This window comes from Quadrisphaera granulorum (genome assembly GCF_003149145.1).
GTDB lineage: Bacteria > Actinomycetota > Actinomycetes > Actinomycetales > Quadrisphaeraceae > Quadrisphaera > Quadrisphaera granulorum.
On record NZ_QGDQ01000029.1, the window covers coordinates 1 to 57671 of the forward strand.

The following is a 57671-nucleotide window of genomic DNA, read 5'->3' on the forward strand; positions in this document are numbered from 1 at the left end:
CAGCTGCTTGGACGTACCCAGAGTCAGCGGGTGCAGACGCGTCCCCGAGCCCCCCGCCAGGATGATCCCCTTCACGAGGATCGACCGTAGCGGCCCGCGCGGCTCCAGGTGCGGCCTCGGGAGCATCGGCAGCCTCAGCCATCACGCACCCCCAGGTATCACGCAGCGCGGCGTCACGGGTCGGTGCCTGCGGCCAGCACCGTCCACAATGGACAGGGATAGCGCCGTCGCACACCGCCGCACACCACCGCAGAGGAGTCGCTCCCGATGCCCGACCCGTCGGACAGCTCGCTGGACCTGGGCTCGACCCGAGACGCGCCCTCGGCCGCGACTGCTCCGCGCCCGGCTCCGCTCGACCTCACGCCCGCCGCGCCCGTGCCGCCCGTCCCCGAGGACGAGGCGGAGGGAATGGTCCCGCTCGACCCGGCCACGCGCTCCGCGCTGGCCGAACGGGCCAGGGCCTTCGTGGCGGACCTGGCCGGCCGCGACCCGCGCAGCCCGGAGTTCCAGCGCAAGATCGACGACGTCGTCCGCATGGGCGAGCGCGAGGTGCGTGCCTCCTCGCAGGTCTCCAACCGGATGCTGCAGCGCCCCTCCACCAGCTCCGCGGGGGCCGCCCGCAGCGGCACCGGACCGGCCGCCGACGCGCAGGCGCAGGTGGCCGACACCCTCGCCGACCTACGCCGCACCGTCACCGAGCTCGACCCGGGCCGGGCAGACCTCAAGGGCCCGCGCCGCCTCTTCGGCCTGCTGCCCGGCGGACAGAAGGTGCAGCGGTACTTCGACCGCTACCAGGACGCCCAGAGCCAGCTTGACGCGATCATCCGCGCGCTCGCCTCCGGCCAGGACGCGCTGCGCCGCGACAACGCCGCCATCGAGCAGGAGAAGGCGGAGCTGTGGGCCACCATGGGCAAGCTCACCGAGTACGTGGTGCTGGCCCGCGCTCTCGACACCGCCACGCAGGAGAAGGTCACCGAGCTGTCGCTCACCGACCCCAAGGCTGCCGAGGCACTCACCGCCGACGCCCTGTTCCCCATCCGGCAGCGCCACCAGGACCTGCTGACCCAGCTGACCGTCAGCGCGCAGGGCTACCTCGCGCTCGACCTGGTGCGCCGTAACAACCTCGAGCTCGTCAAGGGCGTCGACAGGGCCCAGACGACGACGGTCTCCGCGCTGCGCACCGCCGTCGTCGTCGCCCAGGCCCTCTCCCAGCAGCAGCTCGTGCTCGACCAGGTGAGCGCCCTCAACACCACCACCAGCTCCATGATCGACTCCACGTCGCGGCTGCTGCGGCAGCAGACCGCGCAGGTGCACGAACAGGCGGCGAGCTCCACCGTCGACGTCGAGGTGCTCCAGCGGGCCTTCGACGAGGTCTTCGCGACGATGGACGCGATCGACACCTTCAAGCTCCGGGCGGTCGAGAACCTCGCCACCACCGTCGACGCACTGGAAGGCCAGATGAAGCGCTCCCGCTCGTACATGGCCCGCGTCCGCGAAGCGGAGCAGCGTGAGGTCGAGCAGCGCGGGCACGCGACGCCACAGATCGACGACGGCCGATGAGCAGCTCCGAGGACGTGGCACGCAGGGTCTGGCAGGAAGGGAAGGCACAGGTCACGCGGCAGGTGGGCACAGCCGCGCGGCGGCAGGGCTGGAAGGCGCGGAAGTCGGCGTGGCTGCTGCTGCCCGTCGCCGGGCTGCCGTGGGTCGGGTTCGGGTACCTGGCCGCCAAGGCCCGCCGCCCGCAGTGGGCCGGGGCGGCGGCCCTGCACCTGGGGGTCTCCGCGGGTGCGGTCTCGGCGCTGGTGGCCGGTGACTGGTGGACCGTGCTCGGCGTCCTGCTCGCCGGGGGTGGCTGGGGCGCCGGCGTGGTGCACGGCCTGGCTGCCAACCCGCGATGGTTGCGGACGGCCGCCGCGCTCTCGCCGTCGCCGTCGGCGCCCTGGCTGCCTCCGCTGTCCGGATCGTCGTCGCCGTCGTCGTCCTCAGACCTCCTCGGCCCGTCGGGCGTCTCCGGCGCCGAGCTGCCCGGTGACCCGGCCGCGCGGGCCGCGCTGCACCAGATGCACCTGGAGCAGCTGGTCGACGTCGCCGCGCGCGCCGGCACCGCGCTACCGGCTGGGGTCCTCCCGCTGGCACGCGAGATCCACGACGCCGCGCTCCCCATGCTCGCCCGCGCCGCCGGCCGCGGGCGTCCGATGGGCGCGCTCGACCTGTACGAGGTGGAGGCCGTCGTCGGAGAGCACCTGCCAGCCGCGCTCGGCCGCTACCTGGCGCTCCCGCCCGGGTACGTGCCCGACACCGTCGCCGACGGACCCACCCCCGAGCAGGCGCTGCTGGCGCAGCTGCGGTCCATGGTCGAGCTGCTGGCGGAGGTCACCGAGAGGGTGCACGAGCACGACGCCCGCGAGTTGCGCGTCCAGGCGGCGTTCCTCGGTGAGAAGGTTCGCCGCTCGGACCTGGACCTGTGAGCGAGGTGGCGCGGTGAGCAAGGACAAGAAGAAGAACAAGGACGACGACGAGCGCGCCGCCCGGGACGAAGAGCGCGCCATCGAGCGCTACGGCATCGACGAGCGGACGCTCACGCCGATCGGGCTCACCACGCCGGGCGGGAGGTTCGTGCCCGAAGCGGTGGTCAACGTGGTGCGCTTCGTGTGGCTCGGCACGTGGATCGCACTGTTTGCGGGAACCCAGACGACGGCAGCGCTCATCGTGATGTTCGCGTGGATCGCTGCCAACGGCGCCTACGAGAACCACCGCAAGAAGCTGCGGCGCGAGCGCAAGCGGCAGATCCAGCGGCACATCGCCGCTCGCGGTGGTGATCCGACGGCGCTCGATGCGACCGCCGACGTCCCCGCGGCCCTCGCGGGCGCGCCGGCAGTGCCGGCAGCGCCGATCGGTGTGGAGCCGTCGTCGTCCTCAGCACCGGCAGCCCAGCCTGCTCAGGCCGGTCTCTCGGCAAGCCCCGCCGAGCGCGCGCTCGCGCGGACGCTGCGGCGCGTGGAGTCTTCGGATCGCTTCGAGCGGCGCGACGCGGTGCTCGTCGGTGAACTGGCCGACGTCCTCTTTCCGCTGCTCGCCAAGGTCGCCGAGCCGGGCGCCGACCCGCTGGTGCGCCGCGACGTCGAGACGATCGCCACCGAGCACCTGCCTGACAGCATCGACGCGTTCCTCGCGCTGCCGGCCGAGCACGTGCGGACCAGCCGCAACACCGCCGGCCGCACGCCCCTGGAGGAGCTGCGCCGCCAGCTCGATCTGCTGCTCACCGGGTGCGAGCAGCTGCAGGAGGCGGTGCTGCGCTCCGACGTCGCCCGTCAGCAGGCGCAGTCGCGCTTCCTCGAGGAGAAGTTCCGCCCCAGCGGCCTGGACCTCTGAGCGGGTTCCGCAGCGGTGCGCCTCAACTGGCGCGGATCCGCATGATCGTCGAGAGCAGCCCCCCTCTGCCACGATCATGCGGCTGAGCGCCACATCGGCGGGTCAGCCGGCGGCCTCGGCGGCCTCTAGCCACTCCTCCTCGAGCGCCTCCTTCTCGGACAGCAGCTCGCGAAGCTCCGCATCGAGCTTGGCCGCCGCGGCGTAGTCGGCGGCGGACGCGGCGAGCGCGTCATGGAGCTTCGCTTCTCGCTCGGTGAGCTTGGCCAGCTGCCGCTCCAGGCGCGCCACCTCCTTGCGCGCGGCGCGCGCCTCGGCCGCTGACGCTGCGGCGCCGTCCTGGCGCGGACCCGCTTGATCGTCGCGAGAAGAGGGGGACGACGACGAGCCGGAGGCCACCGAGGAGGTGGCCGCGCCCGCGGCCCCCGCGCCGGCGTGGCGCAGCGCCAGGTACTCCTCCACCCCGCCGGGCAGGTCACGGATGGCGCCGTCGCCGAGGAGCGCCACCTGACGGTCGGTGGTCCGCTCCAGCAGGTACCTGTCGTGGCTGACCACCACGAGCGTCCCCGCGAAGCCGTCGAGCACGTCCTCGACGGCGGCGAGGGTGTCGGTGTCGAGGTCGTTGGTGGGCTCGTCGAGCAGCAGCAGGTTCGGCCCACGCACGAGCAACCGCGCCAGCTGCAGGCGGCGCCGCTCACCACCGGAGAGGTCGCGCACGTGCGTCCACGCCCGTGCCGCCGGGAACCCGAGCCGCTCCACCACGGAGGAGGCGGTGAGCTCCTTGCCGGTGGCGACGTCGAGCACGCTGGTCGCCTCGCGCTCCACCGTCTCCAGCACGCGCTGGTCGGCGACGGCGTCGAGCTCGCGTAGATCCTGGCTGAGCACGCCCGTCACCACGGTCTTGCCGAGCTTCACGCGGCCCGCGTCGGGCTGCACCTGCCCGAGCAGCAACCTGAGCAGGGTGGTCTTGCCCGAGCCGTTGACGCCGACGATGCCGATCCGGTCACCCGGTCCGAGACGCCACGTGACGTCGTCGAGAAGTACCCGCCGCTCCGCGCCCTCCCCCACGGCCAGCGACACCCCCTCGACGTCGACGACGTCCTTGCCCAGCCGGGCCGTAGCCGTGCGCGACAGCGCGAACGCGTCGCGCGGCGGCGGCTCGGCCGCGATGAGCGCGTTGGCCGCCTCGATGCGGAACCGAGGCTTGCTCGTGCGCGCCGGTGCACCGCGGCGCAGCCACGCGAGCTCCTTGCGGAGCAGGTTGTCGCGCCGCTCCGCGGTCACCGACGCGATGCGGGCGCGCTCGGCACGGGCGAGCACGTACGCCGCGTAGCCGCCGTCGTAGGAGTCGACGACGCCGTCGTGCACCTCCCACGTCTTCTCGACGACGGCATCGAGGAACCAGCGATCGTGCGTGACCACCACCAGCGCGCCCTGACTGGGCTGCCAGCGCGTGCGGAGGTGCTCGGCCAGCCATGCGACACCCTCGACGTCGAGGTGGTTGGTGGGCTCGTCGAGGAGCAGGACGTCGTCGTCGCCGGCCATGAGCCGCGCCAGCGCGACGCGGCGCCGCTGCCCGCCCGACAGCTGCCCCACCAGCGCCTCCGCGCCGCCGGGCGCGGCGGCGGGTCCTTCGAGCATGTCGCCGAGCAGCCCGTCGAGCACCGACCGGATCCGCGCGTCGGAGGCCCAGACATGGTCGGGGACATCCCCCACCACGGCGCGCCTCACGGTGTGCGACGGGTCGAGGTCGTCCGTCTGCGACAGCACCCCGAGCGTGGTGCCACGGCTGCGCGTCGCGCGGCCCCCGTCGAGGGTCTGGGTGCCGGCCAGCACCCGCAGCAGCGTCGACTTGCCGTCGCCGTTGCGCCCGACCACACCCACGCGGGCGCCGTCGTCGAGGCCCAGGGAGACGCCGTCCAGCACGGTGCGGGCGCCGTGGATGACGGTCGCACCCTCGAGGTTCAGGAGGTGGGCCACGCCCCCATCCTCCCCGAAGGGGCGGAGGTCACCTGACGGTCGGGTGCGAGCCCGTCGACGGGTGGAACGGGGACGGCGCCACCGGGTCGACCTGGCGCGCGCCGTGCACGGGCCCGGTCACCCGGCGCACGTCGGAGGCGAGCCCCGACGCCGTCAGCGCCACCGCCAGCTCCAGCGCGGCCGACCTGTCGGGCACCAGCAGCGCCACGGTGGGCCCCGACCCGGAGACGAGGGCTCCCAGCACGCCGTGGTCGTGGCCGAGGTCGAGGATGCGGCGCAGCGGCGGACGCAGCGAGCAGGCGGCGTCCTGAAGGTCGTTGACGAGGGCCGCGCCGAGCGCCGCGGGGTCGCCGCTGCGCAGCGCCTGTGCGAGCCCCGCCGGCACCTCGGGCTCGAGGTCCGGTGGGCGGAGCCCTGACGCGGCGACCAGCCTGTCGTGCTCGCGGTACACGCCCGGGGTCGACAGGCCCTCGTCGGCCAGCGCCAGCACCCAGTGGAACTCCCCGCGGGCGAGCACGGGGGTGAGCTGGTCACCACGGCCCACCCCGAGCGCGGTGCCCCCCATGAGTGCGAACGGCACGTCGGCGCCGAGCTCAGCGGCCATGGCGTGCAGCTCGTCGCGGCCGGCTCCGGTGCCCCACAGGAGGTCGCACGCGAGGAGGGCGGCAGCGGCGTCGGCCGATCCGCCCGCCATGCCCCCGGCCACCGGCGCGCTCTTGCGGATGGACAGGGCGACGTCGGCGGGAACGCCCGCGCGCTCGGCGAGCAGGTGCGCGGCGCGCACCGCGAGGTTGGACGCGTCGAGCGGGGTGGACACCGCGCCCGTGCCCCGCACCGACACCGTCACACCGGTCACGCCGTCGCGCGGCAGGGAGGCGCTGACCTCTTCGAAGACCGACACGGCCTGGTAGACGCTGACCACGTCGTGGTAGCCCTCGTCGTCGAGGGCACCGACGCGCAGCGCCAGATTGATCTTGGCGGGCGCTCGGACCACCACACGCCCCCCGGGTGCTGTCACCCGGCGCACCCTACGGGACGGCGGATGGGGGGCAACCGCTCAGTACGCGCCGCGACTCCGCACGACGGCTCCGAACGTCTTCCACAGGATCATGAAGTCGAACATGAACGACCAGTTCTCGACGTAGCGCAGATCGAGCCTGACCGACTCGTCCCAGTCGAGGTCCGAGCGTCCGTTGATCTGCCACAGACCTGTGAGGCCGGGCTTGACCATGAGCCGACGGCGGGCGTCGTCACCGTAGACGGCGACCTCGCGAGCCAGCGGCGGTCGCGGGCCCACGAGCGACATCTGACCGACGAGCACGTTGAACAGCTGCGGCAGCTCGTCGAGCGAGAGGCGGCGCAGCACACGACCGACGCGGGTGACGCGGGGGTCGTGCTTCATCTTGAACAGCACCGCGTTGCCCTCGCTGGCGGTCGCCAGCTCCCGCAGGCGCGCTTCGGCGTCGACCACCATGCTGCGGAACTTCAGCATCGAGAAGGTGCGGCCCTCCAGGCCGACCCGCTCCTGGCGGAAGAACACGGGCCCGCGGCTGTCGAGCTTGACCGCCACGGCGATCCCGATGAGCACCGGCGCCAGCACGAGGATGCCGGCGGCCGCGGCCGTCCTGTCGACGGTGCCCTTGAGCAGGCGGCGGAAGCCCGTGAGCTCGGGGCGCTCCAGGTGCAGCAGCGGGAGTCCGCAGACCGGGCGGATCGCCACACGAGGTCCCACCACCTCGGTGACCGCGGGGGCCACGTACAGCTGCGTGTGCGACTCCTCCAGCGCCCAGCCGAGGCGACGCAGGAAAGCACCATCGACGTCGGCGGTGGGCAGGATGGCGACGGCGTCGACGCCGTGCTCCAGGCTGATGCGGGCGACGTCGTCCAGGTCACCGAGAACAGGGACGCCGAGCGCGGCGAGCGCCCGCTCCTCCATGGCTTCACGGGCACCGCGCAGAGGCGGCAGGCAGACGCCGGCGACCTCCATGCCGTGGTACTTCGCACGGCTGATCTGGCGGACCATCGCGAGCACGCCCTCGCGGTGCCCGGCCACGATCACCGACTGCATGTGCAGGCCCTGCTCGCGCTGGGCGTGCAGGCGACGGCGGAGCACGTAGCGCAGGACGATGACGAGGACCGTCCCCAGCGGGATGGCGAAGAGCACGTAGCCGCGCGCGATGTCGAGCTGGAAGGCCCACGAGGTGGCGCCGACGAGGGCGAGCGTGAAGATGCTCGCCCGGAGCACCCTGTCGAACTCCTCGCTGCCGAGCGCCATGAAGCGCGCCTCGTAGGCGCGGTGGACGAACAGCGCGGCGAACCAGGCCACGGGGACGATCGCCAGCATGACGAAGCTCTCGAAGGCGTGCGCCTCCTCCGAGGCGAACCGCAGCGCGAAGGCGAAGATCGTGGACGCGAGGATCGCCACCAGGTCGGCAAGGACCACGCGGCGCTGATAGGCCGGGGCCCAGTGCGTCTCGGGATGCGCGACGCGAGTGATCCGCCCTGGAAGATCAAGAGGATCTGCCACCAAGCGCGCTTGGACCGTCATGCACGTTCTCCCGTGTTCATGAGACACCCAGCGACGTCGACCCGACACCGGGTGCGCCGCCGCTGGAGCCCCAGGCCCCTATTCATACCCCTCGCAGAGGGGACCCGGGTGGACAATTCGCGAATCTTCATGGGCCCGCCGGCCCATCTGCGGCGACACGCCGCGCCTCGGCGAGACGGGCGAAGGCGCTCACGTCGAGGCGCTCCCCGCGCAGGGTCGGGTCGATCCCGGCCACCCGGCACAGCTCCTCCGCGGTGGCGGGCGAGCCGGCCCAGCCGGCCAGCGCCGCGCGCAACGTCTTGCGGCGCTGCCCGAAGGCGGCGTCGACAACGGCGAAGACCTCCTCGCGGGAGGCGCTGGTGCTGGGCGGGTCACGGCGCACGAGGCGAACGAGGGCGCTGTCGACGTTCGGCACCGGCCAGAACACCTGCCGCCCGACGCCGCCGGCCATCGTCGCCTCGGCATACCAGGCGGCCTTGACGCTGGGCACCCCGTAGGCCTTGGACCCGGGCGCCGCGGCCAGCCGTTCGGCCACCTCGGTCTGCACCATCACCAGCACCTGCTGCAGCTGCGGGAAGCGCGCGAGCAGCGTGAGGATCACGGGCACGGCCACGTTGTACGGCAGGTTCGCCACGAGCTTGGTGGGAGCGCCGGCCGGTCCCACCGCCTCGCCCGCGAGCGCCGGCAGCTCAGTGACGTCGAGGGCGTCCGCCCGCACCACCTGAAGGTGGGCAGCCAGCCCGCCGTCCGGGTCGGCGGCGAGGTCGGGCCTGCGGGCCGCGATCGTCGCCGGGAGCTCGGCGGCCAGTCGGTCGTCGATCTCGACGACGACGACGCGCGCGCCCGCCGCGAGCAGCGCCAGCGTCAGCGACCCCAGCCCGGGGCCGACCTCCAGCACCACGTCGCCCGGCTGCACACCGGCCTTGGCGGCGATGCGGCGCACGGTGCCGGCGTCGTGCACGAAGTTCTGCCCCAGCTGCTTGGTCGGGCGCACGCCGAGACGGCCCGCCAGGGCCCGCACGTCAGCGGGGCCCAGCAGGCCGTCGTCGGTCGGTGAGTCGTCCAGGGGATGCAGGCTAGACGGCCCCGTGGGGGCGCTCAGCGCAGGCCGAGCTTGCGGGTGCAGGACGGCCAGGCGCCCCAGCCCTGGGAGGCCTGGACCTTGGACGCGATGGCGATCTGCTGCTCTCGGCTGGCCTGGTGCGGGAGCCCCGTGCCGCCGAACGCGCGCCACGTGCCGGCCGAGAACTGCAGGCCGCCGTAGTACCCGTTACCGGTGTTGATCGACCAGTTGCCGCCCGCCTCGCACTTGGCGAGCGAGTCCCACACCGAGCCTCCGCCGACGGCGGGCGCGGCCGGCGGGGCGGGGCGCTCCTTGGTGCCGGTCACCTGGACCTGCGTGACGGGCGCGGTGACGACCTTCGGGGCACCGACCTGGTCCTTGGAGACCTCGTGGCCGTCCTTGGTGACAATCTCGAAGGTGGTCTGCTGCTTGCCCTTGACGCCCTTGGTGGTGACGTCGGTCTCGCCCTTGTAGAGGTCGGCCGACTCGGTGCTCTGCGTCTCGAAGGGGATGTCCGAGTCTTCGGTGACCGTGGTCTTCACGACGCGCACCACCTGCAGCGCCGTGCCGTCGGTGACCGCGTCGGACAGGCCCACGGAGACCTCGTCGTCGGGGCCGAGGGTGACGCCGGCCTCGGTGAGCAGGTCGCCGTAGGTGACCGCGGTGGAGGTCACGGGCGTGCTGCCGCCGTCGACGGTGACCTGGACGGTCTTGGGGGTGCTCACCGTGAGCGCCATGCCGGTGCGGCCCAGCGGCTGGGAGCGGGACGCGGAGATCGCGGCGCCTTCCGCGCGGACCTGCAGGTCGTAGAGTGCGTCGCCCACGGTCAGGGCGGTGGTCCAGCGGGTCTCGGTCTTGCCGTCCACCGTCAGTGTGATCGGGCGGGCGTGGCGCACGACGATCGTGTCGCCGTCGTCGACCTTCGCGTGCTGCGGGAGGGAGACGGCGTCGCGGCTGCCCAGCTCGAGGTCCGCGGCGGACAGGGCCGCGTCGACGGTGGTGCCGAACATGCGGACCTGCTGGGTCTGCCCGTCGACGTCGAGGTTGACAGTGGTGTCGTTCGCTGCCCACGCGGCGGTGCCGGCGACGAGGGCGGTGACGACGACGGCCTGGCCCGCGATGCGGGTCGCCCGGCCGGAGGGGATGAGGCGCACGAGGTCCCTAGCTTCGGTGTCCCCGGGCACAGGAACCGGACGGCGCTCACGAGCGGCAGCCGGGCGGCGAGGAGCGCGCGCCGGCGGCTCGGCCCGGCGGCGCCCGTGGTGGCTGGGAAGCGGGGCGAAGTCGCGGGAGGAGTCGTCGTCCGGGACGTCTCCGATCCCGGCTGTCGGAGTCCGACCGTAGGTGGACACGTCCGATTCGTCCATCCCGTGGCGACGAGGCCGTGGAATGTTGAAGGACTCTTTACCTTCCCACGCCTCATCTGCGGCGCACCCGGGGGGAAGGGTGACGGTCGGTGTGGACATCACCACTGACCGTAGAGGTATTCACTGCTCAACCCCAGTATTCCCACAAGTTCACTCACGTCGTGTCGCAGCTCTTCCGCGATCACGCGAACGGTCAGGGGCACTAGGTGGCTCGCGTTCGGGCGTCCGCGGTACGGCACAGGGGTGAGGTACGGGGCGTCGGTCTCCACCTGGAGGATGACGGGCGGCACCGCCCGGACCGCCTCGCGGAGGACGTGGTTGTTCTTGAAGGTGACCGTTCCGGCGATGCTCAGGTACCAGCCGTTGTCCGCGCAGACCTTCGCCATGGCGGCGTCTCCGGAGAAGCAGTGGAACACCACGCGGTCGGGAGCTCCCTCGGCGCGGAGCACGTCGAGCACCTCGGTGTGGGCGTCGCGGTCGTGGATCTGCAGGGTCCGTCCGGTGCGCTTGGCGATGGCGATGTGCGCGGCGAAGCTGTCCAGCTGCGCGCGGCGAGCGTCGTCGTCGTCCCAGTCGGTGCGGAAGGAGTCCAGGCCGGTCTCCCCCACCACGCGGATCCGGTCGTTGCCGGTGACGAGGCGCTCGACCTCCGCGAGAGCGGCGTCGAGCTGGCCGGCGCGGGCGAGCTCGGGCGCCTCGTTGGGGTGGACGGCCACGCCGCCCAGCAGCTGCGGCCAGCGGCGCACGGCGCGGTCGGTCCAGGTGCGGGCGGCGGCGTCGCAGCCGATCTGCACCGCGCGCGGCACGCCCGCGGCCGCGGCGGCGGCGAGGAGGCGGTCGACGGTGGCGTCGTCGAGGTGGTCGAGGTGGGTGTGGTCATCGACAACACCGCCCACGCCACTGCCAGCCGGGCCGAGGGTCAGCGGCTCCGGCACCGGCGGGTACCCCTCCGGCAGCTCCAGGCCCGCTCCCACCCCACCGTGATCATGGATCTCCGCCACCCCTCCACCCTGCATCAGGCCCCACGGCCCAGGCAGGCGGCTTCCGCCTCCTGAGGCGACATTCCGCCCCTTGGCGCGGATTCCGGCCCCATCGGCGGGCCTGATGGGGCCGGAATCCGCGCCGAGGGGCGTCACCTGCAGCCCGGAGCCTCGCGTCACCAGCGCAGCCCTGCCTTCCTCAGCTCGTCGCTGATCCAGCGCACTACATCCCTGGGCTGCGCCATCACCTCGCGCGAGGAGACCACCACCTGCGTCCAGCCGTGCTCGCTAGTGCGCCGGTTGCGGCGGATGTCGCTCTCGTGCTGCAGCTCCGCGGCGTGGTGAGGACCATCGATTTCGACGGCGACGCGCACCGACTCCCACTGCAGATCCGGCCAGATCTGCGCCCTGCCCGTGCGCGGGATCGGCGCCGCGTAGTGGCTGGCCTCCGGCAGGCCCGCTCGCTGCAGAAGGAGTCGTAGCCGAGTCTCGACCGGTGAGCAGACCTCGTAGCGCACCTGGTCCAGGACCTTGCGCGCCGCCGCCTGCTGTTCCATCGGGAGCCTGTCGACAGCAGCCGACATCGCCTGGCGATGGTTCTTAAGGCGTCGCAGTACGGCGTCTCCGAGGGCGATCGCGCTCTCCTCGTCGAGATCAGCACACCTGTCAGCCCACAGGTCCTCGAGCGCAGGCAGTCCGACGTCGCCGATAACCCACCGACCGCAGGCGGGGTGGATGGGGTGGTGACGCACGACGATGCCGTGCCGCTCTGGGCCGCGCGTCCCCGCTGGAACAGCGATCGTGACGTCACCGTCCATCGCAGGTCGGGCTCCGAACGGCGTCGGCAGGCCAAGGATCTCCACAGCGTTAGCGCCGGTGACGACGCTCCCCGGAGGCGCCGCGAGCAGCGCGCACTGCGCGCGCAGCAGCAGGGTCCATCTCAGCCCGGTGCTGACGCGGACTCCCCGGAAGGGCGCCCGGAGGTCGGATGACCTCATCCGCTTGTCGCTCACCCCCAGCTTCCGCGCCTCGGCGACCGTGAACGGGCGGTAGCGCAGCTGGGCGGGGAGGGGAGTCCTGACGTGAGGCACCTCCGCACCGTGGCGCAGAGTGGACCGGCGCTGCTGGGACGGAGGCGCCGCCTGTGGATAGAGCTCTTCCAGTGCCGCGCCGCCCCATCAGCCGACTTTCCGCCCCATCAGCCGACTTTCCGCCCCATCCAGGGTTTTGAAGGGGCGGAAAGTCGCGCCAAGGGGCGTAAATCCGCCCGAAGGGGCGGCATGGGCAACACCCTGGGTCAGGAGTCTCCGCGGAGGCGGGCGAGCTCCTCTTCGACCACGGACTCGTCGAGCTTGGTGAAGATCGGCGACGGCGCCGCGACCGGCGTCCCCGGGACGATCGGCCGGGGCTCCCACGCAGGCGCGGACGAGTAGTCACCGGTGATCACGGGGTACGCGGGGCCGCCGTCGAGGTCGTCGACCTCGGCGATGACCGGCATCGGCTGGAACTCGCCCTCCCCTCCGAGCGCGCGGTGCACCAGGGAGGAGGAGTGCGGCAGGAAGGGCGAGAGCAACGTGTTGAGGTCGACCACGGCCTGCGCCGCCACGTGCAGCACCGTCTCCATGCGCGCCGGGTCGGTCTTCTTCAGCTGCCACGGCGCCTGCGCCGCGAGGTAGCGGTTGGCCTCTCCGGCCAGGCGCATCGCCTCGGTGATGGCCGCCTTCTGCCGGTGCCCCTGGATGAGCGAGCCCACGGTGGCGAAGCCGCCGCGCACTGCCGCGAGCAGCGCCTCGTCGTCGTCGGTCAGGTCTCCCGCCGAGGGGATGGAGCCCACGTTCTTGGCGATCATCGACGCGGTCCGGTTGACGAGGTTGCCCCACGTGGAGACCAGCTCGTCGTTGGTGCGCCGGAGGAAGGCGTCCCAGGTGAAGTCGGAGTCTTGGTTCTCCGGGCCTGCCACGGCGATGTAGTAGCGCAGCGCGTCGGGCTGGTAGCGGGAGAGGAAGTCGCGCACGTAGATGACCACGCCGCGCGAGGAGGAAAACTTGCCGCCCTCCATGGTGAGGAACTCCGAGGAGACCACCTCGGTGGGCAGCTCGAGCGCTCCGTACTCCCCGGCCGACCCACCGCGCGCGCCGCGGCCGTTGTAGCCGAGCAGCTCCGCCGGCCAGATCTGGGAGTGGAAGGTGATGTTGTCCTTGCCCATGAAGTACGAGGACCGCGCCGAAGGCGTTGACCACCACTGGCGCCACGCCTCCGGGTCACCGGAGCGCCGCGCCCACTCGATGGACGCCGACAGGTACCCGATGACGGCGTCGAACCAGACGTAGAGCCGCTTGTTCGGCTGGTCCTCCCAGCCGGGCAGCGGCACCGGGATGCCCCAGTCGATGTCGCGCGTCATGGCGCGGGGGCGCACGTCGTCGAGGAGGTTCAGCGAGAACTTCAGCACGTTCGGCCGCCACGCGCCGGCCGCGTCACGCCCGTGCAGCCACTCCCCCAGCGCCTCGGCGAGCGCCGGTAGGTCGAGGAAGAAGTGCTGCGACTCCACGAACTGCGGCGTCTCACCGTTGATGCGCGAGCGCGGGTCGATGAGGTCGATCGGGTCGAGCTGGTTACCGCAGTTGTCGCACTGGTCACCGCGCGCCGAGCCGTAGGAGCAGATGGGGCAGGTGCCCTCGATGTACCGGTCGGGCAGGGTGCGACCCGTCGACGGCGAGATGGCGCCCATCGTCGTCTGCTCGACCATGTACCCGTTGCGGTGCACGGTGGCGAACAGCTCCTGCGCCACGGCGTAGTGGTTGCGCGTGGTCGTCCTGGTGAACAGGTCGTAGGAGAGGCCCAGGGCCACGAGGTCTTCGACGATGATCCGGTTGTTCTTGTCCACCAGCTCGCGCGGGGTGATGCCCTCCGCCTCGGCCTGCACGAGGATCGGCGTCCCGTGTTCGTCGGTGCCGGAGACCATCAGCACGTCGTGGCCCGCCATCCGCATGTAGCGGCTGTAGACGTCGGAGGGCACACCGAAACCGGCGACATGGCCGATGTGGCGCGGGCCGTTGGCGTACGGCCAGGCGACGGCGGACAGGACATGGGTCATGCAGCGCAGGGTAGTGAAGAGCGTCCGAGTGGGCTGAACTCCACGAGGTCGGCAGGAGAAGTGCCCAGATTGCCCCATACTCCTCACGGACAAGGACTGGCGAGCGGCGGGGGTAGCCACGGATGGACATGAACAGGGACAAGAAGCCGCGCGCGGTCTCCCGGCGACTCTTCACCACGGCGGTGGTGTCCGTCCTGGGCGTCGGCGCCGTTCCGCTGAGCGCGGCACAGGCGGCCACACCGTCCCCGAGCCCCAAGCTCCCCAACGAGTACTACCGCAAGAGCAACCAGGTTTCCCTGAACACGAAGGTCCTGTTCGACGATATCTCCGTCCGGATCCAGGGGGATGCCGCTCGGCTGTTCGTCCCTCAGACCGTGAAGCCGGGTCAGCCAGTCCGTGTGGTGTGGCTCTACCACGGCGCTGGGAGTGACCAGAACGCTATCGCCGGCGGGTTCAAGTCGACGGCGCACCTCATCGTCGAGCGGGGCGCCATCGCGATCTGCCAGAACGCCGGCGGCACCAAGTACTCCCACCCGTCAGCGCAGGCCATCCAGGTCGCGGGGTGGCAGTGGATCTCCTCGGTCTACGACGTCCGCTCGAACACGCTCCGCGCCACGTCGGGCGGTGGCGCCTTGGCCTGCGAGACGCTGGGATCGTCGCTGATCCCGCTCATCTCCGGCATGTACAACGTCAATGCCGTCTACGACCTCGAAGCCCTCTACAACGGTGACGGGCGAGACCGGGCCAGCATCATCGGCGCCTTCGGAGACGACCCCGCCGCGATCCACGCGGCGAATCCCGCTCGCCTCCCGCAGAGTGCCTGGGCTGGCAAGACGCTTCGGATCGTCGTGTCGCAGCCGGACTCCTCCGACAGGACCGTGCCTCCAGAGCAGCACGGCCTGGCGCTGCTCGCGCTGGCGTCGCCCGTGGCCGCGGAGGCCACCCTGCGCACGCACTCGAATGGCCACAGCACGCCGGGCTTCGCCGATCCCGACTTCATGGCGGCGTTCGCCCGGTGGGCTCCCCCGCCGCCCATGGCGGACACCACTGCCCCCACGGTTACCATCACCGCCCCCACCGCCGGCGCCACCCTCACCGGCACCACCACCCTCAGCGCCACCGCCAGCGACGACGTCGCCGTGACCGCCGTGACCTTCACCGTCACCACCGGCGCCACCACCCGCACCCTGACCGCCACCAACAGCGGCACCGGTACGACGTGGTCGGCCCCACTGGACACGACCACCCTGGCCAACGGCACCACCACCATCACCGCCACGGCCACCGACGCCGCCGGCAACGCCACCACCACCGCCCCCGTCAGCGCCACCATCACCAACGCCGACACCGTCGCACCCACCGTCACCATCACCGCCCCCACCGCCGGCGCCACGGTCTCGGGATTGGTCACCGCAACCGCGACCGCCTCGGATAACGTCGGGGTGACATCGGTGAAGTACTACGCCAACGGGCGCTTCGCTGGCTCCGCGACGTTGTCGGGGGGCCTGTGGAGGCTGGGGCTGGACACGCGGAAGTTCGCGAACGGCAGCTACACCATCACCGCGGTTGCGGCTGACGCCGCTGGCAACACCGGAACATCCCCGGGAGTCACGATCGCAGTCCGCAACTGAACCTTCCGGGACTCAGCTCCGAAGGACCACAGTCCCACCTCGACCCGCTCAGCCTCAGCTCTGCTCCTCCGTGAGCCCCCGTCGCCCCGCGACGTCCCCGCCGCTCGTCGATCGGAGAGACTCGTGTCCCGCCGCAGGCATCCTCCTGCCCTGCTCGCCCCACTGTGGAGTCGCCGCAACATCGCCCTGCTCGCAGCAGCTGTCGTCGTCGTCGCGGGTGGGGCGGTGACCGCCGCGACGTGGGTCAGCGCCGCACCAGGCCCGGTACAGCTGACAGCGGCGACCACCTCAGCCGACCTCGCACCGGTGAGCTCGGCATCCGACATGCGCGTCGTCGCTGAGCCCTGGTCGGACGGCGCTTCCATCGAGTGGACGCCCGTGCTGGGCGCCCTCGGCTACGACGTCTTCCGCGTCAACGGCACTCCTGACGAGGTCAAGGGCACAACGACCGGCTGGGTGCGCGTCAATGCCGACCCGATCACCGATTCCTCCCTGCGCGACGCAGGCCTCCGTGCAGGCCAGCCGGTCACGTTCAGCGTCAAGCCGCGCTACAGCACGGTGGTGCCGTCCGCACTCAGGCGACCGGACCCGAATCTGCCGATGGCGAGCACCACCCCCGTCGAACCGCTCGCTGCCTACCGCGCTGGCCTCACGGCGACATGCCCGTCGGCCTCGGCTGTCCCCGGCACGGTCGTCGGCACCAGCGCGCAGCTGTCGTCCGCCCTGTCGAAGGCTGCCCCTGGCGGGGTCGTGCGGCTGAAGGACGGCGTGTACACCGGCACCTTCCGCCTGAGCGTCCAGGCCACGGGCAGCAAGCCGTTCTGGCTGTGCGGCGGGCCCGGGGCCGTGCTGCAGACCGGAAACACCGGCAGTGGCAGCGCCCTGCGCATCGACAGCTCGAGCTGGGTGGGCCTGGCTGGCTTCAGCGTGCGGGACTCGATGCAGGGCGTCATGGTCAAGAGCACCTCGAACCTCGTCGTGGCGAACCTGAACATCTCCAACATCGGCTACGAGGCCCTGCATGTCTACGCGCAGTCGAGCGACGTGGTGCTCCGCGACAACAGCATCACGGACACCGGCGTCAAGGACGTCGCTTACGGCGAGGGCATCTACATCGGCACGTCGGACCGGCGCTGGGGCGAGGTGACCGGCGGTCAGCCGGATGCCACCACCCGCGTGGCCGTCGTGCGGAACACCATCGTCAACGCTGGCGCAGAGCCCATCGAGGCCAAGATGGGCACGACGAACGGCGTCATCCAGGGCAACGTCATCAGGGGGCATCAGCCCGCGTCACGCGCCATCGGATGGATCCTCGTCACCGGCAACGACTGGCTGATCAAGAAGAACCAGGGCGAGGACGCCGTCACCAACGGATACGTCCTCATGCGCCAGGGCACGGAGTACGGCCACGACAACTCGGTCGTGACGAACACCGGCGCCGTGAACGCCTCGGGATGGGGTGTGCTGCTGCAGAACCCGGGCTCACCGCCGCCTGCCGGAAGCATCGTCGGCTGCGACAACGACCTGAGCGGCGCCGCAGCGGGCGAGATCACCGGGAGCTGCCAGAACTGATCAGTGGCTTTCCGGCGCGCCGTCAGGCGCGCCGGAAAGCCACTGAGGTCAACGGTGAGCTGCGCCGATCACCCTGCGGTGAACCGCAGGGCCGCATACGGCGGCGGCGGCCATGGCGAGCCGCTGCGGGTCTCGCTGGCGGGCTAGGGACACGAAGGCCCCTGGGGTGAGACGCTGGCGCAGCGATGCCCTCAGCTGCCGCCGCCGCTCCTCGGGGTAGCCGCCGAGCTCGGCGTCCTTGAGACCCGACAGCACGACGTACCGCGTCTGGAAGTAGCGCAGCGCGGGGGAACCGACGAGGTTCGGCGCCAGTTCGGCGACCGTCGCGGAGACGGCCTCGTCGATGGCCGCGAGGCAGTCGGCGCGCTGGCGCGTGCTCGTGATGATCGACCCCGGGCGGAGCCGGTACTCGTACACCTTCCGGTCGAGGAAGGTGACGCGGCTGGCCCGCGCGAGGGCACCCAGCACGTACGGCAGGTCCGACTGCGTACGGGACGGCACGGCCGGCACGGAGGCCATGACCTCGCGTCGGAACAGCTTGTTCCAGAGGTGCCCCGTGATGCGTCCCGTCAGCCCCATCTCCAGGGCGGTTCGCCCGTCCACCGCAACGGAGATCGGTGCGGCCAGGTCGCGGCTCGTGCCGTCGGCGTAGCGGAAGACAGCTCCGGCGACGACGACGTCGGCCCTCTCGGCCCGCGCCGCCTGCAGCAGCGCGCAGGCGGCGCCGGGCTCCCAGGCGTCGTCGGAGTCGACGAACCAGACGTACTCGCCGGTCGCCTCGCTGACACCCCGCTCGCGCGCCCTCGCCACTCCCCCGTTGGCCGGCAGCAGGATCGCGCGGACCCGCTGATCTCGGTCGGCTGCGGCGCGGGCCAGCTCCGGGGAAGCGTCGCGCGAGCCGTCGTCGACGACGATGACCTCCAGGTCGACGTCCTGCTGCTCCAGGAGGCGCTGGATGGCACCGGCCAGGTGCTCGGCGTCGTTGTACGAGGGCAGGACGACGCTGACCTCGGGCATCAGGCGGCCTTCCCCCCACCGAGCGCGCTGATCCGCGCCACGAGGCGGTCGAGGGCGTGCCGAGCCTCGATCACCCTGTCGACCACCTCCGGGCGGCGCGCCGCGGCCGCTTCGACGGCCGCCACGGCCGCGCCGGCGTCGGTCAGGCGGTGGTCGACCACGGCGGCACGCAGGCCCACGGCCGCGAGCGTCCGTGCCGCCTTGTCGGTGGGGTGGCTGCTCAGGGCGAGCGGCGAGGCCCCTTCGGTGGCGGCGATGACGAGCCCGTGGAGGCGGTCGCTGACGATGACCGCGCTCCTGCGGTACAGGGCTCGCAGGGCGGCCTCCGCGTCGGTGTGGCGGGCCGACTCCCAGCACAGGGCACTGCCCCCGACACGCTTGGCGAGCAGTTCCGCGAGGTCGCCGTCGCGGCCGATCTGCGCGGCGAAGACGGGCTCGAGTCCGGTGCGCTCCGCCATCTCGCGCACGCTGGCCACCCAGGCCTCGTCAGGCTCCGGGCGCGGATCGTGCGGAAGACCGGCGCGCAGCGCTACCGCCAGCACGGGGCGGGGGTGGTCGCTGCGCAGCGCCGCCTCGTCGGCGCCGAGGTGGAAGGCCCAGTCCGGTGCCACCTCACCCACGCCGAGGACCCGCCGAGAGAGCTCGTCGCGCCAGGCGACGAGCTGGCAGGTCTGCAGCACCGCGGCGATGGGGTGGCGCCACACGGTGGAGCGCCGGACGCCGACACCGACGTGCACGGCGGCTCCACCGCGCAGCCGGTTGGCCGCGAGCAGCGGCGCAAGGCGCAGGTAGCGCTGGGCGAATCGGCGCTCGAGCTCGGTCTCACCGGTGTCGAAGGCGTACAGGGCCGGGGTGCGACCCATGGTCCGAGACAGCTCGGCACGCCAGGAGGCCGAGTCTCGGTGGAGCACGTCGTCGGGGGTCAGCCCCAGGGCGTCCGTCTGGTCCGTGGTCTGCCGTCCGACGTAGACGTGCAGGTCACCCGCCGTCCGGACGGCCTGCAGAAAGGCGCGGCGCAGCACCGTGTCACCGACGTTGTCGTACTGACCGATCGCCGAGGCGAAGACCTTCACCGCTGGGCCCTCCGGGGGGTGTCGTCTGAACAGGTGCGCAGGAGCAGCGCCTCGAGCATCCGACCGCTGCTGGCGCGGGTGTATCGGTCCAGCCAGGGAGCGAGGACGTCCGGCTGCATGGGTAGGGCCGCGGCCGCCAGGACGGCGTCCGCGAGGGAGGTCGGGCTGTCGTCGTCGGCGAGCACTCCCGAGAGCCCGGGGACGACGGCGTCCGCCACGCCGAGGGCCTGCGAAACGGCGACCGACGGGATGCCGGCGGCGGCGGCCTCGACGAGAACGTTGCCGAAGCCCTCCCGAGACGAGGCGAGGAGGTGCACCGACCCGGAGGGGCAGCGCTCGGGCCAGTCCTCGACCCAACCGCGGAAGTCGACCTCGACGCCGAGCTCCCGGGCCGCCGCCTCCAGCGGGGCCTTGAGGGGTCCGTCCCCGAAGACGACGAGCCGGGCCGGGCGCCGCCGGCGCAGCTCGGCGACCACCTCGACGGCCAGCAGCGGCCGCTTCTGCTCGACGAGCCGGTGGGCGATGACGACGACGACGGGCTCGTCGGTGCGGCTGTCCAGCGCGACGCGCGACCGGCTCGCGCCGCCCCCGGGGACCGCCCGAGCTGGTCCAGCCGGCCCGTCCGATGGAACTGCCGGGCGTGCCGGGACGGCGGGAACGGCCTCCAGCGTGGGGTTGGGCACCACGACGCACCGCTGGGGCCCTCCACCGCGGCGCGGGCCTGACAGCAGTTCCGCGGCGACGGGGTGGGAGATGGCCACCACGCGGTCGGCGAGCGGGTAGGCAGCTTCGAGGAGACGGTGCTTCACGAGGTGCCCCAGCGGCGCTCCGCGCAGTCCGGGGGTCACGAGGTTCCGCTCGGAGACGACCAGACTCGGGCGACGGCGGCGAGGCAGAGAGGCCCCAGCGGCGAGCGTGAGCAGGTTGGGGTAGGACTGCAGCGCCACGACGGCATGGGGCGAGGTGCTCAGCAGCAGCTGGCGCAACGCCCGCGTCTTGCCGACGTGGCCGCGGGCCTGCCCCAGAGACGTGACCTGCACTCCGGGCGGCGTGAACGCGCTGGTGTCCTTGCCAGATGTCTGCGCCACCGCGATCTCGTGGCCGCGCGACGCCATCCACTGCATCCAGCTGCGGCCGACCGCCTCAGCACCGCCGCCGTGCAGTGACGTGACGACGAACACGACAGACAACTGGCGCTCGGCCGGACCGTCGACGGACCTGTCTGACCGCCCGGGCCCAGGGTGGTGCGCCCGGGCCATCGGGATACCGCTCATCACAACGGGGCCCGCCCCCTCATCGCCGCGCTGATGGCTCGATTCAGGCTGGCCCGCGTGGCGGGCTCACGGAAGTGGTCGAGCCACGGCTCGATCGAGGGCACGTCCACCACGAGGCGAGCGGCCTGCTGGACGGCATCCGCGATGCCCTCGGGCGAATCCTCGATGGCGAGCTCACCGGTGACACCGGGGACGAGCGCATCGGCCGTACCGAGCGCGGCGGACAGCGCCACCGACGGCAGACCAGCGGCGGCGGCCTCGACGAGGACGTTGCCGAGCCCCTCGCGGTGTGAGGCGAGCAGGAACACCGTCTTGTCGCTGCACTCGTCGAACCAGTGCTCCGCCCAGCCGCGGAAGTCCGTCTCGACGCCGCTGCGGGCGGCGGCCGCCTCGAGCTCACCCTGGAGGGGGCCGGTACCGAAGACGGTGAGTCGCACCCGCAGACCGCGACGGGCAAGCTCCTCGGCCGCTGCGAGAGCAAGCAGTGGTCGCTTCTGCGGCACGAGGCGGTGCGCGATGACCAGGTCGACGTCGAGGTCCGGCGCGGACCGGCGCGGACGCGGACCGGCAGGAACCTTGGCTGCGGCGGGATTGCGGATGACGGTGCAGCGTCCGGCGCCCACGCCGAACCCGCCGACGAGCTCGCCGGCCACGGCGTGGGACACCGCGACGACATGATCCGCACGTCGGTAGGCGCGCTGGGCCAGGACGTGCTTGACGCGGTGCGCGGGCGGGGACCCTGGCAGGCCGAGCGTGACGAGGTTGTGCTCGCTGACGATCGTGGCGGGCCGAGCGGTGCGCGGTGTGAGGGCGGCCGCCGCCACGAGAAGGAGGTTGGGGTAGTTCTGCAGGGCGATGCCGACGTCGGGCAGCACGTCCTGGAAGAGCTGCCGAAGCCTGCTCACCTTGGCCGCGTGGGAGGGCAGGTGTCCCAGTCCGACGAGTTCGGCCCCGGCCGGCAGGTGCTGGTCGGTCGGCTTGTCGGAGGTGGTGACCACCACCACGCGATGGCCCTGGGCGAGGAGCTCCCGGACCCACACGAGGCCCACCCACTCCGCTCCCCCGCCGTGCAGGCTCGTCGTGAGGACGACGAGCCGGAGGTCAGCGCTCATGCGCTGCGGTTCGCGGCATGCGCCGCGTGCAGGGCGCGGGTGCTCGCGTCGGAGTCGGCGCCACGCGACGGCACCCCGACGAGGAGCACGCCGAGCGTGTCGACGCCGGCCCGCTCGAGCGCACCGGACGCGCTGGCGAGGTCAGCGCGCTGGACGCCCCCGGTCCGCGCCACGAGCACCGCCGTCGTGCCGCAGGCGGCCGCCACCCCGACGCCGGTGCCGCCCAGCGCGGGCGGGCAGACGACGAGGACGACGTCCGCCTGCTCCCGGAGCGGCTGCAGCAGCTCGGGGAGCACGGCGAGCGGGAGAGCCCCACCGGGCAGCTCCCCGGCGTGTCCGGCCGGGACCACGCTCAGCCCGGGCACCGTCGTGACCACGGTCTTGAGGGGGGCGCGGTGGGCCAGCGACTCCGCGACGCCCTCCCGGTCGGACAGGCCCAGCTGCTGTGTGGCGCTGCCGGAGGTGACGTCAGCGTCGACGAGGACGACGGCGGTCCCGGACTCGGCGAGGGCCTGCGCGAAACGCGCGGCGGCCGAGCCGGCGTCCTCGGCGGCCGTGCTGGCCAGCACGGCCACGGGACCGGCGTCGGCGCCCCGCGTCCTGCTGAGCAGTGACCCGGCCGCCACCCGGTAGCCCTCGACGATCGCTGCCTCGGCTGTACGGCGCTCGGAGGGGATGCTGCCCAGCACCGGCAGCCCCAGGCCCGACTCGACCTCGTCGCGGTTGTGCAGGCGACGGTCGAGCAGTGCCACGACCACCGCGCCGAGCAGCCCCACGACCAGACCGGCGAAGAGGCCGAGCTGCGCCTTGAGCACGATCTGCGTCAGACGGTTGCTGTCACCCACGGAAGCGGGGGCGAGCACTTCGGCACGGATCGGAGCGGCCCCTCCGGCGGAGGGCGCGTCGAGCTCGTCGATGACCACGCGCGTGAGCTGCTGGGCTACGGCCTGGGCGAGGACGGCGGCGTCCTGGGGGTTGTTCGCGGTGGCGCCGATGGAGAGCACCACGCTCTGCTCCTCGACCGAGGCGCTGACGTCCTGGGCCAGGTTCTCAGGGGTCGTGTTCATGTTGAGGGACGTGATGACGGGCTCCAGCACGCGCGGGCTCACCGCCACCTGCTGGTAGGAGAAGACCTTCTGCAACGCGAAATTGTTGGCCTGCACCAGCTCGGCGGGTGTCGCGCTGGAGGGCGAGTCGTAGGAGAAGTACAGCTCGGTGGTCGAGGTGAACCTGGCCGGTGTCACGCTCGCGACGAGCGCGCCCAGGAGCGCGCCCACCACGGCCAGGCCGAGGATGGCTGGCCACAGCCGCCGTGCGGTACGCATCGCGGTCGAGATGTCCATGCGTCGGTCCTGTCTGTGCTGTGGTGCGGGGACGTGAGGAGGTGGGGGGTGCGCGGGGTGAGATGGCCGTCGGGCCGCCCTGACATCCCCACGAGGATCGGCTCGCTGTTACAAGTGCTGTGAGAGGAAGTCCTGCATGGCCCGGAGAACGTCCGGGGTCAGCAGGTCCAGGCCGTGGCGGTTGCCGGGCACCACCACGAGCTGCTGGGCCACGCCGCTGGCGGCGAGTGCATCGGACATCGCCTGGGGCTGCCCCACCGGGATGAGCTCCTCGGATCCGTTGACGAGGAACATCGGGGAGGACTCTGCGGTGACGTGCTTCGCCGGGGAGGCTGCCTCGGCGGTCGGGCACGCGGCGACCGAGGCGCATCCGAGGTAGGCGAGCGCGAGCCGCTCGGCGTCGCCGCCGCTGGGCACGCCCCCGCTCGCCCCGGGCGTGAAGTCCGAGGCACCCGAGAAGGCCGCCACGACCGCCGGCCGGAAGGGCGGTGAGCCGATGCCCACGCCGACGGACTCGGCGATGATCGCTCCGGCGGAGCTGCCGAGAAGGCCGATGCGCGCCGGGTCGATGTCGTGCTGGCGCGCGATGGCCGGATCAGCCACCCAGGACATCGCGGCCACGACGTCCTCCACCTGCGAGGGGAAGGCGTGATCGGGGAGCAACCGGTAGCTGATGGCCACACCCACGACGCCCTGCTTGGCGAGCGTCTCGCACAGGGAGCGGACGTCCTTCTTGCCGCCCTGGGAGAACCCACCCCCATGGACGAGGATCATGGCGGGCAGGGCGCCCGTGGCCTCGCGCGGCCGGCACACGTCAGCGAGGAGCTTCTCGCCGTCGACGGTGCGGTAGGGCAGGTCTTCCTCGACGACGACGGATGACGTCGCGCTCGGCGGAGGCGTGAGGCTGGGCGGAGGGACGTCCGCACAGCCACCGAGGAGCCCACCGATGAGCATCGCCATGAGCGCGGCGAGGACGGGCGCCGCAGGCGCGGTCGCGCGGGCGCGGCGCATCACCCTCGGGTCCTTACGGCGGCGCGCGGAGCTCCCGCCACGAGTTGGTTGACGAAGCGCGGCGGGGTGAAGAGCCAGCGGACGCGCGCGAGAACCCGGCCGAGCAGCACCGACGCGACGACGACGATCACCACCATGGCCAGGAGCAGGAACGGGGTCGTGGCGGAGCTGAGCCGGTCCAGACCGGCCACGGAGACCCCCAGCGCGATGATGGCGATGACGAAGACGTGGATGAGGTAGAGGGGCAGGCTTCGTGCTCCGAGATAGCTCAGCCACGACAGCGGACGCAAACGCACCACGTACTTGGAAGCGGTGGCCGTGGCCACGATGGCGGCCACCTGACCGACCAGCGCCAGCCCGGGCACTCCGCGAGCTCCCGGCACGAAGGCTCCGGCACCGGCGACCAGCAGGAGGAGCGCCACGCTCACCAGCGGTACGACGGGGCGCGCCGCCGTCACGGCCTGCGTGAGGCGCTTGGAATAGAACGCCCCCGCGAGGAAGAAGACGGCGTACTCGGCGGTGCGGTCCCACCCGACGTTGCCGGTGACGACGAGGTTGCTCGACGAGGCCACGGACACCAGCGCGGCGATGGTGACCACGAGCCACGGCCGACCTCGGCGCACCAGCCAGAGCACCAGGGTCAGGAGGAACAACGCCCAGATGAACCAGTAGCTGCTGGTCGGCCAGACCGGTGAGAGGGCCAGGAAGATCGGCCGGCTCGCCTGCGCACCGGCGCCGTCGGAGCGCACGTTCGGCACGACCAGGTAGAAGGCGAAGCGCAGGACACACCACAGCAGGTAGAGGTAGGCGTACCCGAGCAGGCGACGCCGCCAGGTGTCCTTCAAGCTCCACTGGAGCACCCGGGCATGGAAGATGCCCGCGATGGCCAGGAAGACCGGCATGGGCACCAGCTCGAGCGCGGCCTTGAGGCGGAAGGCGCCGGGCACGGTGATGTTGGCCGAGCTGAGGAACAGCGAGCAGTGATAGAAGATCACCATGATGATGGCGACGCCCTTGGCGACGTCCACCCAGTCCTTGCTACCGCCCAAGGGAGCGACCAGTCGCTCCCGCAGGCTCGTGCGCTCACTGATCACTGCTGGCTCCCAGTGCTCCCGAGGGTCCAGTCACGAGTCCCGCCGGCTTGGCGGGCTCCTCGTTGGGCTGCAGGCCCGCCGTGCACAGGGCCGCGCGCTGACGCAGCACGGGGAGCCGTTCGCTGATCCGCTGGGCGGCGCCGCTGGTCGGCATGGCCTGCAGCAACTCCACGACGCGCGCACCAGAGCCGGGGCCGGGGTCGACGCAGAGCTCAGGGGTTCCCAGTGACTCCATGAGGCCGCTGACCTTTCCCTGCGTGGCGAAGGTCACCGGCGGCACCCCGCCCCAGGCGGCCATGACGGCGAGGTGCATCCGTCCGGTCACCACCACCTCGGCAGCTCCGGCCACGCCGCGCACCTGGGCCGGTGCCAGCCGCTCGGTGATGAGGTGGACACCGTCAGGCGGGACCACCGCGGCGACCGCACGACAGGCCGCCAGGTCGTCGCTGGTGCCGCGCAGCACGTGCGGGAGCAGCACCACGCCGAGACCCTCGCCGAGCAGGTGACGCAGCACCGCGGCGTACTCCTCGACCTGACCACCTCGACGGGCCACCAGGGAGCTCGCGTTGACCACGGCGTAGCGCGGGCGCCCGACCGCGGCCCGCAGACCCTCCACGAGGGAGTCATCGCTGGTCAGAGCGCCGAAGACGAGGTCGGCCGTGAGGACGGCTCCGCTCACGCCGTGCGCGACGACACGCTCGTGCGAGTGCGGGTCACGCAGCATGGGGACCACGCCGGCACGCGACGCTTCCACCAGGGCCCGCAGCGCCGCGGGATGCGGCGACGGCTTCCAGCTGAACCCGAGCACGCGGGTCGGCACGCCCCGCACGGCAGCGAGCTCGGCCAGCAGAAGGCGGCGCACCGACCCCTCGGCGCTGTAGCCACCGTCGAGCATGTCGGCGCCGATGAGGCTGACCGAACGGGCCCTGCCGAGCAGGGCGGAGTACGTCGCCAGGTCGGCGGCGCGGCGAGGTCCCGCACCGAAGACGAGGTTCGGCAGCGAGATGCGCTCCACGTCGGCCCGAGCGGGCAGGTCGATGTCGCCAGGGTTGCGCTCGACCACCACCACCGGACCGTCCACACGCTCGAGGAACGCCTCGACCATGGCCTGGTCTCCGATGTTGCCGTCTCCGGGAGGAGCGAGCAGCACGTGCACACCGAGCCCGGCGCTCTGTCCGGGAGCGCTGGCTCCGGCACGGCGGGCGGCGGACCTGACCGTGGTCGAGGAGATCCGGCTGGCCCGCCACCGCCCGCGTGCCTTGTCGATGCCGCGTCGTGCGCGCTTCCGCATCGAGCTGATCATCACTCTTCCCCCGTCGTGGCCTGCGAACGACTGACGCGCCGCCGGCCACCGACTCGCCGCGCCACGAGGAGCAGGTGCCCGAGGTCGCGCCGGAATGCGGGGACCACCGCAGCGATGATCCCTACCGCTAGCAGGAGAGCGAGCCCTCCCACCAGCAGGGCGGCAGCTGCGCTGCCGGAGAGTTGCTCGCGCAGGAGGAACGTCGTGCCCCAGGAGACTACGGCCGCAAACGTGTACGCGACGAAGATGCGCAGTCCGTTGAGGAACATCATCCGCGTGGGCGCGTCGCTGAAGCGGCCCAGCCAGCTGAGCTGGATGGGCCAGAGCACCAGCGAGGAGACCGCGTACGCCGTGGCGACTCCGGTGACACCCCACAAGCCCCCCGCGCAGATGCAAAGGATCATGAGTGGCCGCGCCACGAGCGCGAACTTGAGGTTCGCCGTCGTCAGGCCCTTTGCGAGGATCACCCAGTACGTCGCGTAGCCGGCGGTCGCGGCGAAGCCCGCGACCGCCAGGATCCGGAACGGCTCGACGACCCCGCTCCACGCAGGGCCCAGTGCCAGCTGGACGACGGCGTCGGCCTGAGCTGCCACGAGGGCGAGCACGAGAGACGTGATCGACAGGAGCGTGGCCTGCCCCGTACGGACGAACGCCGCGAAGCGCACGGGATCGTCCTGCAGCCGCGACAGGGTAGGGAGGGCAACCCGGGTCGAGGGCGCGTTGATCTGCAGCAGCGGCATCATCATGAGCTGGAAGGCCCTGTTGTAGAGGCCGAGCGCCGCCGGGCCGGCCGTGGCGCCGATGACCACCGAGTCGACGTTGCGGCTGGCGTAGCCGAGCATCTGGACGGCGGCCAGGCTCGACCCGAAGGACAGGAACGGCCGCAGCGACGTGTCGCGGCGGGGCGGTCCGGGGATCCATCGCGTCGAGCAGACCGCCACGACGAGCTGCACCGCCGCGGCCACCACCTGCTGCAGCACGAGGGCCCAGTACGAGGCTCCTGCCGCCGCGGCGATGATCGCCACGGTGAGCCCGACCAGCTGCGCCGAGACGTCGACGCCGGACAGCGCGACGAAGCGCATCTTGCGGGTGAGGTCGGCACGGTGCTGCGTGGCCAGCCCGTTGAGGATGAACGTCACGCTCATCGCGGCGCCGATCAACTGCAGCCGCGGATCGCCGTAGGCCGCGGCGATCGGCCACGACGCCGCGAACGCCAGCAGCGTGAGCAGAGCCCCCGACGCGGTGTTGAACCAGAAGAGGTTGGTCCGTTCGGCCAGGCTCAGGGTCCGCGCCTGGACGGCCGCCGAGGACAGGCCGAAGTCGCGCAGCACCTCACCGATGCCGGTGATGGCCACGACCATGGTGACGACGCCGTAGTCGGAGGGGTCGAGCAGCCGGGCGAGGATGACGATCCCCGCCAGCTGGATGACGATGCGGACGGCCTGTCCGGCACTGGTGACGACGGCGCCCCGTGCTGCCCGACGGCCGGTGACCGGGGGGGCCTGCTCTTCGGCGTTGTCGCCGGACGCGGCGCGCGCCGGCGTCGTCGTCATGAGCGGCGTCCCGTCGCGAGCACCGCGGCGTAGGCCGCAGCGTGGGCGCGGCCGATGTGGTCCCAGTCGCGCCCCTCCAACCGGGGGCGGTCTCCTGGCTGGCGCTGGCGCGCCGCCGCGAAGGCGGCGAGCACGTGGTCGACCTGGAGCTCGCCGTCGTACAGGTGCAGCCAGTCGGCGCCGACCTCGTCGCGCAACGACTCCGTGCTGGGGGTCCGCGGCACGAGGACGGGCCGGTCCAGCGAGAGCGCCACCAGGAGCGCGCCGGAGTTGTGCAGCTCTCGGTAGGGCAGGACGACGAGCTCCCCCGCGGTCACCTCGGTCACGAGGTCGGCGTCCGGGACGAAGGCGAGTCGGGCGCTGACGGAGGGCTCGTCGTGCACGGCCTTCTCGACGAGGGAGCGCATGTCGTCGCTGGGGCTCCCGACGACGCGGGTGCTCACACCGTGGGGGGCGAGATGGGGTGCGAGCTCGAGGAGCCTGTCGACCCCCTTGTAGGGCCTGATGATCCCGGCGTAGACGAGGCGGCCGGGCACGGCTTCGCTGCGGGGGTGCTGGGCGAAGCGGTCGCGGTAGTGGCCGTGGAGGATCGTCTCGACGCGCTTGCCGGGCGCCACCGTCGTCGTCGCGTTGAGGCGGATGAACAACGAGGTGCTGGCATCGACGGCGGCGAGCAGGCGCCGCTCCGCCCATGAGCCGGCCTCGTGGGGCCGGGGGTTGTGGACGGTACGGACGATCGGCGTCCTGGTGATGCGCGTCCGCAGGAGCAGCGCGAGCATCGCGGCCCTCTTCGCCAGGCGCTTGCGGGGCGTCCGTGCCCGCAGCAGTAGCTCAGGCCAGTGCAGGTGGAGCACGTCGTAGCGACCGGTCAGAGCGGTCCGCCAGGAGAAGTAGCCCACGTCGACGCCGGGGGGCGCCATCTGCGTGATCTGGTCGACGTACTTGGTGGTGCCGTCCGGCGGGGCGAGGGAGTGCAGGACGCGCACCGTGGGTGTCGCGGCACCGGTCGGCGTGCCGGTGGTGGACGCGCTGGTGGTGGGCGCGGTGCTCATGGTGTGGCCTCCGCGCCGACGGGGCCGTGGCGCAGGGCGCTGACAGCCGCGGGGCGCTGCTGGTTCGGGTCGCGGCGCTGCTGCTGACGCAATCGCTGCGGGGGGATGACGGTGTCGAGGCGGCGGCCGTGGAGGGCCAGGAGGAGCAGGAAGCCCATCATGACGTGCATGCCGCGGACGGCGTCGAGGGCGTTGAAGCCCGCGATCGCCACGACGTATGCGACGACGACGGCCGCCGCCGCGGCGTCACCGCGCTGCAGCGCCACGATGCAGGCGCTGCCCACCACGAGGACGAACAGGAGCAGCCCGGGCACCCCGAGGCTCATGAGCAGCTGGAGTATCGAGTTCTCGATGACGATCTGTGAGAACTGCCGCCCGAGGACGCCGGAGGTCGCCGGGCCTCCTCCGAGCCATCCGGTCTGCTCGGCGGACCGCAGGGCGACGTCGAGGGCGCGGAAGCGGACGTCCGCCGAGAGGCCCGACTCCACCGAGTCCTCGCGCTGGGACAGCGGCCCGAACGCCCCGAGGCCGAGCACGGCGATGATCCCGAAGGGGACGACGGCGAGCAGGCGCTCCTTCCGGACTCCTGGCATGACGAGCGCCAGGGCAGCGGCCCCGGCCACCAGCCCCGCACCGACGGCGAGCAGCGATCCGCGCGAGACGGTCATCACCACCCCGACGGCGGCGATGGCACCGAGCACGAGCTCGCGCCGACGGCCGCCCTGGAGCCACCCCACGATGCCGAGCACCGCGGGGACGGTGAGGAAGGCGCCAGCGAACAGGGGGTGCCCGAAGGAGACCTCGGCCCGGTACACCGCCCAGGGCGCACCCACAGCAGCGCCCAGCGCGGCGTAGACCGCGTCGAACAGGGGAGAGGAGCGCACGGCCTGCTCGAGCATCGCGTACGCACCCGCGGCGGCGCCCGCCCAGAGGAAGCACGACCGCAGGACGCGCGCCTCTTCACGGGCGTCGAGCACGAGCAACGGCAGGAACGCCGACAGCAGAAAGCTCGCGGTCCACGAGGTGCTCGTCGTGGGTATGGGTGACCAGCCGATGGCCGTCCACGTCCAGACAGCGAGCAGGACGGCGGACACGCTCGTCATGAGGTACCAGCCGAAGGCGCTGCGGATGGGGTGCGGGTCAGCAGGGTTCGCCGGATCGGCGAGGGCACGGAGGGGCGTCGCCAGGAGCCTGCGGAGCAGCCAGACGTAGAGGATGACGAGCGCAGGGCGCAGCACGTTCCCTGCGCCCTGGGAGGGCAGAAGCTGCATCGGGATCACCACGAACGTGACCAGGGCGATGCCCGGCAGCCAGTGGACCGGCACCGAGAAGAGCGCCACGCCCCCGCAGAGCGCCGCCACGAGCAGCACCGAGCCGGCGATGGGAGACCCGGGGACGAGCACCACCAGTGCGGCGCACAGGAGCACCGCGACGCCGCCGATCCCCGCCAGCAGCACCACCTTGCGTGCGGTCGCGAGCGCGGGAGCGGAGCGCAGCTGACCGCTCACCGCCGCGCCGCCGTCGTCAGTGCGTCGAGCCACAGCTGCTCCACACGCGGGAAGACCGCCTCCGCGCTGAAGGAGCTGGCGTGGCCGGCGCGCGCAGCCTCACCGAGCTGCTCGAGGCGGGAGCTGTCGGTCAGCAGGCCGGCGAGTGCGTCGCGCAGGGCTGCCGCGTCCCCCGGGGGGACGACGACGCCGCGGCCGTCCGCGAGCAGTGCGGCCACCCCTCCGACGTCGGTCGAGACCACGGCGTTGCCGCGTGCCATCGCCTCGAGCAGGAACATGGGCATGGCTTCCTCCCGGGAGGGGAGGACGGCGACGCGGGAGCTGTCGAGCAGGGCCATGAGCTCGTCGTGTGCGAGGGCGCCGGTGAAGCGCAGACCGGGAAGGTCGCGTCGCAGGAGGGACTCGTCGGGTACCGGTCCGGCCACCACGAGCTCCCAGCCGTGGTCCGCGAGCTGGCTCCAGGCCTCCTGGAGCACGTCGACGCCCTTGCGGCGGTTGACGATGCCGCCGAAGACGATGCGGTTCTGCTTGGGTGCCGGGACGCCGGCGGGGATGGCGTTGGGAACGACGTGCACCCGCGCTGCGGGCACGAACCGCGCGCTGACCTCGCGTGACTCCTCCGAGAGGGCGATGACGACGTCGGCTGCGCGCAGCACGCCCGCGGTCAGCCGGGGGCGTGCCGCTGCGAACGACGCGAACGAGGCTCCGTGCAGGTGCGCGACGGTCGCGAGGCCGCGACGGGCCGCCATCCGCAGGAGGGTTCCCTCGCGCAGGAAGGAGCCCCCCTCCGACAGGTGCGCGACCACGACGACCTCACCGCGCGGCAGCGTGAGCACCTTCGCTGCGGCACCCGCGGCCGCACGAGCGGCCGCCACGTGGTCGTGCGGGGCACCGCGGGAAGTGAGCACCTCGACCGCGGTGCGCTCGAACGGCCACTTCAGGTAGCTGTTGAGCACCTGGACCATGCCCCCGGGCACCTCTCCGGTGCGGCCGAGGTGGACGACACGGGGGGCACGGCCGGCAGCGAGGCCTCGCGTCGTGCGCGAGGCCCCCGCGTCAGCTACCACGCTGCCCGGCAGAGGCGTGCTCGCGCTCACCGGAAGCGGCCTGCGCCAGGCCGAACAGCCGGCGGACCTGGTCGCGGCGGGCACGGAGCCGGCCGCGGGCCTCGAGAAGCCGGTCCATCGCTTCGGGCCGGCGAGCCTCGGCGGCGCGCAGGGCGGCTACCACCTCGTCGGCGGTGAGACCACGGACGTCACGGGAGACACCGTCGAGCCCGATGGCCGCGAAGTGGCGCTCGATCTTGTCCGAACCGTCGGTGAGCGACCCGAACGGGACGGCACCCTCGGTGTGCGCAGCGATCACCACGTGCAGCCGGTCGGACAGGGCGACGGCGGTGCGGCGGTACAGCTCCCGCAGCCGCACCTCCTGCCCCCAGTGGTCTGCGACCTCGGGCCAGGGCAGCACCTTCGCGTCGAGGTCGGCCGCGAGCTGGTGGGTGCGCTCGTCGTCGACCTGGACCTGGGTGACGGCCCAGATCTCCAGGCCCTCCTCGTCGGCGTAGCGCCGGACCCCCTCGATCCATCCCGTGCCCGGATAGGGCGGCGGCACGAGGTCGGTCCGCAGGGACACGACGAGGGCGTTGCGCTCTCGGGTGCGCTGGCGGGAGGCGGTCAGCACCTCGTCGGGTGCGCCCTCGCCGAAGGCGAGGTCGGGCGCGAGCTCACCGCGGCCCATGTACGCGACCGACCTCACGTCGCGCCACAGGGTGAGGTCGGAGAGCAGGATGGAGGGCTGCATGAGCAGCCTCGGGACGGCGGCGAAGTTGCGGCTGCCCACGCCCGCCCGGACGGCACGCCCACCGCGGAGCTTCACCGCAGCCAGCAGCGGGAGCACCACGAGGTGCTCCTTCATGCCCACGATCGTCAGCTGGAGCTCGCCGGGCTTGAAGAGGTAGCCGATCGGCCCGCGCAGCGCCTCGCGCAGACCCGCTGCGTACCAGCGGGCCAGCGAGCGGTAGGTCACGGCGTCCGGCGGCAGCTGCAGGCCTTCGTCGTAGCCCTCGGGCGAGTGGCCGACGTACACGTGGAGCGGGGCCCCGGGCACAGCCCACGCCAGGAGCTGGCGACGCAGGATGAGGTCGCCGACGTTCTCGTACTGACCCCGGCCGATCGCGAAGATGGCGCGGGCGGGAGCGCGGAGGTCAGGGGCGGTCATGCGACGGAGTCCTTCGTGGGGTCGGAAAGGTCGATCTCGCGGTCGGAGAGGTCGATCTGCCTCTGGTCGGCCGCGACGTCGACAGCCTCGCCATGGGTCACGCGCCAGTCGGCGGCACTGCGCACGACGTCTGCGGTGAGCTGTTCGACCTCCAGGTAGCGGCCCACGGAGAGGCCGTCGAGCAGATGCTCCATGTCGGCCTGGTGGTCGTCCACGTGTTCGCCCCGGTGGGCGCGCCGCCCGACCATGAGTGGGTGCAGGCCCAGGTCCAGGAGCGTGAGGAGGGTACCCACGCCCGCATGGCTGATCACCACGTCGGCCGCTGAGGCAGCGGCCTCGAACTCCGCGGAGTTCATCATGGTGTGGACACTGCCAGGAAGGTCGTCTCGGGTGGTCGTCCCCAGCTGCCACACCGTGCGACTGTCGGCCAAGCCCGTGGCGAGGACAGCATCGACGAGCGCGTCGAAGCGGTACCCCCCGATAGTGCCGAGCGTCACGAACAGGCGAGGGCTCTCCGGCCGTCGCGGGGTGGGCACGGCGCGGTAGCTCGTCAGCGCGCTGGGATGCGGCTGCCAGCGGCCACGGGCCCATCGCGGGGACTGGGTGTACATGGCCGTGCCGCCTATCGCATGGAGCAGGCGCCCCGTCATGGACGGTCCGTGGGTGCGGCCCATGCTCTCGATGTACCGGGTCGGGATGCCGCGGACGCGGGCGACGGGCAGGCATGCCAGGGCGATGCCCGAGCCGGTGCTCACCGCGCCGTCGAACCGCTCCCTGCCGAGGCGAGCGGCGAAGATCAGCATCGCCTGGATCACCGTCAGCACGGCTCGCGGCTTGATGTACGGCAGGTAGAGAACATTCCGTCCACGGAGGAGAGTCTCGGATTGCGGCGTCTTGAAAGTTACCCACAGTGATGAAGGGTGAGCCCTCAGCAACGGCTCGAGGCGAATCAACTCCGCAAGATGACCGCCGGTCGAGGCGATGAGCAGCAACTTCTGGGCTGTCTCGACGGTGTGGCCGTTCAAGCGTCCCCCTCGGTCAGGATCACCACGGTGACGCGCCGTGACGGAAGCGGACTATAGGGGGCAGATCGCAGTTCGGACGAGTTCCACAGTCAGATGTCACTTCCTGCACATGTTGCAGGCGATTAGCTGCCTCACACGCAACGAAGCGTCACCCGATCGGCGCCCCGGAGCCCACCTCCCCCGTAGGCCGACACGCCCAGATTCGCCAAGATCCCGCACCAGCGACCTCGCCAGCGGCACGATGGTGTGGCGTCGGGTCTGCCGACGCCCCACCGTTGCCGCACGTCCGCCGCACCACCGCCGGCGCGGCAGGGCCCAGCGAGCCGTGGAGCACCGGCATGAGGACGTCCGCGCCGCAGCCGGCCGCCATCCGCGCTGCCACCCTCCGGGCGCGCCTCGGCGCAGCCACCGCGCTGCTCGCCGCGGGAGTGGTCCTTGCCGGGGCACCGGCGCAGGCGGCCCTCGTCCCCGATGGATCGGGGACGACGACGGTGGATCCGTCTGACGCTCCGCCCGCGGCGGATGTGACGGCTCTCTCCGCACTGGACGCAGCGTTGGGCTCGGCTTCCAGCCCGGCGTCGAGCACCCCGACAGGCACGGCGACGACGGCCACCCCCGCATCCACCCCGAGTGCCACACCGAGCTCCGCGCCGAGTGACACAGCCACGTCGACGACCTCACCGACCAGCTCGCCCAGCGACACGCCGACACCGATGCCGTCAGCGACGCCGACAGGCTCGCCGACGGCGTCGCCCGTGCCGAGCTCGCCGACGGCCTCAGCTTCCGGCCCCGCCGGCCTGCCGCTCTGCACACCCACCGCGACGCCGAGCACCGCACCCGCCGGCTCGACGACAACGACAACGACGGCGACGGCGACGGCGACGGCCATCGCTACCGCGACGATGGTGCCCGCCGCGAGCGCCACCCCGTCGGCCCCGACGACCAGCGCAGCCGCCGCCCCTTCGGTCACGCCGGTCAGCGCATCGCCGACGTCGTCGGCCACGTCGCCGGTCGCGCCGTCGTCGTCCTGCTCTCCCACCACCGCCCCATCTGTTCCCGCCGCCTCCCCCACCGCGCTGGTCCCCGCGCCGACGACGCCGAGCACCGCCGCGCCGACGCCCTCGACCCGCCCGTCCGCGCACCGGGTCTCCGTGGCGCTGAGCGGCGGGAAGCGCACGTCGACGGCCGGGCGCGGGGTATCGGTGAGCACCGCGGTCGCGTCCCTGACCACCGCGGGGTCGGCGCAGCCAGCGGTACCGACGTCCCTGCCCACCGCCACGCTGCTGGTAGCGACGGATCCCTCCCTCACCACCGGCCCCACCGACGAGTCGCTGCTGCTCGGCGCCCCGCCCGTGCCCTCGCCGATGACCGCCGCCGCGCCCGTGACGCCCGTCGCGAGCCAGTCGGTGAGCTGGCTCGACGACCTCGGGACCTACGGCATGCCGCTGCTGGTCGGCGGTGCGCTGCTGCTGGCGCTCACCGGTCCCTCGGGGATCAGGCACCTGCTGCGCCGCCGCCGCGCCAGCTGACACTCCCCCTCGCACGATCAAGGAAGCGCGCGACAGACGGCGTGTCGTGCCCTCGCGAAGCGACGAGGAATGTCACAGTCGGTGAGTTTGCCTGCGCATAGTGATGCAGAACGGGCAGCATGACGGCGACGCGCCGAGGGGCTCGTCGCACGTCGAGAGGACCCGGCATGTCACCCCGCACGGACAGCACCACCGCCCCCGAGGACGGAACCCCCACCGTCCGCCGCGGAGCGCTGCGCGCCGCGAGCGTGCTGGGGTTGGTCGGGGTCAGCGTCGTCGCCGCGCCGATGACGGCCATGGCGACGACGGACACCGCCACCGCCGAGCCCGCCGAGGCTCACGCCTCCGCCGACGCCACGCAGCCCTCGGACGGCTCCTCGCAGGAGGAGGCGCAGGCCACCGAGCAGGCCGGCTCTACCGATACCTCCGACAGCGGCGGCGACAAGGGCCCGGCAGGCTCCCGCGGCGCACACCGCGCCGACGACGGCGACGGGCACACCGAGGGTGACGACCACCACGCCGAGGACCAGGCAGACGACGACGGCGACGAGCACGCCGCCGACACAGCCGCCGATGACTCTGCCGACGACGGCGGCCAGGCCGATGACCAGGCAGACGGCGACAGCGACGACGAGACGGCGGAGCAGCCGTCGGAGGGCGCGGAGCCTGTCGTCGTCGTCCCCGAGCCCTCCGACGACGCCGACCAGCCCTGCGACGACTCACCCGACCACGGCGGGGACAGCGACCAGCCTGCCGAGACGCAGCCGCAGGAGCCCTGGCACGAGCACCAGGACCACGAGGACGACCACCACGAGAACGCCGAGCCGGCTCCTGTCGCGGAGGTCGCCCCGGCTCCGCCTGCGCCTATCGCCGAGCCCGCGCCCGTTGCCGAGCCCGCCCCGGTGGCCCCCGTCGCGGTGGAGCCGGTCGTCGTGGCAGCGCCGGTCGTCGTGACGCCGGCCGTGGCTCCCCTGACGGCGCCCGAGGCGGCAGCGGTGGCCGCTCCCGCCGCCCCGAGCACCGGCACGGCCCCGCAGACCACAGCCAAGGCGACGACGACGAAGAGCGACGACGGCGCGCAGAAGAGCAGCGGACGCCGCGCCGCCGCCAGCGCGCCCGACTCGGCCAGCACGAGCAAGAGCTCCGCGGGCGCCAAGCACCGCGCCCAGGGGCCGGTCGCGCCTGTCGCGCAGCTGCTGCCCGCAGCGCCGTCGGACTCCGCCGACGCGATCAGCGGTGGCACCGGCACCTACGTTCAGGGCTCCCCGTCCGTCGGGGCGGCCACGGAGGGCGGCGCTGATCTGGACGGGAGCATCGGGACGCGGCTCGGCTCCGTCGATGTCGCCTCAGGTCCGACCACCCTCGGCACCGCGCCCGTCAGCAGCAACGAGCAGGGCGGAGGCCCCAACACGTGGCTGCTGCCGATGAGCATCGGGCTCGGTCTGGTCGCCGCCCTCGGCGGCGCCGAGGGCGCGTTGCGCAAGCGCCGCCAGCGCGGCTGAGCCACGGACCTCACGCCGCCGACTTCACGAACCGGGAGTGATCGGGCATTCTGGCTGGGCGCCACCCCCCTGTGGTGCCCCCCGGTGCGGGCGCGCACCGAAGGACCTCGGCAGGAGCCCACCCGTGCCCGACACCCTCGGACATCCGTGGTGAGCGCAGCCACCCGCGGCGCGCGCGCCCTCGGGGTGCTGGGCCTGACGGGCCTGGGCGTCATCGCCCTCCCCGCGATGAGCCACGCCGACACCGTCGCCGAAGCGGTCGCCTCGAGCAGCCCGGCGGTCGAGACCTCCGCGGCGCCGGAGACCAGTACGTCGGCTCCAACCGCCGTGGAGTCGGCAGCGGCGCCGGAGTCGCCGACTGCGGCCGAGTCGCCGTCGCCGGCGGCGTCCTCCAGCGCCAGCGAGCCGGCGGCGAGCGCGTCGCCGTCGTCGTCCAGCTCTGACACGTCGGCGGCACCGTCGTCCGCGGCCCCGACCTCGTCCCCAGCGACCTCCGAGCCGACCCCGACGCCGACCCCGACCTCCGAGCCCACGGCGACGACGACGCCGACGCCCAGCGCAACGCCTACGGTGACACCCACCGCGACACCCACTGCGTCCGAAGCGAGCAGCCCGACCAGCAGCCCGGTGGTCACGCCGGAGCCGTCGGCGTCGACCACCTCCGAGCCGGTGAGCTCGCCCGGTGCGGGCACGGTCTACGGGCCGCCGTCGAGCACTCCGCCGACGCCGGCAGAGTCGTCGAGCCCGTCGAGCCCCTCCGCGACGGCCACGCCGTCCGCCCCGGCGCCGTCGACGCCGACGTCCCAGCCCGTCTATGGCCCACCGACGTGGACGCCCACGGCCACCCCCAGCGGAGCGCCGACGTGGAGCGCGCCGCCTGCGGTCTCGCAGCCGCGATGGACGACGGACGGTCAGGACGCGACGCCCTACGCCTCCGCGGACCCGGGTGCGTCGCCATCGGGGAGCGACTCGCCGTTGATCGACCTCGTCTCCGCCGGCCCGGCGCTGCCCTCGCCGGACGCCAGCGCGACGTTCGGAGGCTCGGGGCGGCACGTCGACCCCAACGCCCTCGTCGACGCGCTGCGTGAGGGCGCGCAGCTCCAGCAGGGCAGCGGCAGGCACGTGGCGGAAGCTGGCGACGGCGTTCAGCTGCTGTCCGCTCCCGTCGACGGCGGCGCGCAGCTGCCGAGCACGGTCCGACTCGGCAGCCTGCACCCCGGCACGTCGCTGGGGTCTGCGAGCGGCGGCAGCGCGGCGGTGCTGAACGTCTCGTCGACGTCCCAGCGAACGGCGACGGACGGACCCGACGCCGTCCTCCTCTTCACCACGGTGGGGGCGGCGCTCGCCCTGGCCGGCACCGCCCTTGAGACCGCGCGCCGCCAGCGCGTGCGCGCGGCGGTGGCGCGAGGACGGGGCCGACGCGCCCTGCGGTGATCAGGACGACGACGGACGCCGCGCGCTACCCAGCGGCTCCGGTGACCGTCGTGACCCTTGTGACCCGAACCGGGTCCTTCGTGACGTTCTGTCACGAATCGCCGCGTGATGACGTCGTCGAGGTCACGTCCGCGTCACGGCGCGCGGGCTTGACTTTCCTTGGCGCCCTACGACAGCGCACGATGAGCCACGACCCTGCACCGCTCAGAGCGCGGTGCGACGAGAGGAGAGGGACCGTGGAGGTCCTGCACGAGACCGAACGTCCCACGACCGCGTCGACGAAGCGCGTTCGCGCAGCAGGTGTGGGCGCGCTCGTCGCTGCCGCCGTGCTGCTCGGCCCGGGGACGGCGGTCGCGGCCACAGCCACGGCCGGGGTGTCCGCCGGATCGACACCCGGAAGCTCCGGCTCGGCCAGCTCTGGCTCGGGGACCGGGCTGGCCGCTGCGGTGAGCGGCGCTGGCACCAGCACTGGCGCCGGAGGCAGCACCAGCACGACGTCGACGAGCGCACCGGCCGCGACAACAGCACCCCCCACGACGGCGCCCCCCACGACTGCACCCCCAACGACCCCGCCTCCGACGGCGACCCCCACGACGACGCCGACGGCCACTCCCACGACACCGCCAACGACGACACCGGCTCCCACGGCGACGCCTACAGCGACGCCGACGACCCCCGCGGTGACCCCGACGGCGACTGCCACTGTGACTCCGCCGCCGACGACCGCACTGACGACCGCACCGACGAGCGTTCCGACCAGTGCCGTCCCCGCGCCCGTGGGCACCACGCCGCCGGTCGCCACGCGTGCCCCGCGGACGCCGGCACCGGCCAAGCCGGCGACCTCGTCGTCGTCCCTGGCGTCGCTGCTCCCGAGCGCGAGCGCGTCGACACAGAGCGTCGTCCCGCTGTCCGACACCGTGACCGTCGACGAGCTCGGGGCCAGCGGCCAGCTCGCTCAGGCGGCTCCGGTGCTGCCGGACGTCGCTGATGTCGCCGACGGCGTGACGTCACTGGGCGCGGTGGCTCCGCAGTCCTCGCAGCGGTCGCTCGAGCACGTCGTCGGGCTGGTGGCGCCGCTGCTGGTCGGCGGGGCGCTGCTCGCGGGGGTGCTCGGGCTGTCGGCGCAGGAGCGCCGCCGCCGGCGCGCTCGCTGACCCCTCACCCGCGACGATCAAGGAAGCTCTGCACGCCCAGCGTGCAGAGCTTCCCCTTTGTCACGATCAAGCGCCTCCGCGCCATCTACCGGCGCCGATCGGGCGAGAGGAGCCTGCTCGCGGACTGCCCTGGGGACGCTTCGCCCCGGTGGGGGCGCTGAGGCCCGCCTCCAGGCCCTCCGACCGGGCACGAGCGTCCCCACCGGGCACCAACGTCCCGGGATGCCGCGCACAGAGTCCGTGATCACGGACGGCGAGGTGGCCAACCGCCCATGATCACGGAGGGGTTACCAGCCCTCGCGGGCTCATGCCTGCATGGTGGGCCGACGGCTCCGGGTCCGCGAACAGACGACGCTGTCTGCGCGCGGGCCGGGAGCCGCCGGAGAGCGCCGGAGGAAGGCGCCAGCAGGCCGCCAACCTCTCGGCGGCGGTCCCGGGCAGATCAGGCGGCCGTCAGCACCGAGCGCAGCGCGCGGACGGGGCGGGGGGCCTCGACGCCCTCGGGCTGGGCGGCGCGGGCCTCGTCGAGGACGGCGAGCAGCGCCGGTCGCGCGGGGGCCGCAGCGAACGTGCGGGCCTCCCAGGCGCCGAGTGCCACCACTCCGAGGACACCGACGACGACGAGGAGCAGCAGCGCAACGGCGAGCAGGATCACGCTGTGATGTTCGGCTCCGCGACGGTGCGGGCGGAACGGGCCGCGGCGTGTCGCGGACGTGTCGTGTCCACACCGTGACCCGTCGTGACCTAGCCGTCATCTTCGCAGGTCACAGGGGCATCGCAGGGACGTGTCGCGACGCCGCAAGGCGCTTGCATCCCACGCGCAAGCCGGCCCCGCCAGCGTCCTCACGCTGCGATGCGCCGGAGTCTCGCGAGCACCGGTCAAGCGTGACCAGAACAGCACGGTCGGTGACCTCCGGTCACCCGACCGCTGCTCCGGTCGAGGTCGAGGAGGACGACGACGACGAGGGCCTCCGACCTGGAGCGATCACGCGAAGGCGTGAACGCCCGTTCCAACCCTTGAGCGACTGTGTGGACGGGTCTGTCCCCCGAGAAGACGCCCAGCGGCCATCATGTGCTGCATGACCGTGGCCTTCCCGCAACATGACGACGCCTCCCAGTCCGGTGCCACCGGTACGGAGCCCGTGGCTCCCCTGCGCGTCGGCGTGGTGGGTCTGGGCTACCTCGGCGCGGTGCACGCGGCGTGCATGGCCGAGCTCGGCCACGAGGTGGTCGGTTACGACATCGACCAGGCCAAGCTCGACGCTCTCGCCGCCGGTCGCGCCCCGTTCTTCGAGCCCGGTCTGCCCGAGCTGCTGACCCGGGTCTCCTCCGGCGACGCCGACGGCTCCATCACCTTCACCACCGAGGTCGCCGACCTCAAGGCCTGCGAGGTCGTCTTCGTTTGCGTCGGCACTCCCCAGCGCAAGGGCGAGCTGGCCGCCGACACCACCTACGTCCAGCGGGCTTTCGAGTCCCTGGCCGACATCGTGGAGGGCCCGGCGCTGCTGGTCGGCAAGTCCACCGTCCCCGTCGGCACCGCCGCCCGTCTCGCTGACGACCTCGCCCAGCGCGCCCCCCACCTGGAGCTGGCGTGGAACCCCGAGTTCCTGCGCGAGGGTCACGCCGTCAGCGACACCCTCGCCCCGGACCGCTTCGTCCTGGGCACCACCAGTGAGCGCGCCGAAGCCCTCCTGCGCCGCGTGTACGCCCGTCCGATCGCCAATGGCACGCCCGTCCTCGTGGCTGACTACGCCACCGCTGAGCTGGTCAAGGTCGCAGCGAATGCCTTCCTGGCCACCAAGATCTCCTTCATCAACGCGATGGCCGAGGTCTGCGAGGCCGCCGGTGGCGACGTGAAGGTTCTGGCTGACGCCATCGGCCACGACGACAGGATCGGCCGCAAGTTCCTCTCCGCCGGGGTCGGCTTCGGCGGGGGCTGCCTGCCCAAGGACATCCGCGCCTTCATGGCCCGCGCCGGTGAGCTCGGCGCCGACCAGGCCCTGACGTTCCTGCGCGAGGTCGACGGCATCAACATGCGCCGTCGCGCCAAGGTGGTCGACCTGGCCCGTGAGGCCTGCGGCGGTTCCTTCATTGGCCGCAAGATCGCCGTGCTGGGTGCTGCGTTCAAGCCCCACAGCGACGACGTGCGCGACTCCCCCGCCATCTCCATCGCCGCCATGGCCCGGTTGCAGGGCGCCGACGTCGTCGTCACCGACCCCGAGGCCGTCGCCAACGCCCAGCGCCTGTGGGGAGACCTGACCTACGCCACCGACACCGACGACGCGCTGCGCGGCGCCGACGTCGTCCTGCTCCTCACCGAGTGGCCCCAGTACGTCAACCTCGACCCCGCCCACGTGGCCACCCTCACCCGTGGACGCCAGGTCATCGACGGGCGCAACGTGCTCGACCCCGCCATCTGGCGCAAGGCCGGCTTCACCTACCGCGCCCTGGGCCGCCCCAACGCCTGACAGGCCTGGGGAGTCCGACACCGCGCGCCGCAGCCGCCTCAGGAGGCGATGCGGCGTGGGCTGTCGTGGGTGAGCTGAGGCTGCGCTTGCGATCGGTCCACGCCGGTGACGTGCAGGGAGACGACGACGGCGGCGGGGCGCTCCTCGTGCGGGCGCTCGGCACCGGGGTGCGGCGGCAGCGCCGCCCGCTCGCGCTGGTCGGCGTGCGTGATGCTGCGCCCCAGCAACAGGGCCAGCGCGAAGGAGACGGGAACCCAGGCGGTCAGCGCCGCGACGATCCAGATGTCCACAGGGAGAGGTCTACGGGCTGATCTCGCAGGTCACGTGGGTGCGAGCTGGAAACGCGCTGAGAGCGGTCAAGCCCCTCAACATCGAGGGGCTTGACCGCTCTCAGCGTGGTGGATGCAGTGCGGCGCGGCGGATCAGGCGGCGTCGCGGTGGGCGGCGTGGTGGAGCGTGGCAGGACGTGCCGCGTGCAGGCGACGGAGGTCGCGCATTTCACGGTGTCCGTGGATCCAGCGGTCACTCTTGGAAGAGACCGCCAGGGCGCGGGCGAGAACGAGAGCAAGGCCGCAGGCGACGACCGCCCAGGCGACCAACAGGGCAACGATGACCATGTCTCACTGTCTACCCAGATGGGCCAACCATCAACCCCGCCGCGCCGAGATTCTTCCGACACGCCGGAGCGGACTCACCACGCAAATGCGGGCGTGAGCAGCGGTTACTCATGATCCGCACTGATCGTCCGGATTCTCCTCCGGTGACCACCTCCCCAGAGGTGCAGGGGGCCGCTACCTTCCGTGAGGCGCCCGGCGCGGGCCGCCTGGGGTGTGGTCGAGGGGGCAGTCCGTGGTCCGCAGAGTGATGTCGCTGCTGCTGGCGCTCAGCCTGTCCGTGGTCGCGCTGTTGGGCGTTGCCCCGGCGGCGGTGGCGGCCAGTGGGTACGAGAAGGGCCCGGACCCGACACGAGCGAGCATCGAGGCCGCCGCCGGCCCGTTCGCGGTGTCGACCACCACCGTCTCGAGGAGCACAGCGCGCACCTTCGGCGGGGGCACCGTCTACTACCCCACGGACGCGTCGATCGGCACCGTCGGCGCCGTCGCCATCTCCCCCGGGTACACCGCCCGCCAGTCGAGCATCGCCTGGCTGGGCCCGCGCATCGCCTCGCAGGGCTTCGTGGTGATCACCATCGACACCCTCAGCGTCTACGACAAGCCGGCTGCCCGCGGCTCCCAGCTGCGCGCCGCTCTGACGTGGCTCACCACGTCCAGCACCGTGAAGGACCGCATCGACCCGACGCGCCTGGCCGTGGCCGGGCACTCCATGGGCGGCGGCGGCGCGCTGGAAGCCGTCAAGGCCAACCCCTCCCTCAAGGCCGCCGTCCCGCTGACTCCGTGGAACACCGACACCACCTGGCCAGAGGTCACCACACCGACGCTCATCGTCGGTGCACAGAAGGACGACGTCGCCCCGCCGACTCGCCACGCCCGCCTCTTCTACACCTCCATCCCGAAGACCACGCCCAAGGAGTACCTGGAGCTGCGCGGCGCCAGCCACTACGCCCCCACCAGCGTGAACTCCACCAACCCGACGGTCGCCGGCGCGACCATCAGCTGGCTGAAGCGGTTCGTGGACGGCGACACCCGGTACTCGCAGTTCCTCTGCCCCGCCCCGGCCGTCGGGATGACGTTCAACGACGTCCGCTCCACCTGCCCCTTCTGACCAGCACGCCTCCTCCGCGACGATCAAGGAAGTTGTGCACGCCACCAGCGCGTGACCTCGGCTTTTACCGCAGCACCAGGGTGCAGATCTTGGCGATCGATCGGCCCAGAGGCACCTGGGGCCGATCGATCGCCAAGATCTGCGTGATCTTTCCCGGTCAGAGCGCTCCCTCGCAGCTCCGGCAGACTTCGCAGATGAGCGAGTACCAGTACTTCGAGTTCCTCGCGCTCGACAAGCTTCTCCCCCGCGAGCTGCAGCAGCACCTGTCGAGGCTGTCCTCGCGATCTCACGTCAGCGCCAGCCGGTACGCCGTCCACTACGACTACGGCAACTTTCCCGGCGACCCGGACACCCTCATCGGCGACCACTTCGACGCTCATCTGCACGTCGCCGCTTGGGGCTCACGTCACGTGCTGCTGAAGGTACCCGCGCGAGACCTGCCGCTCTCCGTGGCCGCGCAGTACGCCACCGAGCAGGTGGTGGAGGTCTGGTCTGACGCAGACAGCACGGTGATCGCCATCCGCCTCGATGCCGACGACGGCTACCTGGAGTTCGACCGCCCGCTGTACTTCGAGGACGACGACGACACGTCAAGTCCCCTGGCTGACATCGCCTCGGCCCGCGGGTCGCTGCGCCGGGGTGACCTCCGCCTGCTCTACCTGGCGTGGCTGGTCGCGCTGGTGCGAGGAGATGTCGACGACGACGACGTCGAGCCGCCCGTCCCGCCAGGCCTGGATCACCTCGACGAGCCCCTGAAGGCGTTCGTGGCGTTCTTCGAGCTACCCGAGACCATGATCGCCGCAGCGGCGGAAGGCAGCGCCGCCGCCAGCAGCCCCGACGTCGACGATCCCCTCGAGGAGTGGTGGACCCTCGACGCCGTCGAGCCCTACGTGGCGGCCCTCCCCCATGCTCAGCTGGTCGACATCGTGACGTCCATGGTGCTCGGTGACGGGAACGCCGCTGACGCGCTCACCCAGCAGATCCGCCACAACGTGCGCGATGACCTGGGGCTCGACCCCGAGGATGACGTCACCACGCCGACTGAGCGTCGCTCCGCCGGAGCCGTGCTCTTCCGCGAGGCCCAGCTGCTCGCGAAGCCGGACCACACCGCACCGCCGAACACCTCGCAGCCGGACACCGTGCGGCCCGAGGTCGACCTCGACGCTCTGATCGCCGAAGCCACGGCCGACTGCTACTCCCCCGACGAAGCCGCGATGGGCTTCCAGAACTTCATCGACGACGAGCTGGAGCTGCCCTTCACGGTGCAGGTGCTCGGCGAGACGGTGACCGTCGTCGAGGTGGACATCAGCGGGGAGGACACGCTCGTCGCGCGGTGCGAGCGCGGGCGTCATCGCCAGGTCATCGACCTCCGCGATCTCCCCACTCCCGACCCGGCGCCGCCGGGTTGGCAGTGGGTCCAGGCGTACCGACGCTGGGCCGGCTGACCAGCCTTGCCGACGCGAAGCGCTACGGGCTGCTCGCCGACGAGGCTGTCGGTGTCGAGCGCTGTGCAGCGGCGCAGGTGACCTCAGACGCTCGCGCCGTGACGCTCGAGGTACTCCGCTAACGCCACGCGCAGCAGTTCGGAGTAGTCCTTGGCGCCACCGGCACCGATGAACTTGGCGCCGCACTGATCCAGGTCGACAGGCAGGGTTGTCTGACGCTTGGGAGAACGCCCTGCGGGCCGGTTGCGCCCGAGGGTTTTGCGCCCTCGCAGAGCACCCTCCACGGCCTCCGGGCCACCCAAAGCTGCTTCCAGCGCTGCGCGCCCGTGGGCGGCCGCGCTCGCACCACGCAGAGCGGTGCCGGAGTGCTCCTTGAGCGTCATCGCCTCCTCAGCCCAGTGAGACATCTCCTCGTCATGCTCCAGCTCACGAGTGCGGTCCTGAGGGAGACGGGGGGTGTGCATGTCGATTCGGTCGTTCATCAGTCCTCCATCCTGGCCAGGTGCTTGGCCCTCGCATGCATGACATGGAAGACCCGCAGGCTTCGTGGTGGTCGCTTCTCCACCATGACTTCCAGCAGCGGCGCATTCGGGTCACGCTGAGGCCCGATGTACAGAGTCGGCGGGATGGCGGCTGGCGGCCGGGGCTCCTCGAACGACTCTTCGACGTAGACCGCATTCACGATGGCGTGCAGGGCGTCCTCACGGGCGACTCCATGGCGGTCGGCGGACTCTGCCCACGTCAACGCCACGGCAGACAACGTACGCCCCAAACATCGGTTTGTCTACGCCCCAAATCAAGCGGAGGTGCTCAACGTCGCTGACTCGCTCTCACCCTCGCCCAGGCTGGGTCACCTCGGCGAGGCGATCGGTTGCCCCGTTCGCCGCCTCCACGCGATGACGATCGCCATCGCGACATCGGCCAGTTGGGGCTTCATTGAGAGCGCAGGGCCTTGGCGGTACCCATGGCTACAGCTTCGCCTTCAGCGCCGCCACAGCCACCCTCCGGGCTCCACTCGACCACGGTGCCCAAGGGCTTGGGGACAACAACGGCGTCACGCGAGCCCCCCACGGGGAGCCCCGCAGCCACGCGCATGTCGAACGCTTCCTGGACAGCTTCCCAGGTCACGTCCGACCAGCTGCACAGCAACACCACCCCATCGCGATCATGGACTTCCGGAACACCGCTCGACCAGGACGGCCGCCCGCGATCAGAAAGGGTAAGAGTCTCGGTCCCCGGCATCATCGAGCAGTGCCACGGGCCGCAGCGGCGGGCGGCCACAAAGGGACGGCTTGCACCTCCAGCACTGATGATCTTCCACTTTGCGAGGACCCTGAACTGAAAGATCATCGGGTGACGGCTCGTCCTCTGGCACGTCAGTGCGGAGGCGCTGGCCCGCGGCGCCCTAGTGAGGCGCAACGCCCACTACCGGCGGCGAAGACTCAGGCCGTCGATCTCCACGGTGATGGTGAGTGAGGTGGGTTCGGGGTACTCCAGTGCCCTGAGGCAGTCGCGGCCCATGCGCTCGGCTCCACCGAGGCTGTAGGGATTGCGTGGCCGTGACCTCCTCGCCAGTAGCGTCGACGATGACGAGTTCCCAGCCCCGCTCCCAACGCGAGGCCTTCACGGTGTAGTCGCTCACTGGAGCCACCCCTTCGGCAGGCAGGCCAACCTCTTGATGAACGAGCGGACGACGTCATGACTTGCGCGAGATGACGATCGCCATCTCGACGCCCGCCTGCACCACCGACTGCAGCTCACCGGGCACGACCACCTGCTCGTCGTCCCCCTTCACGGCCAGCCCGGCGAGCACGAGCCTGTCGAGGGTCTCGACGGCCAGCTGCGCCAACGCCGCACGCTCCACAGCCGAAAGATCGAGCGTGTCGCAGTAGCTGTCGACGGACGCTCGACCGACTCCGTTCCCGGCCAAGGCCCCCAGAAGAGTCACGGACATCAGCGGCAAGAACGCACCCCTGGGGAAGGGCCGATGTCCGGCCCAGACGTGCGGCATGTCCAGGAGCACGAAGATCCACCGAGACACCACGGCTCGTGCCTCGTCGATAGCGCCGGCAGGGTCGGACAGCAGCGCCTCGCCGGCCGCGGTGAGGGTGGGCGGCGCGTCGTCGTCGCCGTCCTCAGGGTTGCCCCCCAGAGGAACGAACTGCGCCAGTTTCAGAGCCCACCACAGGTGCGCCAGACCCGTCTGCCCGCCGACAGCGAGAGGCTCGGGCAGGTCCACCGCGAGCGACTGCTTGCCGGCGGCGTCCTTCGTGATGCTCAGCGTCCCCTGCCGGACCGCTCCCAGCATCGCCACCACGTCGGCCAGGAGCGGCAGCGCAGCGACGGCGCGATCTTCGGCCTCTTCGCTGACGTCTCCGGCGGCTGCCATCTGCCGGCTGATCTGCGCCAGCAGGCTGTCGGGGTCGAGGGTGGTGTCGAGCATGGCCTGCATCGACCTCACCCTCGTCGGGTCGTCCGCCCAGGCGCCGCTGTCGTCGAGGTAGTGGAAGTACAACGACAGCGAGGCGCAGACCGCCTCCACCATCTCCCGCGGCTGCTCCTTCTTCACCAGGTCGAGCAGGGCTGCAAGATCATGGAGCGTCCACAGGGTGGGGTCGGCCTCGAGACCGGCCGCGGGCGCCATCGTTGCCGCCGCAACCACGCCGGCCCAGAGCAGAGGGGCCTTGGCCGCTGTCTCCTCGGGGCTCTCCAGCGCTCCGTCCGCACCGTGAGCGATCACCCAGGCCTGGAACGCACCCGCGTGGCCCAGCCACCCACCGCTGAGCCCCCCGTCGACGGCGACGGCGACGGGGTCGTGGTGATGGCTGCGCTCCCGCGCCGGCCGCACTCCGCTGCTCGATGACGGCCGTGTCGGCCGACGCTTCGGCTTCTGCGCGTTGGCCTTCGGACGCCGGTGCGGCTTGTTCGCCATGCACCCACAGTGCCAGTCCGGGCTCGGTCGCCGACAACGGTGGCCCCTTGGTCCGGCCAGCCCCGACCACCGCGGGCTTGCACCGGACTGGCTCGCCCCGCGAGGGAGTCAATGTCGGGAGCTGTGAAGCGTTGGCCCCTTCAGCGTCACGGGGCCGTCACGCTGAAAGGGCCAATGCTGCGCAGCTCAGGAAACTGTTGTTCACTCGTTCTCTGAATGGCGTGGCCCTGCTCTCACGCGGGCCGGCGGCGAAGGCATTCCCCCAGCGACCCACTCTCGGTGACGGCGCCATCACGCCGATAGGGCCAACGCGACACAGCCTCGGGAACTCGACTCCCGGCCCGCCCACCGCTCAGCTCCCCCAGCTCACGCCGGTGCGGGCAGCGCGAGCGCTGCCACCACTCCCCCGAGCAGCAGCGGAGGCACGCCCGCCAGGTCGCCCACGGTCAACCCGTGGTTGGACGAGAACACCAGCACCGTCGGCCCCTCGAGCGGTCCGTTGAGCAAGAACCACACCCCGGTGACGACGACGGCGCTCACCCCCACCCGCCACGCCCCGTGCGCCACCGGCGCGGTCGACAGGAGCAGCACGAGGCACTGGACGGCGAGCGCCACCAGCGCCAGCCCGACGAGCACAGCGACCAGCAACGTCAGGTGTCGGGTTCCAGGCATCCGAGCATCCTGCCCCGCGGCCCCATCATCGTGCCGACCCGCCGGAGGGCGCATCAGCCGCCAATCCCACCTGGGCGGCTGCGCCGAGGAGACGCTGGTCGCAGGTCATGACGACGTCGACGTCGAGCAGCATCGCCGTGGCGAGATGAAGCGCGTCGAGCGTGCGTAGGAGCGCCGGCCCCGTGCGCCGGGCCAGCGTTGACGACAGCGGCTTGACTACTGATCTGTAGTCAGACACTCTGACTACAGATCAGTAGTCATGGGGGTTCAGTGGAGCAGAAGGTCACGACAACGGGCCAGCTCGGCCGACTGGTCTCCGCCCGGCGCCACGACAGCGGGCTGTCCCAGCGAGCACTGGCCACCACGATGGGCTTCAGTCAGCGCTACCTCAGCGAAATCGAATCCGGGGCACTCGGACTGAAGGCTCAACGCCTGCTCGACCTGCTCGACGAGCTGGGCATCGATCTGGTCGCACGGCCGCGCACGTGACGCGCGCCGACCTGTGGTTGCACGGGGTGCGCCTCGCCGAACTCACCGAGACCGGCGAGCGGATCGACCTGCGCTGGACACCCGAGGGCGCCGAGCGGCACCTCGGCCAGACCGTGCTGTCGCTGAACCTGCCGGTGACCGAGCCCGACCGCCCTCCGCACCACCGCAAGGTCCGCCCCTTCCTGGCCGGGCTGCTGCCCGAGCCGCAGACCGCCGCGCGCCATCGCCTCGAGCGACGCCTGGGCACCACCGAGGTCCTCCAGCTGCTCAAGCGCTCCGGCGGCGACGTAGCCGGCGCCGTCCGCCTGTCGGCCCCCGGGGAGCAGCCGGGCGTCGGCAGCGTCGAGCACCTCAGCGACGACGACGTCGCGCTGCTGCTGACCGACCCCCAGGCCGCCGCCACCCTGGGGGGTGGCTCCTCCGACGCCCTCCCGGGGGTCCAGCACAAGGTCGTCCTTCGATCACTGGAGGACGGCGCGTGGGGCATTGCCCGCCACGGGGCCTCGAGCACCCACATCCTCAAACCGCGCAACGGTCCGCTGAGCCTGGAGCTCGAGGCCTTCGGCGCCGCCGTCAGCGCCGAAGCAGGCCTGACCGACACCCCCTCGTGGATCCAGACCATCGGCGGGGTGGAAGCCCTCGTCATCCCCCGCTACGACCGCCACGTCCAGCCTGACGGCATCGTCCGTCTGCACCAGGAGGACATGGCCCAGGCCCTCGGACTCAATGCCGATGACCTGGGCGCCAAGTTCCAGCGCGGACGCCGCTACCCCTCCCTGGCGGCGATGGCCGGCAAGCTCAAGGCCAGCGGCGGCGACGTGGAGCCACTGGCGCGCCTGACAGCGCTGAACGTGCTGCTGGGCAACACCGATGCCCACGCCAAGAACCACTCCGTGCTCCTGGACGAGCGCGGCAGGGCGCGTCTGGCGCCGGCGTACGACGTTGCTCCCCTACTGAGCTTCGGGACCACCCGGTTTGCCCTGGACATCGCCGGCCACCAGCTCGTGGACCAGGTCGACAGGAAGGCGCTGGAGAGCGAGCTACGCAGCTGGGCGGGGGCGAGTTCGCAGCGCAGCATCGACCATGTCGCCGCAGCGATCGACGGTCTGGCAAGCAGCACCTCAGGTGTCGTGGCGGCGCTGCCACATCAGCTGCTCGACGACCTCCGAACACGAGCAGCGGCCTTCACCGCAGCCCACAGAGGCAGGACCGGCAGCGCTCCACTCACATGATCGCCTGTGCCGCAGACCCCCGCACGTCGCGTTGTGCACGGCCAGACAGGTGGGGGCATCCCACCGCACCCTCAGACCTGCGGCGGGGTGAGCGTCCGCGGCGGCAGGCCGAGCACCCGCACGTGCCGGGCGATCTCCTCCAGGGGCGCCAGCCACACGTCGTCCATGCCGATCACCCGCTCCAGCAGCCGCTCCAGCTCCAGCGCCCTCCCTGGGCGCCCCGACAGGAAGGGGTGACAGGTCAGCACCCAGCACCCACCCGCAGCGCGGAGCCCGTCCAGCTCGGCCTCCCACACCGCCCGCGCTACCGCAGGCGCCTCGATGAGGCCGCTGCCCACCAGGCCGGGCAGGTAGGCGTAGCGCTCCCAGTCGTCCAGGGCCCAGTGGATGGGGATCTCGACGATCGAGGACGACGACGTCGGCGGCCGCCCGTCGTCGTCCCCGCCGCCAACGGGCACCGCCAGCTCGTACGGGGTGTCGGCGTCCATGAGCGAGGAGTCGTAGAGGAAGCCGCGCTCGGCCAGCAGCCTCGCGGTGCGCCACGAGGCGTCCCACATCGGCGCGCGGTACCCGACGGGCCGCACCCCGGCCACCGCCTCCAGCGCTTCCAGCCCCCGGTCCAGCGCCGTCGCCTCCTCGGCCGCGGTCAGCGCTGACGGCTGCTCGTGCAGGTACCCGTGGTGGCCGATCTCGTGACCTGCGGCGACGACGTCGCGGACGGCGCCCGGATACCGCTCCGCGGTCCACCCGGGCACGAAGAAGGTGGAGCGCACGCGGTGGCGCTCCAGCATGTCGAGCAGACGCGGCAGCCCGACCAGCGGCCCGTAGGACTGGTGGGTGATGACGCTGGCGCGGGCGGCCACGTCGGGCTGCTCCCACAGCAGACCGGACTCGGCGTCGAGGTCGAAGGTGAAGGACGCCGCAGCGCGAGCCCCACCGGGCCACGGCAGCGGCGGCGGCAGCCGGCTCACCGTCGGGCCGCCGTCTGGACCGAGCGCTGCAGGGCCAGGGCGGTGACCAGCTCGTACGCGACGTTCGCGGCGGCGACGGCGGTGACCTCGGCGTGGTCGTAGGCCGGCGACACCTCCACCACGTCAGCGCCGACCAGTGGTAGGTCGGCGATGCCCCTCAGCACGGCCAGCAGCTCCCGGCTGGTCAGCCCTCCGGCCTCGGGCGTCCCGGTGCCGGGGGCGAAAGCGGGGTCGAGCACGTCGATGTCCACGGAGACGTAGACCGGGTGGTCGCCCACGCGCTGGCGCACCCTGTCGATGATGCCGCGCACGCCGATGTCGTCGACGTCGCGGGCGTGGATGGCGGTGAAGCCGAGCGCGGCGTCATCGAGGAGGTCGGCGCGGTCGTACAGGGAGCCGCGGATGCCGACGTGCGCGGAGCGATCCTTGACCAGCAGGCCCTCCTCCGACGCGCGGCGGAACGGTGTGCCGTGCGTGCAGGGGGCGCCGAAGTAGGTGTCCCAGGTGTCGAGGTGGGCATCGAAGTGCACCAGCGCGACCGGACCGTGCCGACGAGCGAGCGCCCGCAGCGACGGCAGGGCAATGGTGTGGTCTCCGCCGAGCAGCACCACCGACCGTCCGCCGTCACTCAGCTCGTGCACCGCGGCCTCGACCGACGCCAGCGCCTCGGTGAGGTCGAAGGGGTTGGCCGCGACGTCGCCGGCGTCCACCACCTGCGCCAGCGCGAAGGGCGCGGCGTCCTGCGCGGGGTTGTACGGCTTGAGCAGGCGACTGGCCTCGCGGATGGCGCTGGGGCCGAAGCGGGCGCCGGGCCGGTAGGTGACCCCGGCGTCGAACGGCACCCCGAGGACGGCGACGTCGTGGTCGGGCACGTCCTCGCGGCGCGGCAGCCTCGCGAAGGTGGTCAGCCCGGCGTACCGGGGCACCTTCGTCGCGTCGACCTGCCCCACCGGCCGCTGCGCTGTCGCCGTCGCCGTCGCCGTCGCCGTCGTCCCCAGTGAGTCTGCGCTCATGCTCTCCCCCTCGTCGTCCCGCCGTTGACCTGCACGACCTGCCCCACCACGGACCCGAGCTGCGGGTCCGCCAGCAGCGAGACCACCGCGGCGACCTCCTCCGGCGTCCCGATGCGCCGCAGCGGCGTCAGGGCGGCGTAGTCGGCGCGGACCTGCTCGTCGCTGACACCGGCCGCGGCGGCGTCGACCGACAGCTGGGGCGTGTCGATGACGCCCGGCGCGACGGCGTTGACCAGCACACCCCGAGGCCCCAGCTCGCGTCCGAGCGTCTTGACCAGCGCCACCAACCCCGCCTTGGAGGCGGCGTAGGCGGCGGCCTCCGGCCAGCCGGTCAGCCCCCACTCGCTGGCGACGACGACGACGCGACCGCCGCCGCGCCGCTCCATGCCCGGCAGCACCGCCTGGACGAGCGCGAAGGTGGCGCTGAGATTCACGTCCACCACGGACCAGAAGTCGTCGGCGCTCACGGTGGCGGTGGCGCCCATGGTCATGTGGGCGTGGTTGGCGACGAGCACGTCGACGTCCCCGAGGTGCCCGCTCACTTGCCCGACGAGGTCCGCTGCGGCGGCAGGGTCGGCGAGGTCGGCCTCGAAGGCCGCTCCCCCCACCTCCCAGGCGAGCTCGCGCAGGGCCGGCGTCAGGGTGCGGTCGGCGACGGCGACGGTGCAGCCGTCCGCGGCCAGGCGCCGCGCGTGGGCTCCGCCCATGCCACCGGCAGCTCCTGTCACCAGCGCGACGCGGCTCGTGGTGCCGGTCACTCAGATCACCGCCCCGGAGTTGGGGTGGAGGACCTCGCCGACGGCGTAGGTGCCCTCCTCCAGCAGCCACACGGCGCACCGCGCGACCTCCTCGGGCCGCGCGAGCCGCCCGGTCGGCAGCGTGGCCAGGTACTCGGGCGCGCGCCACGGGGAGTCGGGGGCCAGCAGCGGGGTGTCGGTGGGGCCGGGTGCCACGGCGTTGACGCGCACGCCGTGCGGCGCCACCTCGGCCGCAGTGCTGCGCACCAGCCCGAGCACGGCGCCCTTGGCGGCGGCGTAGGCGGCGTCTCCGGGGCCGCCACCGCCGACGGCCAGCTCGCTGCTGATGGCGACGACGGCGCCGGCGCCGCGCTCGACCATGCCGGGCAGCACCGCCTGGAGCACGTGGAGGGCACCGCCGAGGTGCACCCGCAGCATGCGGTGCAGCTGCTCGGAGGTGGTCTGCTCGAAGGGCACGGCGGCGTAGTGGCCGGCCGCGTGGACGGCCGCCACCACCGGGCCCAGCTGGGCGGTCACGTAGTCCACGGCGGCGCGGACGGCGTCCGGGTCGGCGACGTCGACGGCCACGCCGAGCACGCAGGGTGTGCCGTCGGGCAGGCCCGCGCGGTCGAAGCCGGCCACGCGCCACCCGCGGGCGGTGAGCGCCGCGGCGCACGCCGCGCCGATGCCGGAGGCCGCTCCGGTGACCACAGCGACGCGCGGCTCAGCTCCGGTTGTCGTGGCGGTCGTGGCGGGGATCGCGGTGGGGACCGTCGTGGAGGCCGTGGCGCTGGTCACGGCCTCGACCCCTCGTGCGCCACGGTGGTGGCCTCCTCGTCGGGCGTCGCCACGGGGACGATGCCGCGGCGCACCGAGGCGTAGACGGCGGCTCCGACGACGGCGAGGACAGCGACGGCGATCCACACCGACCAGTCCAGCCATCGCTGCTCGTTGACCGGGCGCGGCCAGGCGATGTTGAAGAGCTGGAACAGCGCCCACACCGCGGCCACCACGGACACCGGGAGGGTGGCCCGACCGAGGGTGAAGGGGCCGGGCGTCCAGCCGCGGCGCAGCTGGACCACGACGAAGCCGACGAGCGGGAAGAGGAACGCCACGGAGAACCCACCGGTCGTAAAGTTGATCATCAGGGTGTAGACGTCCCCGGCCACCAGGCTGAGCAGCAGCAGCGCGGCGCCCACGCCGGAGACCAGCAGCAGGGCCGTCGTCGGCTGGGCGGTGCCGGGTGAGAGGCGGGCGAGCACCCGGCCGCCGGGGAGCGCCCGGTCTCGGGCGTACGCCCACACCACGCGGCTGGCGGAGGTCTGCAGAGCCAGGAACGACGCGAGGAAGCCGATGACGAAGAGCAGCTCCACCGGGGTCGCGATGCCCGCGCCGAGCTGTGCGGTGAGCGTGGAGGAGACCGGGTCGGCGTCGTCGCCGGAGAGCACAGCGCCGAGGTCGGGGATGGCCAGGATGATCGCGGCCGCGGAGAACATCACGACGACGGCGATGAGCGTGAGGCTCGCGATGACCGCGCGGGGCACCGCGCGCCGCGGGTCGCGGACCTCCTCGGCGATGGAGCCGGCACTCTCGAACCCGACGAACGAGAAGCCGACGAAGGCCACCGCCACGAGGAACGGGCCGGACAGCGACAGGTAGCCCGCTCCCCCGCCGTCGCCGGAGGCCACGCCCTGCCACAGCACGCTGAGCGGCTGCTCGCGGTGGAAGAGCAGCAGCCATGCGCCCAGCACCACGGAGCCGAGCACCTCGGCGGCGATGGAGGCGGTGAGGAACACCTTGAGCGCCACGCGGCCGACGAGGTTGAGCAGCGTGCCGGCCACGAGGATGCCAAGGGCGATGAGCGCGCGCTGACCGCCGCTCGGGGCTGACATCCCGACAATCGCCGCGAGGAACCCCGCCGCGCCGAGCGCGACGGTGGTCATGGCGATGACGAGCGTCCACAGGTACGCCCAACCGGCGAACCAGCCGTAGCCGGTGCCCAGCAGGCCGCGCGACCACTGGTAGATGGACCCTTCGAGGGGCCACCGGGAGACGAGGACGGCGAAGACGAGCGCCACCAGCAGCTGCCCTGCGAAGACAAGCGGGAACGCCCACCAGAACGCGGGCCCGGCGGTGGTGATGGCCAGGGCGAAGATTCCGTACAGCGCGACGATCGGGCTGATGAAGGCGAACGCGAAGGCGAAGGAGCTCCACAGCGTGAACTCGCGCTTGAGCTCGGTGGTGCTGGTCGGGCCTGCTGGTGGGGCGGTGGCGCTCACGGGAACCTCCTGCACGTGCTCCGGGGATCTCCGGGGGTGGCCTCACCGTGGCGCTGCCAGCTCAGCCGCGACAGCCCCCGCGCCCCGACGTCGTGCGCGTCCCCACGTCGGCGCGGCCGGTTGGAGGAACCTCCAACGACGGCTCCGTGATCAGCGCAGACGGGTCGTAGCGTGCCGGTGTGGTGAGCGGCGGTGGTGGGGCGGACGACGACGCCGGCCCCACCGTGCCCGAGCTCGTCGGAGAGTCCGAACTGGGCCTCGCGCTGCTGCTACCCGGCCCTGCGGGGACGAGGGTGCGCTGGGCGCACACGACGGAGCTGGTGGACCCGTCGGCCTACCTGCGCGGCGGTGAGCTGGTGTGCACGGTCGGGCAGTCGCTCGTGGACGGCGTCGCTTGCGCGTCCTTCGCCGCCGCGGTGGCGGGTGCTGGCGCGGCGGGCGTCTGCTTCGGCACCGGTGACGTGCACCCGGAGGTGCCGGGCGCCCTGGTCGCGGCGTGCACGGACCTCGGCCTCGCCCTGCTGGAGGCCGGACCGGGAACGCCCTTCATGGCGGTCACCGAGCACCTCGCAGCGCTGCGGGTGCGCTCCGCGGTGGCCGACGGGCGTGCCGGGCAGCTCCTCGAGCTGCTCACCGACGGCGCCCTCGCCCCGGAGGCCCTGCTGCCTGCGCTCGTGGACGCGGGCCTGGGCCGCGGTCAGCTGCGGGCCTCGGCGTGGCCGACGAGCACCGTGCGCGAGCTGGCCGCCGCCGTAGCCGGCGCGCCGCACCTCATGGCCACCGAGGGCGAGGTGGTGCTGCTGGTCACCGCTGACGACCTGGACCTGACCGCGGTGGCGGCCGCGCTCGACGTCCCGTGGGGCACAGCCACACCGTCACCGTGGCGAGAGCTGGGCGCGGGTCTGCGGCGCGCCCGCGCGGAGCTCGCCGCAGCAGCGGCCGTCCGCGCCGACGGCGAAGCCGGTGCCGTGCGAGGCCGGGCCACCCTGGCAGCGCTGGTGGCCGCTCAACCACCCGAGGTGCTGACCCCCTTCGTCGACGCGCTCCTGCGCCCGCTCCTGGACGCCGACCGCCGCCGCGACGCGGGGCTGGTGGACACCCTGCGCGCTTTCCTCGCCGCCGACGGGTCGCTGGTGGCCGTGGCCCGCGCTCAGTACCTGCACGTCAACTCGGTGCGCCACCGCCTCACGCGGATCCGGGAGCTGACTGGCACCGACCCGACGACGCTGGACGGCGCCGCCGCCTTCTCGGTGGCGCTGCTCGCCACCCAGCGCCGCCCCTGACCCGTCGCGCTCACTCGCGACGCTTACCACGAGGACGGCAACGAGACCGCGATGCGCGGCGCGCAGGTGGTGACGTACTGCACCACCAGCGGCGGCACTCCGGAGAACTACCCGGAGCTGTGCCGCGAGTGGGTGGGGCCGGGAGCCTTCCTCATCTGTCGACGGCGAGTGCCACCAGCGCCCCATCCCGACGAGCGCAGCGACCAGCAGAGTCAGGAGTCGGGTCCCGGGCATCGGAGCATCCTGCCCCGCCAGATCCTCATCCCGAGCCGCCGGAGGGCGCATCAGCCGCCAATCCCACCTGGGCGGCTGCGTCGAGGAGACGCTGGGCGTAGGTCATGACGACGTCGACGTCGAGCAGCATCGCCGTGGCGAGGTGAAGCGCGTCGAGCGTGCGCAGGAGCGCCGGTCCCGTGCGCCGGGCTCATGCCCGAGTAGGTCCTCCAACGGCTCCGACTCGATCTCGCTGACGACTTGCTTGAGGAGCGCGCTGGAGTCGAGGCAGAGCCGCATCACCGGGTATCGTCGCGGTCGAGGGCGTCGAGGCCGCTCACGCCGCCAGGAGCCTTGTAGCGCCGAAGAGGGCGGCGGTAGGGCGTGCGCGCGGCCTGGAGCCGACCCCC

At 72.4% G+C, this 57671-nt stretch carries 53 protein-coding genes; 15 read left to right on the top strand and 38 right to left on the bottom strand.

Annotated features, from left to right (window positions below; genetic code table 11):
* Nucleotides 1–126, bottom strand: a 126-nt coding sequence (locus BXY45_RS24775; RefSeq protein WP_342799580.1) for a sugar phosphate nucleotidyltransferase, incomplete at its 3' end; no start/stop codon positions are given.
* 141 nt (nucleotides 127–267) lie between these two features.
* On the opposite strand from BXY45_RS24775, the gene BXY45_RS18305 reads away from it, so the two are divergent.
* Genes BXY45_RS18305 through BXY45_RS18315 form a run of 3 tightly spaced genes read left to right on the top strand, consistent with a single transcriptional unit; the run spans nucleotide 268 to nucleotide 3372 of the window.
* Nucleotides 268–1560, top strand: coding sequence for a toxic anion resistance protein (locus BXY45_RS18305; RefSeq protein ID WP_109775977.1), 1293 nt, complete (start codon nucleotides 268–270; stop codon nucleotides 1558–1560).
* Complete coding sequence (locus BXY45_RS18310; RefSeq protein WP_109775978.1) at nucleotides 1557–2468, top strand: hypothetical protein; 912 nt, start codon at nucleotides 1557–1559, stop codon at nucleotides 2466–2468. Before BXY45_RS18305 ends, BXY45_RS18310 begins: the two co-directional genes overlap by 4 nt.
* Nucleotides 2469–2481: 13 nt before the next feature.
* Nucleotides 2482–3372, top strand: a complete 891-nt coding sequence (locus BXY45_RS18315; protein ID WP_109775979.1) for a hypothetical protein — start codon at nucleotides 2482–2484, stop codon at nucleotides 3370–3372.
* A 102-nt stretch (nucleotides 3373–3474) separates the two neighbouring features.
* On the opposite strand, the gene BXY45_RS18320 is transcribed toward BXY45_RS18315, so the two are convergent.
* The 8 genes from BXY45_RS18320 to metG form a co-directional block, all read right to left on the bottom strand.
* Nucleotides 3475–5349, bottom strand: coding sequence for an ABC-F family ATP-binding cassette domain-containing protein (locus tag BXY45_RS18320; RefSeq protein ID WP_109775980.1), 1875 nt, complete (start codon nucleotides 5347–5349; stop codon nucleotides 3475–3477).
* A 28-nt stretch (nucleotides 5350–5377) separates the two neighbouring features.
* Nucleotides 5378–6367: a 4-(cytidine 5'-diphospho)-2-C-methyl-D-erythritol kinase gene (locus BXY45_RS18325; RefSeq protein ID WP_211319733.1), complete on the bottom strand. Its 990-nt coding sequence runs from the start codon at nucleotides 6365–6367 to the stop codon at nucleotides 5378–5380.
* A 39-nt stretch (nucleotides 6368–6406) separates the two neighbouring features.
* Nucleotides 6407–7792 (bottom strand): sugar transferase, encoded by a 1386-nt coding sequence (locus BXY45_RS18330; protein ID WP_245961914.1) that lies wholly within the window; start codon nucleotides 7790–7792, stop codon nucleotides 6407–6409.
* 232 nt (nucleotides 7793–8024) lie between these two features.
* Entirely contained in the window at nucleotides 8025–8963 is a 939-nt protein-coding gene (gene rsmA / locus BXY45_RS18335; RefSeq protein ID WP_211319735.1) for a 16S rRNA (adenine(1518)-N(6)/adenine(1519)-N(6))-dimethyltransferase RsmA, read from the bottom strand.
* Nucleotides 8964–8995: 32 nt separating this feature from the next.
* Nucleotides 8996–10312: a resuscitation-promoting factor gene (locus BXY45_RS24615; RefSeq protein ID WP_170131600.1), complete on the bottom strand. Its 1317-nt coding sequence runs from the start codon at nucleotides 10310–10312 to the stop codon at nucleotides 8996–8998.
* Nucleotides 10313–10425: 113 nt separating this feature from the next.
* Complete coding sequence (locus BXY45_RS18345; protein WP_245961916.1) at nucleotides 10426–11328, bottom strand: TatD family hydrolase; 903 nt, start codon at nucleotides 11326–11328, stop codon at nucleotides 10426–10428.
* A gap of 155 nt (nucleotides 11329–11483) precedes the next feature.
* Nucleotides 11484–12398 carry an endonuclease domain-containing protein gene (locus tag BXY45_RS18350; protein WP_109775985.1) on the bottom strand — a complete coding sequence of 305 codons (915 nt, stop codon included), beginning with the start codon at nucleotides 12396–12398 and terminating at the stop codon, nucleotides 11484–11486.
* Between the two features lie 206 nt (nucleotides 12399–12604).
* Nucleotides 12605–14401 (bottom strand): methionine--tRNA ligase, encoded by a 1797-nt coding sequence (gene metG, locus BXY45_RS18355; protein ID WP_109775986.1) that lies wholly within the window; start codon nucleotides 14399–14401, stop codon nucleotides 12605–12607.
* A gap of 122 nt (nucleotides 14402–14523) precedes the next feature.
* Here metG and BXY45_RS22975 point away from each other — a divergent pair, with 122 nt between their 5' ends.
* Together BXY45_RS22975 and BXY45_RS18365 are read left to right on the top strand one after the other, a co-directional pair.
* Nucleotides 14524–16032 (top strand): Ig-like domain-containing protein, encoded by a 1509-nt coding sequence (locus BXY45_RS22975; RefSeq protein ID WP_119700387.1) that lies wholly within the window; start codon nucleotides 14524–14526, stop codon nucleotides 16030–16032.
* A gap of 123 nt (nucleotides 16033–16155) precedes the next feature.
* Nucleotides 16156–17604 carry a right-handed parallel beta-helix repeat-containing protein gene (locus BXY45_RS18365; protein WP_109775987.1) on the top strand — a complete coding sequence of 483 codons (1449 nt, stop codon included), beginning with the start codon at nucleotides 16156–16158 and terminating at the stop codon, nucleotides 17602–17604.
* Between the two features lie 48 nt (nucleotides 17605–17652).
* Here BXY45_RS18365 and BXY45_RS18370 read toward each other — a convergent pair whose 3' ends face one another.
* The 15 genes from BXY45_RS18370 to BXY45_RS18440 form a co-directional block, all read right to left on the bottom strand.
* On the bottom strand, nucleotides 17653–18621 hold the full coding sequence (locus tag BXY45_RS18370; protein ID WP_109775988.1) for a glycosyltransferase family 2 protein: 969 nt from the start codon (nucleotides 18619–18621) through the stop codon (nucleotides 17653–17655).
* The gene (locus tag BXY45_RS18375; protein WP_109775989.1) at nucleotides 18621–19694 is read right to left on the bottom strand and encodes a polysaccharide pyruvyl transferase family protein; all 1074 of its coding nucleotides are present in this window, start codon (nucleotides 19692–19694) and stop codon (nucleotides 18621–18623) included. Before BXY45_RS18375 ends, BXY45_RS18370 begins: the two co-directional genes overlap by 1 nt.
* Nucleotides 19691–20875 carry a glycosyltransferase gene (locus BXY45_RS18380; protein WP_245961918.1) on the bottom strand — a complete coding sequence of 395 codons (1185 nt, stop codon included), beginning with the start codon at nucleotides 20873–20875 and terminating at the stop codon, nucleotides 19691–19693. The genes BXY45_RS18375 and BXY45_RS18380 overlap by 4 nt, the downstream gene beginning before the upstream one ends.
* Before the next feature lie 92 nt (nucleotides 20876–20967).
* Nucleotides 20968–22080, bottom strand: a complete 1113-nt coding sequence (locus BXY45_RS18385) for a glycosyltransferase (RefSeq protein WP_109775991.1) — start codon at nucleotides 22078–22080, stop codon at nucleotides 20968–20970.
* Complete coding sequence (locus BXY45_RS18390; RefSeq protein ID WP_109775992.1) at nucleotides 22077–23423, bottom strand: hypothetical protein; 1347 nt, start codon at nucleotides 23421–23423, stop codon at nucleotides 22077–22079. The genes BXY45_RS18385 and BXY45_RS18390 overlap by 4 nt, the downstream gene beginning before the upstream one ends.
* Before the next feature lie 108 nt (nucleotides 23424–23531).
* Nucleotides 23532–24434: an alpha/beta hydrolase gene (locus tag BXY45_RS18395; RefSeq protein ID WP_146211269.1), complete on the bottom strand. Its 903-nt coding sequence runs from the start codon at nucleotides 24432–24434 to the stop codon at nucleotides 23532–23534.
* Complete coding sequence (locus tag BXY45_RS18400; protein ID WP_146211270.1) at nucleotides 24434–25528, bottom strand: acyltransferase family protein; 1095 nt, start codon at nucleotides 25526–25528, stop codon at nucleotides 24434–24436. The genes BXY45_RS18395 and BXY45_RS18400 overlap by 1 nt, the downstream gene beginning before the upstream one ends.
* Nucleotides 25518–26819 carry a polysaccharide pyruvyl transferase family protein gene (locus BXY45_RS18405; protein WP_170131602.1) on the bottom strand — a complete coding sequence of 434 codons (1302 nt, stop codon included), beginning with the start codon at nucleotides 26817–26819 and terminating at the stop codon, nucleotides 25518–25520. The genes BXY45_RS18400 and BXY45_RS18405 overlap by 11 nt, the downstream gene beginning before the upstream one ends.
* 11 nt (nucleotides 26820–26830) lie before the next feature.
* Entirely contained in the window at nucleotides 26831–28384 is a 1554-nt protein-coding gene (locus tag BXY45_RS18410) for a lipopolysaccharide biosynthesis protein (RefSeq protein ID WP_109775996.1), read from the bottom strand.
* Entirely contained in the window at nucleotides 28381–29436 is a 1056-nt protein-coding gene (locus BXY45_RS18415) for a glycosyltransferase family protein (RefSeq protein WP_109775997.1), read from the bottom strand. The genes BXY45_RS18410 and BXY45_RS18415 overlap by 4 nt, the downstream gene beginning before the upstream one ends.
* Nucleotides 29433–30977, bottom strand: coding sequence for an O-antigen ligase family protein (locus BXY45_RS23470; protein WP_109775998.1), 1545 nt, complete (start codon nucleotides 30975–30977; stop codon nucleotides 29433–29435). Before BXY45_RS23470 ends, BXY45_RS18415 begins: the two co-directional genes overlap by 4 nt.
* On the bottom strand, nucleotides 30941–32041 hold the full coding sequence (locus BXY45_RS18425; RefSeq protein ID WP_109775999.1) for a glycosyltransferase family 4 protein: 1101 nt from the start codon (nucleotides 32039–32041) through the stop codon (nucleotides 30941–30943). The genes BXY45_RS23470 and BXY45_RS18425 overlap by 37 nt, the downstream gene beginning before the upstream one ends.
* Nucleotides 32001–33161 carry a polysaccharide pyruvyl transferase family protein gene (locus BXY45_RS18430; protein WP_109776000.1) on the bottom strand — a complete coding sequence of 387 codons (1161 nt, stop codon included), beginning with the start codon at nucleotides 33159–33161 and terminating at the stop codon, nucleotides 32001–32003. The genes BXY45_RS18425 and BXY45_RS18430 overlap by 41 nt, the downstream gene beginning before the upstream one ends.
* Nucleotides 33158–33985 (bottom strand): glycosyltransferase, encoded by an 828-nt coding sequence (locus tag BXY45_RS18435; RefSeq protein WP_109776001.1) that lies wholly within the window; start codon nucleotides 33983–33985, stop codon nucleotides 33158–33160. Before BXY45_RS18435 ends, BXY45_RS18430 begins: the two co-directional genes overlap by 4 nt.
* Before the next feature lie 349 nt (nucleotides 33986–34334).
* Nucleotides 34335–35396, bottom strand: a complete 1062-nt coding sequence (locus BXY45_RS18440; RefSeq protein ID WP_109776002.1) for a hypothetical protein — start codon at nucleotides 35394–35396, stop codon at nucleotides 34335–34337.
* Between BXY45_RS18440 and BXY45_RS18445 the strand changes: the two genes are divergently transcribed.
* From BXY45_RS18445 to BXY45_RS23480, 3 genes are all read left to right on the top strand, one after another.
* Complete coding sequence (locus BXY45_RS18445; RefSeq protein WP_109776003.1) at nucleotides 35389–35715, top strand: hypothetical protein; 327 nt, start codon at nucleotides 35389–35391, stop codon at nucleotides 35713–35715. The two genes, BXY45_RS18440 and BXY45_RS18445, sit on opposite strands and share 8 nt — an antisense overlap.
* A gap of 167 nt (nucleotides 35716–35882) precedes the next feature.
* Entirely contained in the window at nucleotides 35883–37217 is a 1335-nt protein-coding gene (locus BXY45_RS23475; RefSeq protein ID WP_170131603.1) for a hypothetical protein, read from the top strand.
* 150 nt (nucleotides 37218–37367) lie between these two features.
* Entirely contained in the window at nucleotides 37368–38651 is a 1284-nt protein-coding gene (locus BXY45_RS23480) for a hypothetical protein (protein ID WP_170131604.1), read from the top strand.
* Nucleotides 38652–38742: 91 nt separating this feature from the next.
* Here BXY45_RS23480 and BXY45_RS18460 read toward each other — a convergent pair whose 3' ends face one another.
* Entirely contained in the window at nucleotides 38743–39567 is an 825-nt protein-coding gene (locus BXY45_RS18460; protein WP_109776006.1) for a hypothetical protein, read from the bottom strand.
* A gap of 1 nt (nucleotide 39568) precedes the next feature.
* Here BXY45_RS18460 and BXY45_RS18465 point away from each other — a divergent pair, with 1 nt between their 5' ends.
* Complete coding sequence (locus BXY45_RS18465) at nucleotides 39569–39805, top strand: hypothetical protein (protein WP_109776007.1); 237 nt, start codon at nucleotides 39569–39571, stop codon at nucleotides 39803–39805.
* Between the two features lie 442 nt (nucleotides 39806–40247).
* On the opposite strand, the gene BXY45_RS23485 is transcribed toward BXY45_RS18465, so the two are convergent.
* Entirely contained in the window at nucleotides 40248–40460 is a 213-nt protein-coding gene (locus tag BXY45_RS23485) for a hypothetical protein (protein ID WP_170131605.1), read from the bottom strand.
* A 424-nt stretch (nucleotides 40461–40884) separates the two neighbouring features.
* On the opposite strand from BXY45_RS23485, the gene BXY45_RS18470 reads away from it, so the two are divergent.
* The gene (locus BXY45_RS18470; RefSeq protein ID WP_109776008.1) at nucleotides 40885–42273 is read left to right on the top strand and encodes a UDP-glucose dehydrogenase family protein; all 1389 of its coding nucleotides are present in this window, start codon (nucleotides 40885–40887) and stop codon (nucleotides 42271–42273) included.
* 38 nt (nucleotides 42274–42311) lie between these two features.
* On the opposite strand, the gene BXY45_RS18475 is transcribed toward BXY45_RS18470, so the two are convergent.
* Nucleotides 42312–42563, bottom strand: coding sequence for a hypothetical protein (locus tag BXY45_RS18475; RefSeq protein ID WP_109776009.1), 252 nt, complete (start codon nucleotides 42561–42563; stop codon nucleotides 42312–42314).
* Between the two features lie 132 nt (nucleotides 42564–42695).
* Nucleotides 42696–42890 (bottom strand): hypothetical protein, encoded by a 195-nt coding sequence (locus tag BXY45_RS23490; RefSeq protein WP_109776010.1) that lies wholly within the window; start codon nucleotides 42888–42890, stop codon nucleotides 42696–42698.
* Nucleotides 42891–43137: 247 nt separating this feature from the next.
* Between BXY45_RS23490 and BXY45_RS18485 the strand changes: the two genes are divergently transcribed.
* Nucleotides 43138–43995 (top strand): alpha/beta hydrolase family protein, encoded by an 858-nt coding sequence (locus BXY45_RS18485; RefSeq protein WP_109776011.1) that lies wholly within the window; start codon nucleotides 43138–43140, stop codon nucleotides 43993–43995.
* Between the two features lie 194 nt (nucleotides 43996–44189).
* On the top strand, nucleotides 44190–45440 hold the full coding sequence (locus BXY45_RS23925) for a hypothetical protein (RefSeq protein WP_146211272.1): 1251 nt from the start codon (nucleotides 44190–44192) through the stop codon (nucleotides 45438–45440).
* An 83-nt stretch (nucleotides 45441–45523) separates the two neighbouring features.
* Here BXY45_RS23925 and BXY45_RS18495 read toward each other — a convergent pair whose 3' ends face one another.
* From BXY45_RS18495 to BXY45_RS18520, 5 genes are all read right to left on the bottom strand, one after another.
* Entirely contained in the window at nucleotides 45524–45922 is a 399-nt protein-coding gene (locus tag BXY45_RS18495; RefSeq protein WP_109776013.1) for a hypothetical protein, read from the bottom strand.
* On the bottom strand, nucleotides 45922–46191 hold the full coding sequence (locus BXY45_RS18500) for a hypothetical protein (RefSeq protein ID WP_109776014.1): 270 nt from the start codon (nucleotides 46189–46191) through the stop codon (nucleotides 45922–45924). The genes BXY45_RS18495 and BXY45_RS18500 overlap by 1 nt, the downstream gene beginning before the upstream one ends.
* A gap of 945 nt (nucleotides 46192–47136) precedes the next feature.
* A complete protein-coding gene (locus tag BXY45_RS18510) occupies nucleotides 47137–48372 on the bottom strand; it encodes a hypothetical protein (RefSeq protein ID WP_146211274.1) in 1236 nt (411 codons plus the stop codon).
* 366 nt (nucleotides 48373–48738) lie between these two features.
* Nucleotides 48739–49044: a hypothetical protein gene (locus tag BXY45_RS18515; RefSeq protein ID WP_109776017.1), complete on the bottom strand. Its 306-nt coding sequence runs from the start codon at nucleotides 49042–49044 to the stop codon at nucleotides 48739–48741.
* Between the two features lie 25 nt (nucleotides 49045–49069).
* On the bottom strand, nucleotides 49070–49282 hold the full coding sequence (locus tag BXY45_RS18520; protein WP_109776018.1) for a PIN domain-containing protein: 213 nt from the start codon (nucleotides 49280–49282) through the stop codon (nucleotides 49070–49072).
* A 32-nt stretch (nucleotides 49283–49314) separates the two neighbouring features.
* On the opposite strand from BXY45_RS18520, the gene BXY45_RS18525 reads away from it, so the two are divergent.
* Complete coding sequence (locus BXY45_RS18525; RefSeq protein WP_170131606.1) at nucleotides 49315–49533, top strand: helix-turn-helix domain-containing protein; 219 nt, start codon at nucleotides 49315–49317, stop codon at nucleotides 49531–49533.
* The gene (locus tag BXY45_RS18530) at nucleotides 49530–50765 is read left to right on the top strand and encodes a type II toxin-antitoxin system HipA family toxin (RefSeq protein WP_109776020.1); all 1236 of its coding nucleotides are present in this window, start codon (nucleotides 49530–49532) and stop codon (nucleotides 50763–50765) included. Before BXY45_RS18525 ends, BXY45_RS18530 begins: the two co-directional genes overlap by 4 nt.
* Before the next feature lie 71 nt (nucleotides 50766–50836).
* Here the strand turns inward: BXY45_RS18530 and BXY45_RS18535 are convergent, their stop codons facing one another.
* From BXY45_RS18535 to BXY45_RS18555, 5 genes are all read right to left on the bottom strand, one after another.
* The gene (locus BXY45_RS18535; protein WP_211319734.1) at nucleotides 50837–51736 is read right to left on the bottom strand and encodes a polysaccharide deacetylase family protein; all 900 of its coding nucleotides are present in this window, start codon (nucleotides 51734–51736) and stop codon (nucleotides 50837–50839) included.
* On the bottom strand, nucleotides 51733–52749 hold the full coding sequence (gene speB, locus BXY45_RS18540; RefSeq protein ID WP_109776021.1) for an agmatinase: 1017 nt from the start codon (nucleotides 52747–52749) through the stop codon (nucleotides 51733–51735). The genes BXY45_RS18535 and speB overlap by 4 nt, the downstream gene beginning before the upstream one ends.
* Nucleotides 52746–53507 (bottom strand): SDR family NAD(P)-dependent oxidoreductase, encoded by a 762-nt coding sequence (locus BXY45_RS18545; RefSeq protein WP_218566946.1) that lies wholly within the window; start codon nucleotides 53505–53507, stop codon nucleotides 52746–52748. The genes speB and BXY45_RS18545 overlap by 4 nt, the downstream gene beginning before the upstream one ends.
* Nucleotides 53508–54197, bottom strand: coding sequence for an SDR family NAD(P)-dependent oxidoreductase (locus tag BXY45_RS18550; protein ID WP_342799581.1), 690 nt, complete (start codon nucleotides 54195–54197; stop codon nucleotides 53508–53510). It abuts the gene before it with no gap.
* 83 nt (nucleotides 54198–54280) lie between these two features.
* Nucleotides 54281–55765 carry an APC family permease gene (locus BXY45_RS18555; protein WP_109776023.1) on the bottom strand — a complete coding sequence of 495 codons (1485 nt, stop codon included), beginning with the start codon at nucleotides 55763–55765 and terminating at the stop codon, nucleotides 54281–54283.
* A gap of 179 nt (nucleotides 55766–55944) precedes the next feature.
* Between BXY45_RS18555 and BXY45_RS18560 the strand changes: the two genes are divergently transcribed.
* Nucleotides 55945–57048 (top strand): PucR family transcriptional regulator, encoded by a 1104-nt coding sequence (locus BXY45_RS18560; protein WP_109776024.1) that lies wholly within the window; start codon nucleotides 55945–55947, stop codon nucleotides 57046–57048.
* Nucleotides 57049–57671: the final 623 nt, after the last annotated feature.

What these genes read in the sequence shown, in the direction of transcription:
- BXY45_RS18305 (WP_109775977.1), top strand. Translation starts at nt 268, where the DNA reads ATGCCCGACCCGTCGGACAGCTCGCTGGACCTGGGCTCGACCCGAGAC.
- BXY45_RS18310 (WP_109775978.1), top strand. Translation starts at nt 1,557, where the DNA reads ATGAGCAGCTCCGAGGACGTGGCACGCAGGGTCTGGCAGGAAGGGAAG.
- metG (WP_109775986.1), bottom strand. Translation starts at nt 14,401, where the DNA reads ATGACCCATGTCCTGTCCGCCGTCGCCTGGCCGTACGCCAACGGCCCG.
- BXY45_RS22975 (WP_119700387.1), top strand. Translation starts at nt 14,524, where the DNA reads ATGGACATGAACAGGGACAAGAAGCCGCGCGCGGTCTCCCGGCGACTC.
- BXY45_RS18370 (WP_109775988.1), bottom strand. Translation starts at nt 18,621, where the DNA reads ATGCCCGAGGTCAGCGTCGTCCTGCCCTCGTACAACGACGCCGAGCAC.
- BXY45_RS18385 (WP_109775991.1), bottom strand. Translation starts at nt 22,080, where the DNA reads ATGAGCGCTGACCTCCGGCTCGTCGTCCTCACGACGAGCCTGCACGGC.
- BXY45_RS18390 (WP_109775992.1), bottom strand. Translation starts at nt 23,423, where the DNA reads ATGGACATCTCGACCGCGATGCGTACCGCACGGCGGCTGTGGCCAGCC.
- BXY45_RS18395 (WP_146211269.1), bottom strand. Translation starts at nt 24,434, where the DNA reads ATGCGCCGCGCCCGCGCGACCGCGCCTGCGGCGCCCGTCCTCGCCGCG.
- BXY45_RS18405 (WP_170131602.1), bottom strand. Translation starts at nt 26,819, where the DNA reads ATGCGGAAGCGCGCACGACGCGGCATCGACAAGGCACGCGGGCGGTGG.
- BXY45_RS18410 (WP_109775996.1), bottom strand. Translation starts at nt 28,384, where the DNA reads ATGACGACGACGCCGGCGCGCGCCGCGTCCGGCGACAACGCCGAAGAG.
- BXY45_RS18415 (WP_109775997.1), bottom strand. Translation starts at nt 29,436, where the DNA reads ATGAGCACCGCGCCCACCACCAGCGCGTCCACCACCGGCACGCCGACC.
- BXY45_RS18430 (WP_109776000.1), bottom strand. Translation starts at nt 33,161, where the DNA reads ATGACCGCCCCTGACCTCCGCGCTCCCGCCCGCGCCATCTTCGCGATC.
- BXY45_RS23475 (WP_170131603.1), top strand. Translation starts at nt 35,883, where the DNA reads ATGTCACCCCGCACGGACAGCACCACCGCCCCCGAGGACGGAACCCCC.
- BXY45_RS18470 (WP_109776008.1), top strand. Translation starts at nt 40,885, where the DNA reads ATGACCGTGGCCTTCCCGCAACATGACGACGCCTCCCAGTCCGGTGCC.
- BXY45_RS23490 (WP_109776010.1), bottom strand. Translation starts at nt 42,890, where the DNA reads ATGGTCATCGTTGCCCTGTTGGTCGCCTGGGCGGTCGTCGCCTGCGGC.
- BXY45_RS18485 (WP_109776011.1), top strand. Translation starts at nt 43,138, where the DNA reads ATGTCGCTGCTGCTGGCGCTCAGCCTGTCCGTGGTCGCGCTGTTGGGC.
- BXY45_RS23925 (WP_146211272.1), top strand. Translation starts at nt 44,190, where the DNA reads ATGAGCGAGTACCAGTACTTCGAGTTCCTCGCGCTCGACAAGCTTCTC.
- BXY45_RS18495 (WP_109776013.1), bottom strand. Translation starts at nt 45,922, where the DNA reads ATGAACGACCGAATCGACATGCACACCCCCCGTCTCCCTCAGGACCGC.
- BXY45_RS18510 (WP_146211274.1), bottom strand. Translation starts at nt 48,372, where the DNA reads ATGGCGAACAAGCCGCACCGGCGTCCGAAGGCCAACGCGCAGAAGCCG.
- BXY45_RS18515 (WP_109776017.1), bottom strand. Translation starts at nt 49,044, where the DNA reads ATGCCTGGAACCCGACACCTGACGTTGCTGGTCGCTGTGCTCGTCGGG.
- speB (WP_109776021.1), bottom strand. Translation starts at nt 52,749, where the DNA reads ATGAGCGCAGACTCACTGGGGACGACGGCGACGGCGACGGCGACGGCG.